This window comes from Shewanella sp. 10N.286.51.B2, assembly GCF_041469265.1.
Lineage (GTDB): Bacteria > Pseudomonadota > Gammaproteobacteria > Enterobacterales > Shewanellaceae > Shewanella.
In genome coordinates this window covers 1-57,671 of the sequence record NZ_JBFRKH010000005.1, presented here as the reverse complement: position 1 = coordinate 57,671, position 57,671 = coordinate 1, and the positions used below count along the sequence as shown (strand labels likewise).

44 protein-coding genes and 1 pseudogene are annotated in these 57,671 nt (G+C 42.3%); 18 read left to right on the top strand and 27 right to left on the bottom strand.

Annotation, left to right across the window (positions count from 1 at the left end):
- Window positions 1-235: 235 nt before the first annotated feature.
- From AB4140_RS01150 to AB4140_RS01135, 4 genes are all read right to left on the bottom strand, one after another.
- Window positions 236-442 carry a hypothetical protein gene (locus tag AB4140_RS01150; RefSeq protein WP_102530834.1) on the bottom strand — a complete coding sequence of 69 codons (207 nt, stop codon included), beginning with the start codon at window positions 440-442 and terminating at the stop codon, window positions 236-238.
- A 393-nt stretch (window positions 443-835) separates the two neighbouring features.
- Window positions 836-1,390: a hypothetical protein gene (locus tag AB4140_RS01145; RefSeq protein WP_241901006.1), complete on the bottom strand. Its 555-nt coding sequence runs from the start codon at window positions 1,388-1,390 to the stop codon at window positions 836-838.
- A gap of 228 nt (window positions 1,391-1,618) precedes the next feature.
- Window positions 1,619-3,967, bottom strand: a complete 2,349-nt coding sequence (locus AB4140_RS01140; RefSeq protein WP_102440299.1) for a YgiQ family radical SAM protein — start codon at window positions 3,965-3,967, stop codon at window positions 1,619-1,621.
- Window positions 3,968-4,144: 177 nt separating this feature from the next.
- Entirely contained in the window at window positions 4,145-4,540 is a 396-nt protein-coding gene (locus AB4140_RS01135) for an MAPEG family protein (RefSeq protein WP_371999446.1), read from the bottom strand.
- A gap of 219 nt (window positions 4,541-4,759) precedes the next feature.
- Between AB4140_RS01135 and AB4140_RS01130 the strand changes: the two genes are divergently transcribed.
- Both AB4140_RS01130 and AB4140_RS01125 read left to right on the top strand, forming a co-directional pair.
- A complete protein-coding gene (locus AB4140_RS01130) occupies window positions 4,760-8,248 on the top strand; it encodes an indolepyruvate ferredoxin oxidoreductase family protein (RefSeq protein WP_371999444.1) in 3,489 nt (1,162 codons plus the stop codon).
- Between the two features lie 22 nt (window positions 8,249-8,270).
- Window positions 8,271-9,650, top strand: a complete 1,380-nt coding sequence (locus AB4140_RS01125; protein WP_102519712.1) for an FAD-binding oxidoreductase — start codon at window positions 8,271-8,273, stop codon at window positions 9,648-9,650.
- An 83-nt stretch (window positions 9,651-9,733) separates the two neighbouring features.
- Here AB4140_RS01125 and AB4140_RS01120 read toward each other — a convergent pair whose 3' ends face one another.
- Window positions 9,734-10,990, bottom strand: coding sequence for a D-amino acid dehydrogenase (locus tag AB4140_RS01120; protein WP_371999442.1), 1,257 nt, complete (start codon window positions 10,988-10,990; stop codon window positions 9,734-9,736).
- 35 nt (window positions 10,991-11,025) lie between these two features.
- On the bottom strand, window positions 11,026-11,397 hold the full coding sequence (locus AB4140_RS01115) for a RidA family protein (RefSeq protein ID WP_102475793.1): 372 nt from the start codon (window positions 11,395-11,397) through the stop codon (window positions 11,026-11,028).
- Window positions 11,398-11,706: 309 nt separating this feature from the next.
- On the opposite strand from AB4140_RS01115, the gene AB4140_RS01110 reads away from it, so the two are divergent.
- A complete protein-coding gene (locus AB4140_RS01110) occupies window positions 11,707-12,426 on the top strand; it encodes a Crp/Fnr family transcriptional regulator (protein ID WP_102440306.1) in 720 nt (239 codons plus the stop codon).
- Between the two features lie 194 nt (window positions 12,427-12,620).
- Here the strand turns inward: AB4140_RS01110 and AB4140_RS01105 are convergent, their stop codons facing one another.
- Entirely contained in the window at window positions 12,621-14,801 is a 2,181-nt protein-coding gene (locus tag AB4140_RS01105; RefSeq protein WP_371999440.1) for a TonB-dependent receptor, read from the bottom strand.
- A gap of 330 nt (window positions 14,802-15,131) precedes the next feature.
- Between AB4140_RS01105 and AB4140_RS01100 the strand changes: the two genes are divergently transcribed.
- From AB4140_RS01100 to AB4140_RS01085, 4 genes are all read left to right on the top strand, one after another.
- Window positions 15,132-16,679: a M81 family metallopeptidase gene (locus tag AB4140_RS01100; RefSeq protein ID WP_371999438.1), complete on the top strand. Its 1,548-nt coding sequence runs from the start codon at window positions 15,132-15,134 to the stop codon at window positions 16,677-16,679.
- A 36-nt stretch (window positions 16,680-16,715) separates the two neighbouring features.
- A complete protein-coding gene (locus AB4140_RS01095; RefSeq protein ID WP_102440309.1) occupies window positions 16,716-18,050 on the top strand; it encodes an MFS transporter in 1,335 nt (444 codons plus the stop codon).
- A gap of 336 nt (window positions 18,051-18,386) precedes the next feature.
- Window positions 18,387-19,607: a threonine/serine exporter ThrE family protein gene (locus tag AB4140_RS01090; protein ID WP_102440310.1), complete on the top strand. Its 1,221-nt coding sequence runs from the start codon at window positions 18,387-18,389 to the stop codon at window positions 19,605-19,607.
- Window positions 19,608-19,989: 382 nt separating this feature from the next.
- Window positions 19,990-21,540: a ShlB/FhaC/HecB family hemolysin secretion/activation protein gene (locus tag AB4140_RS01085; RefSeq protein ID WP_371999453.1), complete on the top strand. Its 1,551-nt coding sequence runs from the start codon at window positions 19,990-19,992 to the stop codon at window positions 21,538-21,540.
- A 48-nt stretch (window positions 21,541-21,588) separates the two neighbouring features.
- Here the strand turns inward: AB4140_RS01085 and AB4140_RS01080 are convergent.
- Window positions 21,589-21,966 (bottom strand): annotated as a pseudogene (locus AB4140_RS01080) (DUF6491 family protein); the annotation flags it as partial.
- Window positions 21,967-22,130: 164 nt separating this feature from the next.
- Window positions 22,131-23,081, bottom strand: coding sequence for a LysR family transcriptional regulator (locus tag AB4140_RS01075; protein ID WP_371999436.1), 951 nt, complete (start codon window positions 23,079-23,081; stop codon window positions 22,131-22,133).
- 458 nt (window positions 23,082-23,539) lie between these two features.
- Here AB4140_RS01075 and AB4140_RS01070 point away from each other — a divergent pair, with 458 nt between their 5' ends.
- Window positions 23,540-24,088: a carboxymuconolactone decarboxylase family protein gene (locus tag AB4140_RS01070; RefSeq protein ID WP_371999434.1), complete on the top strand. Its 549-nt coding sequence runs from the start codon at window positions 23,540-23,542 to the stop codon at window positions 24,086-24,088.
- A 208-nt stretch (window positions 24,089-24,296) separates the two neighbouring features.
- The gene (locus tag AB4140_RS01065) at window positions 24,297-24,953 is read left to right on the top strand and encodes a DsbA family oxidoreductase (RefSeq protein WP_102440314.1); all 657 of its coding nucleotides are present in this window, start codon (window positions 24,297-24,299) and stop codon (window positions 24,951-24,953) included.
- 173 nt (window positions 24,954-25,126) lie between these two features.
- Here AB4140_RS01065 and AB4140_RS01060 read toward each other — a convergent pair whose 3' ends face one another.
- On the bottom strand, window positions 25,127-25,816 hold the full coding sequence (locus AB4140_RS01060) for a haloacid dehalogenase type II (RefSeq protein WP_371999432.1): 690 nt from the start codon (window positions 25,814-25,816) through the stop codon (window positions 25,127-25,129).
- Between the two features lie 97 nt (window positions 25,817-25,913).
- Window positions 25,914-26,510 (bottom strand): TetR/AcrR family transcriptional regulator, encoded by a 597-nt coding sequence (locus AB4140_RS01055; protein WP_102440316.1) that lies wholly within the window; start codon window positions 26,508-26,510, stop codon window positions 25,914-25,916.
- Between the two features lie 229 nt (window positions 26,511-26,739).
- Between AB4140_RS01055 and AB4140_RS01050 the strand changes: the two genes are divergently transcribed.
- The 5 genes from AB4140_RS01050 to AB4140_RS01030 all read left to right on the top strand — a co-directional run bounded on the left by AB4140_RS01050 (window position 26,740) and on the right by AB4140_RS01030 (window position 32,606).
- Window positions 26,740-27,138, top strand: a complete 399-nt coding sequence (locus AB4140_RS01050; RefSeq protein ID WP_371999430.1) for a hypothetical protein — start codon at window positions 26,740-26,742, stop codon at window positions 27,136-27,138.
- 161 nt (window positions 27,139-27,299) lie between these two features.
- On the top strand, window positions 27,300-27,995 hold the full coding sequence (locus AB4140_RS01045) for a HupE/UreJ family protein (protein ID WP_371999428.1): 696 nt from the start codon (window positions 27,300-27,302) through the stop codon (window positions 27,993-27,995).
- 48 nt (window positions 27,996-28,043) lie between these two features.
- The gene (locus AB4140_RS01040; RefSeq protein ID WP_198589289.1) at window positions 28,044-28,700 is read left to right on the top strand and encodes a hypothetical protein; all 657 of its coding nucleotides are present in this window, start codon (window positions 28,044-28,046) and stop codon (window positions 28,698-28,700) included.
- 315 nt (window positions 28,701-29,015) lie between these two features.
- Entirely contained in the window at window positions 29,016-31,286 is a 2,271-nt protein-coding gene (locus AB4140_RS01035) for a multiheme c-type cytochrome (RefSeq protein WP_371999426.1), read from the top strand.
- A gap of 141 nt (window positions 31,287-31,427) precedes the next feature.
- The gene (locus AB4140_RS01030; protein WP_102440318.1) at window positions 31,428-32,606 is read left to right on the top strand and encodes a winged helix-turn-helix domain-containing protein; all 1,179 of its coding nucleotides are present in this window, start codon (window positions 31,428-31,430) and stop codon (window positions 32,604-32,606) included.
- Window positions 32,607-32,915: 309 nt separating this feature from the next.
- Here AB4140_RS01030 and AB4140_RS01025 read toward each other — a convergent pair whose 3' ends face one another.
- From AB4140_RS01025 to AB4140_RS00980, 10 genes are all read right to left on the bottom strand, one after another.
- Complete coding sequence (locus AB4140_RS01025) at window positions 32,916-33,215, bottom strand: DUF3144 domain-containing protein (RefSeq protein ID WP_102530823.1); 300 nt, start codon at window positions 33,213-33,215, stop codon at window positions 32,916-32,918.
- A 273-nt stretch (window positions 33,216-33,488) separates the two neighbouring features.
- Window positions 33,489-35,534 (bottom strand): bifunctional 2',3'-cyclic-nucleotide 2'-phosphodiesterase/3'-nucleotidase, encoded by a 2,046-nt coding sequence (locus AB4140_RS01020; RefSeq protein WP_371999423.1) that lies wholly within the window; start codon window positions 35,532-35,534, stop codon window positions 33,489-33,491.
- Window positions 35,535-35,567: 33 nt separating this feature from the next.
- Window positions 35,568-35,639, bottom strand: a complete 72-nt coding sequence (locus AB4140_RS01015; protein WP_371999451.1) for a lipoprotein — start codon at window positions 35,637-35,639, stop codon at window positions 35,568-35,570.
- Between the two features lie 1,199 nt (window positions 35,640-36,838).
- Window positions 36,839-38,014, bottom strand: coding sequence for a BamA/TamA family outer membrane protein (locus tag AB4140_RS01010; RefSeq protein ID WP_303502916.1), 1,176 nt, complete (start codon window positions 38,012-38,014; stop codon window positions 36,839-36,841).
- 281 nt (window positions 38,015-38,295) lie between these two features.
- Window positions 38,296-39,042, bottom strand: coding sequence for an SDR family oxidoreductase (locus AB4140_RS01005; RefSeq protein WP_303502915.1), 747 nt, complete (start codon window positions 39,040-39,042; stop codon window positions 38,296-38,298).
- Window positions 39,043-39,131: 89 nt separating this feature from the next.
- Window positions 39,132-39,863 carry a histidine phosphatase family protein gene (locus AB4140_RS01000; RefSeq protein WP_102440323.1) on the bottom strand — a complete coding sequence of 244 codons (732 nt, stop codon included), beginning with the start codon at window positions 39,861-39,863 and terminating at the stop codon, window positions 39,132-39,134.
- A gap of 279 nt (window positions 39,864-40,142) precedes the next feature.
- Window positions 40,143-42,398 carry an EAL domain-containing protein gene (locus AB4140_RS00995; RefSeq protein WP_371999421.1) on the bottom strand — a complete coding sequence of 752 codons (2,256 nt, stop codon included), beginning with the start codon at window positions 42,396-42,398 and terminating at the stop codon, window positions 40,143-40,145.
- A gap of 50 nt (window positions 42,399-42,448) precedes the next feature.
- Window positions 42,449-45,529 carry a chemotaxis protein CheB gene (locus AB4140_RS00990; protein WP_303461833.1) on the bottom strand — a complete coding sequence of 1,027 codons (3,081 nt, stop codon included), beginning with the start codon at window positions 45,527-45,529 and terminating at the stop codon, window positions 42,449-42,451.
- 287 nt (window positions 45,530-45,816) lie between these two features.
- Window positions 45,817-46,707, bottom strand: a complete 891-nt coding sequence (locus AB4140_RS00985) for a bile acid:sodium symporter family protein (protein WP_102440326.1) — start codon at window positions 46,705-46,707, stop codon at window positions 45,817-45,819.
- Window positions 46,708-46,813: 106 nt separating this feature from the next.
- Window positions 46,814-47,620, bottom strand: a complete 807-nt coding sequence (locus AB4140_RS00980; RefSeq protein WP_102440327.1) for a class II aldolase/adducin family protein — start codon at window positions 47,618-47,620, stop codon at window positions 46,814-46,816.
- A gap of 88 nt (window positions 47,621-47,708) precedes the next feature.
- Here AB4140_RS00980 and AB4140_RS00975 point away from each other — a divergent pair, with 88 nt between their 5' ends.
- Window positions 47,709-48,629 carry a LysR family transcriptional regulator gene (locus tag AB4140_RS00975; protein ID WP_371999419.1) on the top strand — a complete coding sequence of 307 codons (921 nt, stop codon included), beginning with the start codon at window positions 47,709-47,711 and terminating at the stop codon, window positions 48,627-48,629.
- 328 nt (window positions 48,630-48,957) lie between these two features.
- Here the strand turns inward: AB4140_RS00975 and AB4140_RS00970 are convergent, their stop codons facing one another.
- The gene (locus AB4140_RS00970; protein WP_371999417.1) at window positions 48,958-51,465 is read right to left on the bottom strand and encodes an Ig-like domain-containing protein; all 2,508 of its coding nucleotides are present in this window, start codon (window positions 51,463-51,465) and stop codon (window positions 48,958-48,960) included.
- A gap of 526 nt (window positions 51,466-51,991) precedes the next feature.
- Between AB4140_RS00970 and AB4140_RS00965 the strand changes: the two genes are divergently transcribed.
- Complete coding sequence (locus AB4140_RS00965) at window positions 51,992-53,263, top strand: YeeE/YedE family protein (protein ID WP_371999415.1); 1,272 nt, start codon at window positions 51,992-51,994, stop codon at window positions 53,261-53,263.
- A 512-nt stretch (window positions 53,264-53,775) separates the two neighbouring features.
- Complete coding sequence (locus tag AB4140_RS00960; RefSeq protein ID WP_371999413.1) at window positions 53,776-54,075, top strand: hypothetical protein; 300 nt, start codon at window positions 53,776-53,778, stop codon at window positions 54,073-54,075.
- Window positions 54,076-54,193: 118 nt separating this feature from the next.
- On the opposite strand, the gene AB4140_RS00955 is transcribed toward AB4140_RS00960, so the two are convergent.
- The 5 genes from AB4140_RS00955 to AB4140_RS00935 are packed head-to-tail and all read right to left on the bottom strand — an operon-like array spanning window position 54,194 to window position 56,532.
- A complete protein-coding gene (locus AB4140_RS00955) occupies window positions 54,194-55,186 on the bottom strand; it encodes a hypothetical protein (RefSeq protein ID WP_371999411.1) in 993 nt (330 codons plus the stop codon).
- 40 nt (window positions 55,187-55,226) lie between these two features.
- Window positions 55,227-55,742, bottom strand: coding sequence for a helix-turn-helix domain-containing protein (locus AB4140_RS00950; protein ID WP_371999409.1), 516 nt, complete (start codon window positions 55,740-55,742; stop codon window positions 55,227-55,229).
- Window positions 55,735-55,905, bottom strand: coding sequence for a hypothetical protein (locus AB4140_RS00945; RefSeq protein ID WP_371999407.1), 171 nt, complete (start codon window positions 55,903-55,905; stop codon window positions 55,735-55,737). Before AB4140_RS00945 ends, AB4140_RS00950 begins: the two co-directional genes overlap by 8 nt.
- Before the next feature lies 1 nt (window position 55,906).
- Complete coding sequence (locus AB4140_RS00940) at window positions 55,907-56,242, bottom strand: hypothetical protein (protein ID WP_371999405.1); 336 nt, start codon at window positions 56,240-56,242, stop codon at window positions 55,907-55,909.
- Complete coding sequence (locus tag AB4140_RS00935) at window positions 56,236-56,532, bottom strand: hypothetical protein (RefSeq protein WP_371999403.1); 297 nt, start codon at window positions 56,530-56,532, stop codon at window positions 56,236-56,238. The genes AB4140_RS00940 and AB4140_RS00935 overlap by 7 nt, the downstream gene beginning before the upstream one ends.
- Window positions 56,533-56,905: 373 nt before the next feature.
- On the opposite strand from AB4140_RS00935, the gene AB4140_RS00930 reads away from it, so the two are divergent.
- A complete protein-coding gene (locus AB4140_RS00930) occupies window positions 56,906-57,457 on the top strand; it encodes a recombinase family protein (protein ID WP_371999401.1) in 552 nt (183 codons plus the stop codon).
- The last annotated feature ends 214 nt before the right edge of the window (window positions 57,458-57,671 follow it).

The window sequence follows — 57,671 nt, the reverse complement described above, 5'->3', positions numbered from 1 at the left end:
GCGTTCCACACAGTGAAACTTCGCCATGTTTTCGAAGGTCTTGAATGCATCTACACTGGGATTATTTTCTCTTCGATTTAGCTTTATCAGTAACGAGGTTTAAAGGCTGACATGTTCAATTTGAATTGAGGACGTTGAAGAAAATAGCGTGAGCCTGACAGGACGTCAGGCTAGCTTTCGCGGTGCAGGGATGCACCATCGGAAGCGTTAGCATTTTCGAATAAGACCGAAGTTATCAACAAACGAAGTTAAAAGCTGGATCAATCCCCGTTGAAAACATGCGCTTTTCAGCATTTTTCGTTGGGGCAGCGGGGTGTTCCAAGAGGGTATTGCTGTTGATACCCTTTTGGTCTGGTGTGGGCGAAGCGCCACGACGTTGTTTTTTAAAATAGCAAACAAGCTTTGGGTCATAAACGAAGTTGAAAGCTGGATCAATCCCCATCGAAAATCATGCGCTTTTCAGCATTTTTCGTCGGGGCGCTGGGGGATATCCAAAAGGGGAACAAGCGCTTTTCCCCTTTTGGTCGGGTGTGGGTAGAAAACCCACGATGTTAATCCAAACGGAGTTTGGAAATACAGAAAGGTAACTTACGGTCTAAATCTGGTGTGAACTCAGTACCACGACGTTGATTTTTCAAAAGAGTAAAACAAGTTTTGCGGCTTTTTGTTAGCAAATGCGAGTTAGTATTAAATAAAAAACCTCTTCCTACACAAAGTAAGAAGAGGTTTTACTGCCTATTCGGCAGGTATCTCAAAATAGGCTATTAAGTCACGATTTTCGCGGGTTTTAGCTGCCTATGATGTCATTTATGCAGGCTTATACTTAAAACAACAATTACTCATGACCCCAAGGCGTTGGCGGCAGCGCCACTGGCTTGGTTAAATCAAAATCCACTCTAAAATCACGATTTTCGCGGGTTAAACGATAAGTGAAGACTGTTGGCTCAATGTACATATGCCACACGTTAGTCACTGACGCTGTTAAGCCATTTTCATTAAAGTTAGCAATTGATTCAGCATCGACAGGAAATGATTGCTCAGTTGCAGTGCCCATGTCAGCAGTGTCGCCACCGTACATGGTGACTTTGTCTTCAGTGCCATCTTCATGACGGTGATCATGCTTTAAGCGCAAGCCTGAAGTGGTTTTGGTGATAACCCAAGTACGAGAGTGATCGTCACCCACATGAAAAGGAATTTTAAGCTCAGTATCGCTGCATTCACGTACGTGCATGATTAATGCTTTATTGCTAAAAGCTGAATCAGCTTCGTTGCCCGCAGTCACCTCACCCGCATACGCTTTACCACAATGCACAGCAAGCGCATCAAAGTAACTGTCTTGTACACTAGCGTAAGTGGTAGATTCATCATGATCATGACTGCCATGTGCCATAGCAGTAGCGGGGATCAGACAACTCAATACAGCAGTGGCCAATATTTTTTTCATTATTATTCCTTGGGGTATTTATTTTAGTTTTTAATCATTCATTTAAACCATGGGCGATACCCTAAAGCAAATGAACTAGGCTTGCAGACTAACAGTGATTGTTTAATTTAACCTGAAATAAAAAACCGCCTATTGGCGGTTTTCTAGTTAACAATTTCAAATTAGCTCAGCGGCTTATCTAGCGCCCTTACTATTTGAAGATTTATTTTTTGCATTCGCCTTATTGCTAAATGGCTGCTTCTTCTGTGACCAGCCTGTTTTAGCTTTGCCTTTGTTAGCGCTATTGGCATTAGCTGGTTTTTTAGCTGAAGATGACTTGCCGCCTTCTTGCTTTTCGCCAGCCGCTTTGGCTTTGTTGGCTTTGGTCGGTTTTTTACCGCTGTCTCTATCCGCAAACTGATTACCAGAAAAACGGGTGAAAGCCGTCTTACTACCATCATTTTTGCCACCACGGTTTTTAGCCCCAAAACCTTGGCGCTCATTACGTGATTCTGGTGGCACAATATGTTGCACCCCATTACCAATTAAATGCTCTTTACCCATGGCAGCTAAGGCTTCACGAATAAGTGGCCAGCCTGCAGGATCATGATAGCGCAGCAGCGCTTTGTGTAAGCGGCGCTGACGGCCTTTCTTAGGCACGGTCACTTGTTCACTGGTGTGCTTCACATTCTTCAATGAGTTAAGCTCAGTGTGGTAAATGGTGGTGGCATTGGCCATTGGCGATGGATAAAAATTTTGCACTTGATCAAGCTTAAACTTCTCTGATTTAAGCCACAGGGCTAGATTCAGCATATCTTCATCGGTGGTCCCCGGATGTGCTGAGATGAAGTAAGGAATAAGATACTGCTTCTTACCCGCTTCTTTAGAGTAATGATCAAATAGCTCTTTAAACTTATGATAACTGCCCATTCCCGGCTTCATCATTTTGCTTAGTGGACCATCTTCAGTGTGCTCTGGGGCGATTTTTAAATAGCCGCCCACATGATGCTTAGCCAGCTCTTTAATGTAGCGAGGATCTTCTGTGGCTAAGTCATAACGCACACCTGATGCAATCAGAACCTTTTTAATCCCCGGCACGTCACGGGCGGCGCGATATAAATCAATGGTGTGTTTATGATCGGTACCTAAATGGCCACAAATTGAGGGATATACGCAGGATAAACGTCGACAAGTGGTTTCTGCTTTGACGCTAGTACAGCCGAGGCGATACATGTTAGCGGTTGGGCCACCTAAATCTGAAATAACCCCAGTAAAGCCCGGCACTTTGTCTTGAATATCTTTAATTTCTTTGATGATAGATTCTTGCGAGCGACTTTGAATAATGCGCCCTTCATGCTCGGTAATCGAGCAGAACGAACAGCCACCAAAACAACCTCGCATGATATTAATCGAGGTTTTAATCATGTCGTAAGCAGGGATCACCGCTTTACCATAACTTGGGTGCGGTACGCGCTGATACGGCAAATCAAACACCGCATCCATTTCATCAGTATTTAATGGCCACGCTGGCGGGTTAACCCACACAGAGCGATTTCCTTGAGCTTGAAATAACGCGCGGGCACAACCCGGGTTTTGCTCTTGATGCAAAATACGTGAAGCATGGGCATACAAGAATTTATCGTCAGCCACTTTTTCATAAGCTGGCAGTAGCACATAGGTTTTTTCCCACGGCTTAGGTCTTGGCGGCTGCACGCTGATGGCTTTAGGGGCATCATTATCAAAAATCTTTTTATCGGTTGGGCCGGATAATTTTTCACAGCCGACATCATCAGCACCATAAGGATTGGGGATAGGATCAATCTTGTGTAGTTGATCTAATTTGCGCGAATCCATGCCTTTCCAGCCGGGCAAAGGTTCATGACGAATAACTGCGGTGCCACGAATATCGTGCAAATCAGCCATTTTTTCGCCATTAGCGATGCGATGTGCCACTTCCACCAGCGGGCGCTCGGCATTACCGTAAATTAAGATATCGGCTTTAGCATCAAATATCACACTGCGGCGCACTTTATCAGACCAGTAATCATAATGAGCGATACGGCGTAAACTGGCCTCGATACCACCGATCACCACGGGCACTTCTTTGAAGGCTTCTTTACAACGCTGGGTATAAACGGTTACCGCGCGATCTGGGCGTTTACCGCCTTCATCGTTTGGGGTGTAGGCATCATCACTGCGAATGCGACGATCTGCGGTATAGCGGTTGATCATCGAGTCCATGTTGCCGGCGGTTACACCGAAAAACAGGTTCGGACGACCTAGCTTCATAAAGTCATTTTTATTTGACCAGTCTGGCTGACAAATAATACCGACTCGAAACCCTTGTGCTTCAAGCATACGGCCAATAACCGCCATGCCGAAACTTGGGTGGTCCACATAAGCATCGCCACTGACGATAATAATATCGCAGCTATCCCATCCAAGTTGATCCATCTCTTTGCGAGACATAGGAAGAAAGGGAGCTGTGCCGTAACACTCTGCCCAGAACTTTGGATAATTAAATAACGTGGATTCAACTTGCATGTGTGTAACCTAAAATTGATGGATACGTCGATAAACGGTCGCGGAGTATACCAGTTGGCGATGAGTAAGTGTGACTAAAAAAGCAGCAGATGTGAAATTTTTTTATTGATGACTAAAAATAAAAAACCTTATAAATACAGTGGGAATAGTAAAACTCCCACCTTATCAAGTACTCAGTCATAAGCCTAAAAATAAACCGATATTAACCACGGCTAAGCTGACAATAATTATCCAGGTGATTAATACTCCCCAAAAGCGGCCAAAATGATAACCGCCTTTGCCCTGCGTTAAGCCAATGGCATGTAACAAGCGCGCGAATAACCACAAACTGCCAAACAAATGTAAAAACGGTGCTGAAAGCCCATTCACTTCAACCACCAAGATTAATAGCAGCGCAAATGGCGCGTTCTCCACAAGGTTAGCGTGCACGCGATCTGCAATAATTAACTCTTGATTACCCTCATTGCCAATACCAATCTTCAGCCCTTTTCTAAGCTTTACCACTCGTAAACTAAAATAAATGGCCATTATGGCCGTTAAAGCGATATATAACCCCGATACACTGGCGATCATTTGAACTCCTTTTAAATGCTGTTAAGGCTTCACTATATGCTAAATATCGGCTTTGTTTAATGAAAAAAGCGATTTTTATCATCACAGCGGCAAGGCTTACAAAAGCCTAATTTTGAATTTATTTAACAAATGTCACCTATATTGCAGTCATCATAATTCACATGTTCTAACCTAAAAATCGATTGATAACACCAAATATGACTCGAAGGAACAGAGCAGATGAAACATAGAGACATCACTTTAGAAGATAAATATAACAATACATCTGGTCGTATCTTTATAAACGGCAACCAAGCTTTAGTTCGATTACCGCTAATTCAAGCGCAATTAGACAAAAACCAAGGCTTGAATACCGCGGGTTATATTTCAGGTTATCGAGGCTCGCCACTAGGGGCATTAGATAGTTATATCTGGAAAGCCAAAAAGCGTTTAGATCAACATGACATCACCTTCCAACCTGGGGTCAATGAAGACCTAGCTGCAACGGCGATTTGGGGCACCCAATTACTCGACACCATACCCGAGCCTAATGTCGATGGCGTATTTGCCATGTGGTATGGCAAGGGCCCCGGTGTTGATAGAAGTGGCGATCCATTTAAACATGCAAACTATGCTGGCACCCATGAACATGGCGGCGTGTTGGTGGTTTACGGTGATGACCATCCTGGTAAATCATCGACTATTTCACATCAAAGTGAACAAGCGTTAGCGGCAAATCTTATTCCCTCACTTTACCCTGCCGATGTCAGCGAATTTATCGATTATGGTATTTTAGGTTGGGCGCTGTCTCGTTATAGCGGCTTATGGGTAGGCTTTAAATGTGTGAATGAATCAGTGGAACAAACCGCTACCATTGATATTAATCTCGACAATATAGATATCAAACGTCCTAGTCGAGATGACACCCCCACAGACAGCATCAATCTCAAAACCAGTGGCTTTATCCCGCCGCAAACCAATGAAACCAATGTCATTACTCACCGCTTGCCCTTGGTGCATCGCTTTATTAAAGCCAATAATCTTGATCAGGTTCGCGTAGCCAAAAATGACAACGCCTCACAAAGAAGTCTGGGTATTGTCACTGCCGGTAAAGCCTATAACGATGTAATGTCGGCCCTGGCATTATTAGAGATCGACAATGATCTTGCGCAAACACTGGGGTTATCGGTATTCAAATTAGGTTGTATCTGGCCCATCGAGCCCAGCAAATTAACCGACTTTGCCCAGCAGCAACCTGAATTACTGGTTATTGAAGAAAAGCGCGCCTTTATTGAAGAGCAAATAAAATCAATCCTGTTTGGCAAACAAGGTGCCACACGGGTTATTGGTAAACAGGATGAAAATGGCCTCGCGCTCGTCAGTGCCGATGTGCAGTTAGAGCCACTCACACTGGCCTTTATCATCGCTGAGCGCCTGCGCATTAATGGTCAAACTCACCCCAAGGTTGACGCCGCAATTGTGCGTTTACGCTCAAAGCTTGACCCTAAAAGTTGCGCCACCAGCTTACCTAGAACCCCTTACTTTTGCTCTGGTTGCCCCCATAACACCTCCACAAAAGTACCTGAAAACAGTATCGCTATGGCTGGTATTGGCTGTCACGCCATGGCAGCATTTTATCGCAAAGACACCATGATCCCTTGCCATATGGGCGGTGAAGGCATGCAGTGGGTGGGCTTAGCCAAATACACTAACACCAACCACGTGTTTCAAAACCTAGGCGATGGCACCTATTATCACTCTGGCTTAATGGCAATCCGCGGAGCCATCGCGGCCAAGGTCAATATCACCTATAAAATTTTATATAACGATGCGGTTGCCATGACTGGCGGCCAGCCAGTGGATGGGCCAATCTCCGTCGCTGAAATTAGCCAACAAGTGACCTATGAAGGCATTAGTAAATGCGTGATTGTCACTGACTCGCCACAGGCATACGCCAATAACCCAGACATCGCCAAAAACGTTGAGATTTATCATCGTGACCGCTTAGACATGGTGCAAACCATGCTCAGCAAAATAGCAGGTTGCACCGTATTAATTTACGAGCAAACTTGTGCAGCAGAAAAGCGTCGCCGCCGTAAACGTGGCTTAATTGCTGATCCAACTAAACGCTTATACATTAATGCTGACGTGTGTGAAGGCTGCGGCGATTGCTCAGTTCAGTCAACCTGCGTGAGCTTGCAACCTAAAGTGACCTCGAAAGGCATCAAGCGTCAAATAGATCAATCCAGTTGTAATAAAGATTACAGCTGTAATAAAGGCTTTTGTCCTTCGTTTGTTACCGTCATTGGTGGCACCCCGAAAAAGGCCGCTGCCACCGCGATTTCAGCAGATGTGTTTGCCACGATTCCCGCGCCTACCGCATGTAACATTGATGATAACTACAATGTCATGATTGCAGGGATTGGCGGTTCAGGGGTGATCACTGTCGGGGCGATATTAGGCATGGCAGCTCATATTGATAATAAAGCCTGCTCAATTTACGATATGACCGGCTTGTCGCAAAAAAATGGCGCGGTTTACAGCCATCTTAAATTTGCCAACTCACCTGAGCGATTATTTAGCCCTAAAATTGATACTGGCAGCGCCGATTTAATTTTAGCCTTTGATTTACTGGCCACATTAGATCAGCACATTATTAAAATCATTACTTACCAACAAACTCGCCTGATTGGTAATGCTGCCATTGCGCCACCAGCAATATTTCAATTAAACCCACAAGCGATCCCCACTGAGTTTAAAGAGCAGCAATCGTTAGCCCAATTATTAGGCAGCGATAATGTCGATTTTATCGATGCTTCTAACATCGCCAAAAAACTCATGGGAGATACCATAGGCGCTAATTTATTTGTGGTGGGCTTTGCCCTGCAAAAAGGGGCGTTACCGCTTTCAGTTGCCTCAGTTGAACACGCTTTACGCCTTAATGGTGTGAGTGTTGACTTTAATCTCAACGCGTTAAATTTAGGCCGATTATTGTGTTTTAATCCTGAATTTTTCTCGCAATTACTGACCACTGACAGCCAGCAAAATATTGCGACCACCGCCTTTAGCGCCATTGAAGATGGGGCTGAGCATCTCAGTCATTATCAAAGTAATGCCTATGCCGAACAATACCGTGAGTTTATTGAACAAGTCAGCCAAGCAGAAAAAGCTGTGGCTGAAAATTCTGACCGCTTAACCTTAGCGGTAGCCACTAATCTGAGTAAATTAATGAGCTACAAAGACGAATATGAAGTGGCGCGTCTGCACAGCTCAGCGACGCTAATGCAAAATTTACATAACGATTTTGACGGCGACTTTAAGGTTAAATTCTCTCTCGCACCGCCTTTGTTTAGCAAAAAACACCCAGATACTGGTTTACCGATTAAGCGTGAATTTGGCCCATGGGTCTTAACGGCGTTTAAAGTGTTGGCTAAATTTAAGTTTTTGCGCGGCTCTAAACTAGATATGTTTAGCTATACCAATGAAAGAAAGATGGAAAGGCAGTTAATTAAAGATTATCAAGCAGATATAAAGCATATCATCGAAAACCTGAATCATGATAATTTACCACTCGCCATTGAAATCGCTCAGCTACCGCAAATGATTAAAGGCTTTGGCCATATTAAAGAAAACAATATTAGCGCCACACTCATGGCCAAAGGAAAGCTATTACATCAATTTACCCATGGCCCAGATAAATCAGCCATTCAATTTAAAGAAGTTAGCTAATACATAGCTACAGAGAGTGAATATGATAGATATTATAAAAAAGATAACCGCTATCGTAGGTGATAAAGGCATTATCCTTGGGGATGACGTTGCCAACAGGCCTGCTTACTCTTATGGCAAAGGACAATGCCAAGCACTGGCCATAGTGCGCCCTGCTTCAACCGAAGAGCTATCTAAGGTGATGAGCCTTTGCCACCAGCAGGATCAAACCACCATCCCTTGGGGCGGGTTAACCGGATTGGTCAATGGTACCTATGCAACAGCTGACGATATTGCGATTTCGTTAGAGCGCATGACTCAGATTGAGTCCATCGATAATCAAGCGGGCACTATGACAGTGCAAGCGGGCGTGCCGCTACAAGTAGTGCAAGAAAAAGCCGCCGCACAAGATTGGTTATTTGCTCTGGATTTAGGCGCCAGAGGCAGCGCCACTATTGGCGGTAATATAGCCACCAATGCTGGCGGTAATAGCGTGCTTAAATATGGCATGATGCGTGAACAAGTCTTGGGCTTAGAAGCGGTTTTAGTGGATGGTACGGTTATTTCGTCATTAAACAGTATGCTAAAAAATAACGCCGGTTATGATCTTAAACAGCTATTTATCGGCACCGAAGGCACCTTAGGTATCGTCACTAAAGCCGTGTTACGCCTGCACCCTTTGCCCAGCAGTCGCAATACTGCCATTGTCGCCGCAACCCAGTTTGATGCTGTTGCCAAGCTACTGAAATTACTCAACAGTCACTTAAATGGTCAGCTATCGGCATTTGAAGTGATGTGGGGCAATTTTTATCAATTAATGACCGACTCAGACAAGCACAATACGGTTATCGACAGTGGCTATCCATATTACGTGTTAATTGAAGCCACAGGCCATAACGCCGAGCGCGACGCCGTGCAATTTGAAGAAGCGCTAATGGCTGCGTTAGAGCAAGATATTTTAGTGGACGCCGCAATCGCGAAGTCAGAAAGTCAGCGTGAACAGTTATGGGCGATGAGGGATGATATTGACACTGTCATCAGCGAGTTAAACCCACTGTTTGCCTTTGATATTAGCCTGCCTATTGCCAACATGGAGCAATATATTCAGCAAGTTGAAAGCCAAATTATGACGCAGTGGCCCCATGCAAAATTCATTGTATTTGGTCACTTAGGTGATGGTAATTTACATTTAGGCATTTGTGTTGGTAGCTATGATGAGCAGACTAAGCATCAAGTGCAAAGCATTGTTTATCAGCAACTAAAACCTTACGCTGGCTCGATTTCTGCTGAGCATGGCATTGGTTTAGATAAGCTTAAATACTTACATTGCTCCCGCACTGACAACGAAATAGCCTTAATGAAACGCTTGAAGCTCGCTTTTGACCCTAAAAATCTTCTCAACCGCGGCAAGGTTTTCCCTTAGAGGTGGTAATAAATGTCAGCGTAGCAAGCCATTCAGGTTTGCTACCCTGTCCAATTAACTCAGCAATTAACTCAGCAATTAACTCAGCAATTAACTGCGTAATCAGCGAGAGATATTTCAGGGCGCTCGCCACTAATAAGGTCTGCAAGCGCCTTGCCAGAGCCTGCCGCCATCGTCCAGCCTAAATGCCCATGGCCAGTATTAATATATAAATTATCAATTTTTGAGCGGCCAATTAACGGTACACCCGATGCTGACACCGGTCGTAAACCCGTCCAACTTTGGGTGGTTTCTGGGTTCACAAAAGCGCTAGACTCAGGGTAAATCGCCTGCAATAAATCATAAAGATTCTGCAACCGCCCAGGATTTAACTGGGTATCATAACCGTTAAACTCTGCCGTACCCGCCACCCGAATTCGATTCCCTAGCGGCACCACCCCAGCGTGCAGCGAATGGTCTATCACAGGCATGCTAGGCCCGCCCTGCCAGCCATCAAGCGCTAGGGTTAATGAATAACCTTTACAGGGGCGAACCGGAATATTAACGCCCACTTTATTCGCTAATAACGGCGTGTAACTGCCTGCTGCCAATACAAATGCATCGGCATCTAACTGGCCTTGGCTAGTGTTAATGTGGGTGATTTTGCCCTGGTGCTTAATAATATCGCTTACTGTGGTGTTATATAAAAACTGCACCCCTGCTTTTTCAAGGTAAGTTGTTAGCTCAACACAATATTGATGGGCATCGCCAAAGCGATCTTCAGGAAAATAAATACTCCCCGCAACCTTATCGTTTAGCGGGGCCAATGCGGGCTCAAGTTTAAAGGTGTCATCACGGCTGAGCATAGTAAACTTAACCGCTTCAGGCTGAAGAAACTCGGCCATGGCCAGCACTTCATCCAGCTCCTGTTGCTGACGACAGACCTTAATGGTGCCACTGCCACCACCCAGATCAGTCAAACCGATTGCTTGGGTCATATCATCAAGCACATCTAGGGTGTATTTCGCCATGCGGGTGTTACGAAAAATACTTTGCTCGTAGGTTTTACGGCGAGAGTTTTTTAGAAAGGAGAGCCCCCACAATGCCAGCGAGGGTAATGCTTTAGGTCTGAGTAGTAATGGCGAGTCTTCTTTGCCAATCATTTTTAGCATATTAAAGAACACACCTGGTGCATTCCAAGGATCTGACAAACTGGGGGTCAGTAAGCCGCCGTTGGCAAAACTGGTTTCAAGGCCTGCTGATTCACGTCGTTCAATGACTGTGACTTGATGCCCTTGAGCATGTAGCTGATAAGCGGTGCTCAAGCCCAACAGTCCACTACCAATAATAATGATATTCATGTTTTCCCCTCAAGCATTACAGCGCTAATTGGTGGCTAATCTTTTATCGCTAACGCTTCAATTTCAATGCGCGCACCCGGGATCAATAAATCAGATCTCACAGTCGCTCTAGCAGGAGGATTATTAGGGAAAAATTCAGCATAGGCCTGATTAAAGGCGGCAAAATCTTCAACGTGGGTTAACCAAATGGTATTTTTTACAATGGCGTCCAGCGTTAAATCTTGCTCTGCCAATAAGTTTTTGATGTTGGTTAGCACTTGCTTGGTCTGCACGGTGATATCACCATCCACTAATTGATTGTTCTGATCAAACGCCATCTGCCCAGATAAAAAAATAAACCCACCAGCAGCAACTGCTGGAGAGAAAGGTAAGCCTAAGGCATTGTTACCTAATACTTGTTTAGCCATTTAAATTCAACCTTATATCAATGATGTCATGATGATTAAAAATCATTATAGGAGTAATTATTTGGCCAACACTGCAATCAAGATGACACTTGGGTAACTCTTGTTAATAAAAAAACACTAACTGCACCCGCATGTAACAAATTAGCACCATTTATTACTATGCTGTCGACCTCAGTCATGGTAGATATAATTAGCAGCCTTTTAGGGTGATGGCTAAATTTTTTACAAGAAAAAAGCCAATATAACAATAAAATATGGCCGTCAATTTCAGCATAAATACTAAAAATAATAACCAAAGTGAGCTCTAGTATGTCGAATACAGCTAATTGGATTGCGTTATTGCCGCAACACATTCAAGACGAAGTAACCGCTACATTTAAAATAAAACACTTTAGTGATGGAGAGCACATTTACAGAAAAGGTGAATCAGGTGCTGGCGCGGGTCAATATCAAATACTCAGTGGTACGGTCCGTCTAAGAGTTATTGCAGACAATGGTAAAGAAGCCACTTATGTGATTTATGGTGAGGGTGACTGCATCGGTTTTTTATCCGCTATTGATAATGATGTACGTCCGCAAGATGTTATCGCCATTGGTGAGGTCAAAGTCGGTAAAATTTTATCGAAGGACTTCGAGCAATTAACTGAAAAATATCCCATTATTTATAAAACACTGTGTGAGCATGTGGCCTATCGTATTCGAGAGGTGTTTAACATGTATGAGTATGGGTTATTTTTTAATTTAGAGCGCCGCTTAGCCAATCAAATATTATTTTTACTGGCCTTTTCAGCCACTAATGTTCCTAACTCTGCTTGCCAAGAGCTTGAATTTACCCAAGAGATGTTAGCCTCTTCAGTAGGTGCGACCCGTCAGGCCATTAACAAGTTACTGAAAGATTGGTCAGATGCCGGATTTATTGAATATCACTATGGAAAAATCCGTATTTTAGATTCTAAGCCGTTAGTCAAAATATCTGGGGTGGATAAAATGATCACCTCTCAAGTGGCTGTTAAAGCCATCGCGTCATAGGCGTAAATAGGCTTAATTGCCCGCAAGTTACGGGATGAGTTAATGACTGCAGTGACGAGTTGAAGTTAATGGCTCACTTTAAACATTAAGTTAAATAGCATCAAAAAAGCGCAGATTATAAAATAATCTGCGCTTTTTATTTATCGTCAAAACCAAGGTTAAGCGTTAGCTAGACCAAGGTTACACCTGCAAGGCTAAAACTTATATTGTCCTTTAACGCCATAGGTTCTTGGCTGGCTGTACTGAGCACGTCCTATGCCCAAAAATGAGGTCGAGTTATGAATTTGCGACACATCATCTGCCAGATTTTTACCCCATAAGAACACATTCCATGCGCCTGACTCAGCTTCAAAGCCAATTCTTGCAGCGCTTTCACCGCGCTCTTGGTTTAAGTTACTGACGGCATTATCTGGGTTTGAGTAAAACTTATCCCGTTTGAAGTAATCAGCCTGAACCACAAAATCGCCATAGTTCAGTGAATAACGATACTCAGCGCCAATGCCATAGGTATATTTAGGCGCTTCAGCTAATTGATTACCCGAGAAGTCAGTACCAGGGCCTGCTGGCTCTGGAAAAGCTTTAAATTCAGCATCAGTGTAACCATAGTTTGCCCACAACTGTAGACTGTCGATAGGTTGCCATTGCAGCTCAAGCTCAAAGCCTTTACTTTCAACTTCTGCGGCGTTGGTTATGGTGATAGCCGTGCCACCTGATGGCAGTTGGGTAAAGCTTTGCACCTGATAATCATCATGTTGTGAGATAAACACATTGGCATTTAGATTTAAGGTGTTATCTAAAAATGGCGACTTAAAGCCAATTTCATAAGAATCAACTGACTCATCTTCGAAGGGTAAAGCTTCGGCATCATTGATTAAGTCGGCATTATAACCACCGCTTTTAAAGCCGCGAGAATAGCGGGCAAATAGCAGTAAATCTTCAACAGGGATCCAATTTAAGCTCACCGTAGGTGATACATCTGATGCGTCACGTGACTCTTTGGCTGATAAATTAGTAAACAAGCCTGAAGTATCAACAATGGTGTAATCAATAGCTTTCTCTTCATAGGTGTAACGAAGACCTGCGGTGATACTCCACTGATCAGTAAATCGATAATTACCGTGGGCAAATAGCGCATATGAATCGGCATCAACATCAGCTACACGGCTAGCACCAACATACACTGGTGGCGCAGCTGGGTTAAGTGCAGGTGCAAAGGCTTGGACATCTGAGTCACCCTCAATACTTTGGGTTAGGTAGTAAGCGCCAACAATGTAATCAAAGCTTTCATAGGCAGGAGAAGCGAGTCTTAACTCTTGAGAGAAGTGAGTTGAGTCTTCTGTTTGAAATTCAGTAAAGGCATAGGGCAGTGGCGAATAGTCTTCATCCACATCACTTAAGTTCCATTCTGAGCTACGTAGGCCTGTAACCGATGTTAATTGGAATTCATTGGCAAAGGTATGATCAATGGTCAGCCCGCTGCCTTTAATGGTGCTATCTAACCTTTGGGTTGAATCTAATGACACCACATTGACATCCGGTGCGAGTGGATCATCGACTTTTTCACCCAGTAATACGTTGGCTTTATTTTCAACATAATCAAAGCTTAACGACACGTTGGTATTCTCACCCGCATGCCAATAAAATTGCACTCGGGTTGCCAGCTCATCTTTATTATTGAATTCATCAACAAATTTATCTGCTGGGAGGATCACCCCCAGCGGATCGCTGTTTTCAACAAAACCATCACGATCGGTTTTCGTCACTGACAAGCGCCCTGAAAAATCTTCAGAAAATGGAACATTAATACTGCCGTTATAGCTTTGCAGGCCAAAATTGCCAATATCCACACCTAAACGCCCGCTCAGCTCATCTGAATGTGGTCGCTTAGTAATAATATTAATCGCACCAGCAACGGTATTTTTACCAAATAGGGTTCCCTGAGGGCCGCGCAATACTTCAACACGTTCAACATCTAACGCGGATTGGTTAGCAGCTGATGAGCGCCCAACCCAAACGCCATCAATATATACCCCAACGCGGTTATCGTAACCTGGGTTACGTGAGCGATCACTAATACCGCGAATACCAAAAGATGGTGACGACTCTATGTACCCAGTGACAATCATGTTCGGCACACTAAATTGCATGTCTCGCACATCTTGCGCGCCTAGCCTTTCAATATCGGTCTCGTTCATGGCACTGATGGCAATAGGGACTTCATTAATTGATTGGGCACGTTTTTGTGATGTCACCTGAATGACTTCAATACCTGTGGCGTTGTCTTGTTGCGTAGGGTCATTTTCTTGTGCATAGCTTGGAGCACTAAGCCCCAGCAAAACCACACTAATTGCGATACCTAATTGTGTTCTCTTCATCGTCGCACCTGTTTATTTATTTTTGTTTATTGGATTATTTTTATAAGCAAAAAACAGCACGCTCCCAAACTGCGCAACTCAACAACTTTGCCTTTATCTAGGGGTAACAAACTGATTAGAGGCAATCTGTCACCTAGATTACAAAGTGGTAACTTTCACGCAACAAACAAAAAGATTTCATCTTAACATTTGCCAGCAGCGTCTTTGTCACTGGACTGACAACTGCTGTTTCGGCGCATAATGTTCAGCAAATGTAATCAATGTGACAGTGTGGTGATTGCTTAAGCCCCTATCTTAACGTTAACGTTTTGATTACAAGTTGGTGGTGGCATGAAAGATTCAAATAAAATTCGCGTGGGGATCGGTGGGCTATTTCATGAAACAAACACCTATGCCACAGAGTTAACTGGGCCGACAACCCTTAAAGATTTAGTGGTGTATGAAGGTGAAGCGCTATTAAAGCTTGCGGGTACTGCCATGGGCGGCGCTATTGATGCCTGTCTCGAAAATGACTGGGAAATCGTCCCAACAGTATTCATGCACGTTAACACCACATTCGGCACAGTTACCGACGATGCTTATGCCGCCGTCAAGCAGCAGCTGTTATCAACATTAGCCAATGAGCCAGTCGATGTATTTTATTTGATGGTTCATGGCGCAGGTATCGTCCAAAGCACCTCAGATTTAGAAGGCGATCTGGCTAAGTCCATCCGCGAGGTCGTTGGGGTTGACACCAAAATCGTTGCCTCAACTGATTTACATGGCAAAGTGACAGATCTTATTGCTCGTGAATATGACTATTACACCACCTGTAAAGAATATGCCCACGTAGATTTTAATCCTTGCGCCAAAGAAGCACTACTCACTGGGGTTAGCGCCTTTTTAAATCAACTGACGCCCACCATGAATTACCAGAAAATTCCGATTTTATTGCCGCCTTCAACCACCATGGAGGCAGGTACCTTTGGCACCTTAATCCGCGATAAGTGCCTTGCCTATGAAGAAAATCCTCAAATACTCAATTGCTCGGTAATGCACGGTTTTCCCTATCAAGACACTGAATATTGCGGCATGTATGTATTAGTGACCACTGACAACGATATTGTGTTAGCTGAGCAAATTGCCACTGAATTTGCCCAATGGATTTGGGACAACAGACAACTCAGCCTTAATCTGCCACCTAATGTCGATCAAACCATTGCCATCACAACCGATATTCTTGCCACTAAAGGCCGCTATCAAGCCCCTGCCGCTTTTTGGGAAAATGATAATAAACCGATTGTGATTGCAGATATCGGTGACAATCCCGGTGGCGGCTGTACCGGTGACACAACCCATTTGCTGAGTAAAATCCTCACCACCGACTTGGGTAAAGTGGCCTTTTTTAATATTCGCGATCCCCAAGTGGTAAAGCAAGCGATTGAGGCGGGTGTTGGCGCAACGATTAGTGTCAATTTAGGTGGCAAGTTAGATCCACTTCGCAGTGGCAATCCTATTGCGTGCACAGCTTATGTAAAGTCGATTTCTGATGGCATAGAAACCATTCGTGGCCCTATGTTAAATGGTGTGAGCTTCGATTTAGGCCCTTCAGTGAGACTCACCGTTGGCCAAGTGGATGTGATTGTGCAAACCGGTTTAGGCCAAGCTTTTGACGATGTATCGGGGCGTGCCCACGGAATTGATATTTATGAATACGATGTGGTTTGCGTTAAATCATCAGCACATTGGCGCGCCTTCTACCAAAAAGTCAGTGATCACTTACTGATGGCTGACTCACCCGGGCTTACCACCGCCAGAGTGGGCGAATTTGCGCATACCAAGCTCACGCACCCTATATATCCCATTGATAATGATGCCAGCTTTCCCATTAGCGCGTAAACGCTTCGCCGATAACAATAATAACAAGGATCATTTATGAAAAGTTCCAGCAATGTCATCAGCGACGATGGCGCATTAAACGCCGAAAACCGGCCCACAACTGCCGAAGATAGCAAGGCGACCAATCGCTATTATGTGCTGTTTATGCTGGCGCTAGTGTGCGCCTTGGCTTATATGGACCGCTTCGTATTGTCGGTGTTAATCGAACCAATAAAGCACGACTTAAGCCTTTCTGATACGCAACTAGGTTTGTTAACCGGCTTTGCGTTCGCCTTTTTCTATGCTGTGTTTGGTATTCCCATTGCCAGACTGGCAGATAAATATAATCGTCCATTGATCATCTCTGTTAGTGTGGCGCTGTGGAGTGCCATGACTGCAGCTTGCGGTATGTCAGTTAACTTCATTCAACTACTATTAGCCAGAATTGGCGTCGGAGTGGGTGAGGCAGGCTGTATTCCTGCCAGTCACGCCATGCTGGGGGACTTATTTCCCGGTAAACAAAAAGCCTTTGCGATTGGTATTTTCCAAGCTGGCGGCACCGTTGGTATTTTAGCGGGATTAATTTTAGGCGGCTTACTGGCCAACAGTGTGGGTTGGCAAATGACCTTTATTTTTATGGGCCTGCCCGGTTTAATCGTGGGCTTGGTGGTTTGGCTGACAGTAAAAGATAACAGAGGCCTAGATAGTGTCAGCAATCCGCTCATCAATGCTGATAATGATAAGCTCAACCTTATTGCGACCATCAAACATCTGCTAACACAAAGAACCTATCGAAACCTGATGTTAGGGCTATCTATGGGCGCGTTTGGTAATTATGGCATTGTGCAGTGGCTACCGTCATTTTTAATCCGAACCCATCACATGAGCCTTGAAGAAGTCGGTGTTCTTTATGGTTCGGTAATGGGCTTTGGTACCTTGTTTGGTACCTTGGCAGGGGCGTTTTTAGCCCCTAAGATTATTGCTAAAGATCAGCGCTGGGAAGTCAAATGGGCCGCATGTTGCTTTGTGATTGTCATTCCAATCTTTATCGGCAGCTTTTTAGTTGCTAACTCAACGCTGGCACTGGGGCTATTATTTTTAGGGGTATTTACCTTATCAACTGGGACTGGGCCATCATTTGCCGCAGTGCAAACCGTTGCAGGGCCTAAAATGAAAGCCATGGCCGTGGCACTAACCATGCTGTGTATGGCAATTTTAGGTCAAGGCTTTGGACCATTAGTTGTTGGCATGGTCAGTGACGCTTTAGTACCACAGTTTGGCGAGCAATCACTGCGCTATTCCCTCAGTATCTCAATGATTATTTTGGCATGGGGTGCGATTCATTTATTTAAAGCATCTAGCACTATCGTTAAAGACAGTCAGTCGCTTTAATTAACCTGTCATCAACGGCTTAGGTAATACCTAGGCCGTTAGCTATAACATTGCCATCATAGATACCTGTCTGCTTGCTGGTTTTACAGCCAAAAAATCAACATGGCTCGTCGCTAACCTCTGCCTTTAATCCCCCCTTTGACCTGCGCTTTGAGCGTTAATACCTCAGCTTAAACATTTCTGGTCTACAGTATGTATAAACTAAATTATGCCAATGCTTTTTAACCGACTGATAAAATCGTAAAAATAGCCAAATGTAGGTATTCAGTAAAGCACATTTCGGTTACTATGCGCGCCAAATAACGACTCCCTTTTACCCTAGAGTGACCATGCAAAATGAACGATGACAACTTCATTGAAAAACGCCGATTTATCATAAGATTAGGTAAGGCGTTGCACAAATTTGGCACCCCGGCATATCGCCTTGAGTCCCATTTACAAACGGTCTCTACTACCTTGGGGATTGAAGGCTATTTTTTGATCTCGCCCACTTCAATGACCTTCGTGTTACAGCATGATACTGAGCAAGAATATAATCATGTGGCGCGGGTCAAACCAGGGGAGTTAGATTTAGGCTCCCTTGCCCGCACGTTTGATTTAGTTGAAGAGCTAACCACAGGTCAGCGCACCTTAACCGAAGCCCTTAATCGCCTAGAAGAAATTGCCAACAAGCCTAACCCTTACGGCCATAAATTAACCTTGCTGTCTTTTGGCGTCAGCGCCGGCGCTTTTGCGATGCTGATGGACACCAGTTGGAATGATGTGTTCTGGTCAGCCATGCTAGGGCTACTGGTTTATGGCATGGTTTTTTGGGCTGAGCGCTCGTCACGAATGGCAGAAATGCTTGAGCCCCTTGCGGCGGTGATATGTGCGATTCTTGCCTGCGGTATTGCCATATTAGACCCTAGTATTAATATTCCTGTGGTGATCCTCTCTGGGATTATTATTTTTATTCCCGGTTTAGCATTAACACTGGGGCTTGCGGAGTTAGCCGCGCGGGATCTCATCTCAGGCACAGCCAGAATTATGGATGCGATGATGCTGCTGTTTAAGCTGTATTTTGGCGCCGTATTAGGCATGACACTGGGTAAAGTCATGTTTGGCGAATCAGTGCATATTGAGCCTTACGCGCTACCAATTTATGCCTCGTGGGCGGCGGTGCCATTACTCTCAATGGCGTTAGTGATTATCTTTAAAGCCCGCCTTAAGGATTCACCTTGGGGCATTTTTGCCGGTATCGTGGCGTATTTTTCAGCCATGATTGGCGGCTTATATTTAGGCGAGTCTATTGGTATTTTTGTCGGCGCACTGGCGGTGGGCATTTACTCCAACTTATTTGCCCGTTGGATGAAAGCACCGGTATCCATTGCCCTACTTCAAGGCATTGTTATTTTGGTGCCTGGCAGTAAAACCTATATCGGCTTAAACGCAATGATTTCAGGTGAAACCATGCTCAATCAGGCCCATATTGGCTCACAAGTGTTCTTGATTTTTATGTCACTGATTGCTGGGCTTATATTCGCTAACGTCATCGTACCGCCAAAGCGAAGTTTATAGCTTCTTAAATAATAGCCTCTTATATAACCGCCCTTTTAAAATGGCCCTCTAAAAAAGGCCCTCGGCAACACCAACAAGGGAGCACATCGCTCCCTTGTTGATTTTTACGCAAAAAAGCAGCGAAATTCAAAATACCCGCCATACTAAGATAAGGCATTTAATTTCAGCTGTTGAAATTTTAAATGCTATTTACTCAATAGCTTAATTAGCTATCCCTTCTATAAATAATTGAGTAGGTACCATAATAAAAACTAATAATATTGTGATAATTCGCGCTAATTGCGCTTTAGCCATTATCCTTGTTATTACCTTGATTATCTCTATCGCCGCGGCACATGCTGAGCAAATTAACAACCTGCAGCATTCAGCCTCGGCATTGGTAATGACAAACAGCAAAAACCAGTCAACCCCCTTTACTGTCGATAACATTATCGTGCAGAGCAATGCTATTTTTGATGAATCAGACCCTGATGCCTTCTTTATTCACCACTGGGCCAACTGGCTACATATCAACACCACTGAAGCAACGATCCTCGATAAGCTTACGTTCACTGAAGGCGATGAGGTAAATCAAAAAACCTTTGCAGAATCCCAGCGCTTACTGCGAGCCGAGCCTTACCTGCGAGAAGCCAAAATTTATCTCGCAGAAAAAGATCCTAGCGCAGAGAATGAGCAAGATACTGTGGTGGTGGAAACCTGGGATAATTGGTCACTCTTGCCCACCTTCAGCTTAAGCTCTAGCGGTGGTGAAACTAAGTTTTCTGTCGGGATAAAAGAAGATAACTTGATGGGACGCGGCATTAAAACCCGCTTTAAATATCAATCAAATGCTGATCGAACCGGTTATAAGTTTGGCATTTCAGCACCACTAAAATTCATCAAACACGCCACAATTGCTGCCAATTGGTATGATAATAGTGACGGTCAAGCAACCCAGCTGTATTTTAATAAGCCGTTTTACTCACTAGACACCCCGGATAGATATTTTGCAGAATACTTAACCGATCAACGTATTGATACCCTAAGACAAAATGGCCAAGACGTTAACGAGTTTGAGCATAATGTCGATTATGCCGCTATTGGCTACGGCTGGCTTATTGATAAAACAGAGGCGGATTTATCGCGGATAAGCTTAGGTTTTACCCAAGATAAACACCAATTTGAGCCCAGTGAGACCTTCCCAAATCAAGCCTTGCCTGAAGACAGAGACTTTTTATACCCTTGGGCAAGTTATGAATACTTACAAGATGATTATAAGGTGTTTACTAATATCCATCTGATTAATAATCATGAGGACTTTAACTTAGGCTGGCGTCACTTTGTGCAATTAGGCATTGAGACTCGCGATGTCGCCGAAGAGTCTTCTGTAGGCTATCACCTAACGGTCAGTAGCAGTCGAGGCTATCAACAACAAGATAATTTATTCTTATTTAATCTTACTGGTGAAGCCAGCTTTAACACCAGCCAAGCCGATTACTATAATATCAGCATCCAAGGTGAATACTTCCACCACATTAACCCTAAATGGACCGCCTACGCTAAAACCCGCTTAGCCAGCTCGCAAAATAGTTATCTCGATGACCCCTTTGCCCTAGGTGATGATACAGGGGTAAGAGGTTATCCTAACGACTATCAATATGGTGATAATCAATGGTTGCTCACGGGAGAAGTCCGCTATTATCCCAACATCAATTTATATCAACTTGCTGAACTGGGCTGGGCCACCTTTGTGGATATTGGACAGGCGTTTGGCGGGCCTGATGACAATAATGAAGTCAACGCCCCCATTGGCAGCATTGGCATTGGCGCCAGAGTGTATTCATCAAAATCCAGCTACGGCAGTGTCGGCCATATTGATTTCGCGGTGCCTTTCACCAGCGGCGAAAATGTCGATGATTGGGAGTGGCGCTTTCAAGTGAAAAATCGTTTTTAAACTGACACTTGTCGTTACTGCTGCAAGCTTAATTTTACTCTCTAACCACTAAGGCTTTTTAACCGCTGAAAAGCCTGCTATTTTTTGTTTCACTTGCTGTTCTTGCTGTTTATCATCAATGCGATAGATGCTTTTTATTCGGGTGGTGAATTGCGGCTCTGCCGCGGTCGATACCGTATCAAAACCCGCTTCAACTGTCCCCAGTTTCGATGAGACCAATAAGGCTTGTGCAAACTGCAAATTATTATCAATGCCATCAAGCACTAACAAATAGCTTTGTCTTGGGCGCACATCGATAAATAAGCTACGATTATCAATACTGCGCCAACTATCAAGTCGAAAATGACTAATCGAGTTAACCTGCTGTAACTCATCAAACTGATACATGGCCGCTTTTTGCTTACTGGCTTGCGTTGCGGCGCAGCCAGTAAGTAAGTAATAGCATGAATCCTAAGCTCATCAACTTGTTTACAGACATGGTATACCCTCCTTTTAATTCATTGCGGCTGAAAATAAACACTTTCAGCAACAACTATTTACGCCACATTTTTCACTTACAATGAATAACCATCACTAAAATTAGTTTCAGTTTATTTATACAAGTTTTTATAATTCGGTACGTGTTCAACCCACCTCGGTGGCGTGCCAATATATTGCTGCACCGCTTTAATAAATTCACTCACTAGCAGTGTTTGCTTACGGTGCGGATACACTGCATATATGCCGGTATCCATGGTCGATAACCCATAATCCGTTAATAAAGGCACTAGCTTCAGTTCAGTAATCGACTTATTCAGATTAAATAAATCAATCTTGGTATAACCTAAACCATCTTTTACCGCTTCAATGATCACTCTCATATCACTGACTTTATAATTACCCTGCATTTTATAGTTTTTAAACTGTTCACCATGGGGCTGCTGGGATAAACGCATCTGATCTAAGATGACATTGCCATTGCTATAAATAACCGCAGGCAATTGAATTAACTCTTCTGGGGTTTTCGGGTGACCATGCTCCGCCAAAAATGCCTCTGAAGCCAAGATGGCAAAGTGAGTATTAGCAATTTTTTTAGCAATCAAATTCGACTCTGTGAGCTTGCCAATCCTAAAAGCCACATCAAAATGATCAGAAATGATATCGGCGCGTTTATCATCCAATGACAGGGTAACTTTAACATTGGGGTATTGCTTCATAAATTGGGTGATGACAGGTTGCAGATACTCCTGACCAAAGAAGATAGACGAGGTAATTCTAATAATCCCTTTCGGCTCAGACTGATATGAATCTGCAATATTTTGGATTTGATTTAGGGTATCTAATAACGTCTGGGTTTGTTCGAGGATCTCTTCCCCTGCTGAGGTTAATGAAAACGAGCGCGTTGAGCGATTAAGTAATTGCACCCCTAATTCGGCTTCCAACTTTTTGATTTGCTTTGACAGTAACGAGTTATCCATATCGTGCAATGCCGCCGCTTTAGTAAACGAACCCTGCTGCACGACATCAAGAAAAAGACTCAGCTGTTTAGTAATCGATTGCATTTATCATGTCCTTGGAAGCTTCAAGCAACTTCAAATAAGCTTGAATAAGCTTGAATAAGCTCGAATAAGCGTACTCAGCTAACGTTGATTAAACTAATCATAGCTTGCTGCCAAACTGAATCCAAACAAAGTCGCCGCCTAATAGTTGATATAAGCTTCAAGTTTACGATTGCTCAGTATCAATAACTTCCCTCAAGCCCTTATGCTTATCTTTGCCCTGAGAAAAAATGGCTATCACTCAACAATTACGTCGAGAAATTAAACTTAAACCTACGCTTTTTCAATGCATTAATCGCAAAACACTTTTTATTTTGAACAATCGTTCAAAATAAAGCTTGAACGATCGTTCAATTAAGTCTATATTTATTTCACACAATGAAGTTACCCCCTATTTTTTACTAGAGCTAACTGACTTGAACTAAATTATTTATAAGAAGATTCAAATTCGGAGCATCATCATGAGCAAATTTACTATTCACACTATCGAGTCTGCACCACAAGCAAGTAAAACGATGTTAGAACAGTCTTTAAAAAGCTTTGGCATGGTGCCCAATCTTCATGGAGTGCTTGCTGAATCGCCGAATACCTTTGAGGCCTATCAAACACTGCATAACCTATTTGAAAGCTCATCTTTCAATGCCGAAGAATTAACGGTAGTGTGGCAAACCATTAATGTTGAACATGGTTGTACATACTGTGTACCAGCCCATACTGGCATCGCCCATATGATGAAAGTGGATGGCGCATTAACTGAAGCACTGAGAAATCGCACCGCAATGCCAACCGCTAAATTACAAGCACTACATGACACCACATTGTTGATGGTGCGTAACCGTGGCTTGTTATCTGATGCTGAAATGGAAGCCTTCTTTACAGCAGGTTATGGTCAGCAACAGTTACTGGAAATCGTTTTAGGTCTGTCACAAAAAGTCATTAGCAACTACGTAAACCATGTTGCTCATACTCTGGTGGATAAGCCTTTTCAACAATTTGCTTGGGAAAAGTAGCCGCTAATTCAGCGCTCACCAATAAGTAAGACGTTTACGGTTAACATTAAAGCTGATAATTATCAGCTTTAATCATTTTCAAAGCTAAATCCAAGTACAATTCTAAATTCGAACCTAAGTTCAAACCTAAGTACAAACCTAAGTACAAACCTAAGTACAAGCCCAAGAAAAGCATAAGTCCAAAATCACATAGCAAGGCAGGTGTAATATGTCAGATAAAATTAAACTCGATATCGTTTCAGATGTAGTTTGTCCATGGTGTGTGGTCGGTTACAAGAGTTTGCAGCAAGCCATTAAAGAGCTGGGGATAGAAGACAAAGTTGAACTTGAGTGGCAACCTTTTGAACTCAATCCTGATATGCCTACAGAAGGTGAAGAATTACGTGCACATGTGGCGCGTAAATATGGTTCAAGTGCTGAAGATAGCGCCAAAGCCAGAGAAAATATTGCCCAGCGCGGCGCCGAATTCGATTTTGAGTTTAACTTTGGCGACGACATGCATATCGTTAATACCTTTGATGCTCATATATTGCTGGATTACGCCAAAGGTTTTGATAAACAAACTGAATTGAAATTACGTTTGTTTAGCGCTTACTTTACTGAGCATAAAGATGTCTCAGATAGAGCAGTATTGGCCAATGAACTAGCTGCTATTGGGCTTAACGTCGATGAGGCTATGGCATTATTAGACAACCCCGACATCAGAGAGCATATCAGCGCTGAGAAAAACCAATGGACCGCTGCAGGAATATCTTCGGTACCGACGGTTATATTTAACCGCACTAGTGCCTTAAACGGCGCTCATCCGGTTGAGTCATATAAACAGGTACTGACGCAACTATTGGCAGAGTTAGAAAGTAACTAATGGTGAGACTTTTTTAAAGCCGATGACATAATAAACGGATGATAAATATCATCCGTTTTTTAGTTTATGAACCCGCTGTTGATGGGATTTATCCCGTTCTGCTTTAAGCTTTTAGAGCACGGCTCATTAACTTCACTGCTAAATAAGCTTTGGTAAATGTTATCACTGCGGCGTTAAGTCTCTTTAATCGCAAATTGGCTCATCATATTATCTAATGCTAGTAAATCAGTCGCGATCACATTGGGCTGAATCTCCCAAGGGTCAAATATCGCCGTTGGTGATCGCTTAACCCAAGCTGCTTTAAGCCCTGCCGATATAGCCCCCGTCACATCAAAAGAATTACTGGAGATTAACCAAGTTTGACTGGCGACTGAGCCTGACACTTGCAAAAAATGCTGATAAATAGCCGGATTAGGCTTAAAGGTATTGATCTCATCGGCGCTCACTATCGCTTCAAATAACTCAATAAGGCCTGCTGTTTGCAATAATTGCTCAACCGCTTTGGCAGTACCATTTGAAAAGGCAAATAACCGATAACCTTGGGCTTTAAATGCCAGCAAGCCTTGCTTTACTTCTGCAAATGCTGGCAAGGTTTTATAGCATTCTAGTAAGGCTTGTTTTTGGCTTGAAGATAAAGATATTTGATAATACAGGCAGGTATAATCTAGCGCTTGGCGGGTACACTCACTAAAAGGAACATAATTGTTCATCAAGCCTCTGCGAAACGAATACTCTAATTGTTTCTCGCGCCAAGTAGTTGAGAACCCAAAGGCTTTATCACCCACCAGCGTTTGCAATTGTGCCAACAGCCCATGGGTGTTAATTAGCGTGCCATAAACATCAAAAGCCAGTGTAATAGCCATATTCATCCCTTAAAAATAAAATCATTTATTTAGAGGTTTTACTTTAGTGCTCTTTGTCCCTAGCCGCTGCATTGCCATTGCAACAATCAAACGCTTTTTAATGGCCAGGCATTAATTGCGAACTTTCAAATACACCATCAATGAGAGTTTGAATGGTATCGTCATCTTGATTGGCATGGGCATAAGTACGAATACCAATTATCTGCACTTGAATAAAACGTGCTAACGCCTGTGGGTCTTGAGTCGTATCTAACTCACCTAACTGCTGCGCTTCAGTGAGTAGTGCGGCAAATTCAGCCTCAACCATCCCTAAGGCACTTTTAGCTTCAGCTAATAAATCGGCATTGTCTGTGGTTAATTCTGCCACAGTTTTAACCAGCATACACATACCACTTGGCACGGTTGATTTGTTGGCTAACACTGAGCGCTCAATAAACAGTTTTAACGCCCTAAGGGGCGAGCCAGCATCAATACGGCACTGGGCTAACATCTCAACACCCGTTTGCGCATAGTATTGTAAGGCCTCTTTAAACAAGCCTTCTTTGCTGCCAAAGCTGGCATAAATACTACCAGGACGTAAATCGATTACTTCTTGCAGGTTACGCATTGAAGTCGCGTGAAAACCTTTTTGCCAATATAGGTTGGCCGCTTTTTGAATCGTTTCCTCACGATTAAATTTGGCTGCTTTAGTCATAATCTTAGTCTCAGATCTATATTGAACGATTGCTCAATTTTACAATGAACGATTGTTCAAGTCTAGTTTGCCTTACTGGCGATGACCAATAATTGCAGCTCTAGTAGTTTTAAGGTTTATCTGATTTAATCAGCTGAATAAATGACGCAACTTGGTGCCAAGGCTTAAACAACTGAACTTCAATAACGATCAGGCCAAACTGCAATCTTCATCTAGGCCATTATCCCCTATGACACTATCAATAGTGTTAGTGGTATTGCTGTGTCAGTTATTTACTATTAGTACGGCATTCTCAGTGCAATACCCTCACGGAGAACATCCATCAGGTATCGTGCTTGCCCATCACCATGCAGATTTATCACAGCACACTCATCCTTACCAAGAAGCTGAAAATACACTTAAAACACCCTTTAATGCCACTGAATCACAGGCAGAAATATTGGCAGCGAATAACCCTGATAAGTCCGCTGCTGATCATGAACATTCTAATCAGTCACTCTCTGCGGCTCATCCACCATTCGAATCCATATTTGTCGCTGAATTTGCCCATACCAATACCCTTTCAGATAATCCAATAGATTATCAAAGTTACCAATTTGCTCCCCCTATACCTCCACCACATCAATAAGTCAGCGACTTTATAATCATATTCATAATAAGAGTGATTTAACTGACTGCGCATTCATCAAGGCCAAACTGAGTTATTTCAGCAGAGCTTCAATGATTGAGCTCAGTCGTAAAGCGATATTTATAACGCGCATTTGTGCGTGACTTATTGGAGTTACAACAATGAGCCAACCACTGGCCACTGCCATAAAAATGGTGGTGATATTCATGGGGCTTTTCGCTTCATTTTCTTTATTTGCCCATGGTGTTGATGAAGACACTCGGCAATTTCTTACCTTAAATCAGGGCGTTTCCATCTTCCCTTTCATTTACATTGGCGCTAAACACATGGTCACTGGATACGACCATTTACTGTTTCTCGTCGGGGTAATTTTCTTTCTGTTTCGCACTAAAGATGTGCTGATTTACGTCAGTTTATTCACCATCGGCCACAGTGTAACCCTGCTATTTGGGGTGCTAAATAATGTGCAGATTAATGCTTATCTTATCGATGCCATTATTGGATTTTCAATTGTGTACAAAGGCTTTGATAATCTCGGCGGCTTTAAACGCCTATTCGGTTTTCAACCTAATACCAAGGTTGCAGTGATGATCTTTGGACTGTTTCACGGCTTTGGTTTAACCACCAAGATTCAAGAGTTTCAGCTGCCCAGCGATGGACTTGTTGCCAACATCATCGCCTTTAATGTCGGTGTTGAAATCGGCCAATTTTTAGCATTGGGATTGATACTGATCGTGATGAGCTTATGGCGACGTCATAAAAGCTACCTGCAGTTTTCTACCGCCGCCAATACCTTGCTAATGAGCAGCGGCTTAATGTTAGTGGGCTTTCAATTAACTGGCTATTTTATCAATTAATCAGCCGGAATATGCATCATCATTTACCGCATTTTTTAAGGAACAAACATGAACAAGAATGAACAACAGTTGCAGCCAATAGTTATTCCGGTGCACTCCATAACTATTCCTGTACACTCCACAGCAACGCTTATTAAAGCCAGTATCGCCGCAGGTGTTATTGCCGCGATTGTACTGGTCACAGCCATATTACCTGCTGAATACAATATCGACCCGACGGGTATTGGCAAAGCCTTAGGGTTAACCAAAATAGCTCAAGCAGCTGAAATAGGGACTGTTGAAAATACAGAAAGTGTAGAGGGTATAGATGATATAGAGAGTGCAGCGTTAGTCATTGTCACCGCGCCCTTAGTTGCAGACATTAAACAAGCCCGAAAAACGGCAGCGGTAAGATCGGATAGCGTCAATGTGGTTATTCCTGCAGGCAAAGGGTTGGAATATAAATTACTGCTCAATCAATTTACTCATTTAACCTATCAATGGCACACCCTTGATGAAGCGCCGTTGTTTTTTGACTTTCACGGTGAGCCCCAAGGCGATACCACTGGCTACTATGAAAGCTACAACATCAGTACTGCAAATAAAGTGACAGGCTCATTAACCACCCCTTTTGCAGGTGCCCATGGTTGGTATTGGAAAAACACCAGCGATGCTGCCATTACCGTGGTACTCAACACGACTGGGGCCTATAACATTAAAGGCTGATTGGCTTAATGGTTAGTGGTTAGTGGTTAATGGTTAGTGGTGATGAGTCATCAAACTAAATCAAAAAACTAAATCAGAAAAAATCCACTGTCGATTATCTTAACGATACTCTGATAGTGGATTTTATTTATTAGAATGCCCCACTTTCAAAGCCAAACTACCAGCAGCTTCAGTTAAAAAAGCTAAAAATATCTAAAATCAGGCCAAACCCTCTAAAAAACTCTATTTTTAAAACAGTTCACTCATCAAATCTGCGCATCTTTAGCTAATGTCCTCGGCGGAAGCAATACTAATAATCCTAAAATTAAGATGATCATGATGAACAATAAAAAGCACATATGGGCATATAGCATGTCACTAGCCGCTCTTGTTATGGCAGGGTGTGGTAACGATGGCCGTGATGGTGAAGACGGTATTTCACCACCACCTAGCAGCCCTTCAGCGAAGGTTTTATCCCTCGATATTGAAGATATTTCTGTCTCTGAAGGTAATATTACCCTTAAATTCTCTGCTGAAAATGAACAAGGGACGCCTGTCACAAAAATTAACAGCATTAGAGTTGAAGCCGCTCAGTTACTCGCACCAATTAATGGTGATAGCTCTGCTTGGCAATACCTGCTCAACGAAACCTGCAATGAAGAGTGCCCAGGAGAGCTAACCGACTTTGCTAACGGCCAATACCAATACACAATGGGTACCAACCTAGCCGATAGCAGTTACTTTCCAAATGGCTATGATGCAAGTTTACCCCAACGCGTTATCCTCCGCGTAAATGGCACTGAGTTAGTGCCGACCACATATCAAAACACTGATTACATGGTCGGTGGTTCTGAGCTATCGTTCACCCGTAATATTGTCGATAGTCAAACATGTTTAAGCTGTCATGAAGACATTGCCAGCATTAAACATGGCGGTGATAGCCTAGAAAACTGTGCCACTTGCCACTCAGCAGGCAGAGTCGATGATGATAAAACATGGCCTATCATTGCTCATCAATCTCATATTGGTGTTAGCTCTGAGACCGTTGGTAACTGTTTAGCTTGTCACAACGATGAAGAAACAACCGAACACACTGAAGCGTTAAACTGGCAAACAATGCCAACTCGTGAAAATTGCTCTAGTTGTCATAACTTAGAAGAAGCCAACATCGATCATAGCGGTATGAGTGATAACAGCCAATGCTCAAGCTGCCATAGTGCCGAGCATGTCTATGATAAACACCGAGGCAAAGCCGATGCCGGTATCGCTGGCCGCAGCCTAATGAATGTCAACATTAGCGATGCGAAGATTGTTGATGTTGAAGGTGAATCATTTGCAGAAATCGTGGTTGGACTTGAAGATCAACAAGGCCAAGCGCTGCCTTTTACTAGCACAGAAGCAAAAGATTGGGATTATTTAACCGGGCTTGAGTTGTACGTAAACTGGGGCATTGATGTTAATTTCACCCAAGGGCAACAAGACGGTATAGGGCTTGCTGGTCACATGGGACAAGGCCGCGGCTATACCGTTTACGGTAAAACCACCAAGCGAATGACGTCAGAGCAAAGCGGATTACGCCCCTTAACGCCTGTGCATGCATTAGTTGATGGCAACCTTGTTTACCGGGTCGGGCCTATTGAGATGAATGATACCTTTGCAGGTGATACCTCAGACAATTATGGCTTTATCTCGAATCGAGTCTTTTTCTGTACGGATGATTTAGGTCAAGCAGCGACCTGTGGTGCCGAAGGCGTTAAGAGCAATGCTACCTATAACAAACGTTGGTTCTTTGATGCCAATGGCCTGCGTGATGAAATTAAACGTCGCCCAATTGTGTCAAACAAAAATTGCGGTTCTTGTCATGGTTACAATGAAGAAACGGATACTACCGAGCTAAATTGCCGCAGTTGTCACTCTCGCAATACTGAGTCAAACCTCGAGCTGGCGAATACGACCTGTTTCTCCGGTAATGACGGTGAAGAAGCTATTGCATTTAAGCCTATGATGCCTCGCGGTAAAGGCTACGGCACCTCAACTGCTGATATCGTTGATGCATGTGTCGCATGTCATAATCCCAATACTCCGCCGACCCAAGCCATTCGCGAACGTCATACTGTGCAAGGTGACAAAGACTTTGTTGAGCAACTCGTTGTGAGTCACCCAGATCATAAAATCTGGATGCATTCATTACATAACAACCAGCGGGCAACTCAGAAACAACCGGATTGGATCCGCTCAGTAAATTACCCCGCTAACCAAGCCAACTGTTACCGTTGTCATGAAGGTGACACTTTTGGTGCAGAGCGTTTAACTGAAGAAGGCAAACCCTTAGCATTGGATCTGACTTATGACCCTGATAGTAGAGCATATCCGGCCACTGATGTTAACGTCGATGCTTATGTGAGCCCAGTGTCGGCAACTTGTTATTCATGCCATGCCAAGCGGTATGACGAAGACAGCAATACCATGGTAATTAAGCCCCATGTGCGTGCTCATATGGAGCAAAATGGCGGTCGTTTTGGTGTGCCTAAGGATGAGTTGGAAACAGAATCCTGTGTGACTTGCCATAAATTAGACAAACTCAAACAACAGCATAAATTGAATTAATCCCCAGATTCATCATCACTCCACCAAAGGGGCATTTATGCCCCTTTTATTTGAGGAAGGTCAAATTCTTTGACCACTTTCACATCAATATCAACCACATTTCGCTATATTATATCTCTTCTAACGCACTCAGGAATTTTCATGTTGTTGCTGGCCAACTTGCTATTCGATTCTGACAAACAAACCCTGACGGATGCTAGAACAGGTGAGCAGCACTCATTATCGTTTTCAGAAAATGCAGTATTAAAACATCTAATACTGGCTGAAGGTGTTGCCACTAAAACCGATTTACAATCAGCTGGTTGGCCTAACCGCAATGCGACTGATGCATCTCTCAATCAATGCATCAGTACCTTAAGACGAAAGCTTGCCAGCGATGAGTCAATAGAGCTTAAAACCATTCCGCGTCATGGTTACGCATTAAACGCGCCACAGGCCACAAAGCAAAACAAAAATCCCCGTACAACCCTAACCATCAAAGCTATGGTTATATTGATATTTTTGAGTATCATTATCGCCGTTATAGGGTATAGACAATGGCAACCGTCTTCAGTAAACCTGCCTTTTACGTTATGCCAACAACATCCATTAACAGCAGTAATTGAGGCGACCTCAGAAGATCACTGTGATTCATTGCCGCTGCCCATAATTAATCCATCCCAGCCCCAATGGCTAGGACAACACAATCATTACTACAGTTTAGCAATGTGCCCAGAAGGTGATTGCGCTCAAACGGGCTTGCTCAATACCGTTAGCCATAACGCCTTAATATCTGCAGTACAACTACAGCAGCTGACGCAAAAGATACAGCTCACCACCACGCCGTCCAGAAATCAATTAACCTTACCCAAAGCGGCTGTACAAACAACTGAATTAACCGAGCAACATTATAATAATTATATTTATTATCCGACTGAATCTGGTGACATCGTAAGAGTCGATTTTAGGATGGCCTTGCTCTACAACGAAGACAAAGCAGGTATTATGACGGTTGATGCCTGTATTAGCCTGTTAAATTGCGATGGGGCATCGATACAGTTTCAAGCTCGTTATCAATTTAATGAGCAACAAATAGAGCAAGAAGGTCACAACATAAGTGTATTTTTCATGACCGTTGATCATCAACACCTCACTCCAGATCAACATTTAGGAAAACAAGGCGAACTGTTCACTTTCTACAGCTCGTTGCGCCGCAGCCTATTGTTCGATAATGATATTCGCTACTACCGCCTACAAGATGATGAGCATTATGGTGTATGGCAGTTACCACTGTTAGGCAATCCGGTAGCATGGCTGCATCGGCAACAATTAGCGCTATAGCACCTATTGATGAGCCCATTTCACATTGTTGATTGCAGATTGCAGATTGCAGAGTACTCAGTACTGCTAAGCACAACGCGACATAGGAACTTGGTCATCTTGTCTTGCCCGTTTCTATTGGAAACAAAACTGCGATGCCGTTGTTGCCGGGGTAATTAACATTACTCGGAGTATAAAATGAGACACTTGATAGGGCTTAATCGTCAACACCAAGATAATTAACGATAAAAAAATCCACTGTCGATTATCTTAACGATACTCTAATAGTGGATTTTTTAAATCATAATCTTGCGCTGTGCAGCAACAGGTTTACTTTTGTGTTTTACGGTAATGGTCAAAGTTTTGGATGTAATCTTCCATGTTGCCTTCAAGCAGCTTGCGGTACTCTTCAGTGTAATAGGCCACCATGTCAGCTTTTTTCTGCTGCATCTCTTCGGCATTATCAAAACCAGTAGAAGTAAACCAAGCATTGTAGCGGGTTAAGGAATACATGAATGAAGCGCTTACCTCACCCGTTTTTACCTTGGGATTTTGATTAAACTCATTAGCAACATTAATAAACTGACTAGCGCGATCGAAAAAAGCTTTATCTGGTTTTGAATCAAACATGATAGATCCTTGTACTGAAAGTTGCCTGTAGCGGCAAAGTAAAATAGCAATGGTAATAACCTACGTGCTTTTACGCTGGTAAACCTTAAGGTGGTTCACACTCTGCAATAATGATGCTCCGTAACTGTGAGCAGCATCAATATGTCGAGAAATCACTGAATTTAACACATAAAAAAACCCTACTGATCATTAAGTAGGGTTTTATACTTTCTAAACTTTAACGCTAAACTTTAATGCTAAACTTTAATGCTAAACTTTAATGCTAAATCAGCATTACTGACCTTTAGCTTTACAGTTAAATTCACCGCTGTAATCAAAGTTAAAGTTGTAAATAGTGAAACCTTCAGTACCTTCTTTAGTACCGTCTTCACCGTCTGTAGACAAACCAGTGATTTCATTAGTTGCACAGCGAATACCTTCTTCAAGTTTAGCTGAGCTAAATGAAACACTTTCTGTCGTTGGCGCGATAAGCTCAAACACTTTAGCGTTCGGGAAGGCTAAGGTGTTATCACCTTCTTGCTCAGCTAAACGATCAGCTAAGTAGAACTGCACCAATTCACGGTTATTAAATGCCGCTTCTTCTTTAACTAGCTCAGCATTATCAACACCTGGCATACGCGAGTTAGATGCACGGTAGTTGTTAGTGATCACATAGATTTCTGCGTCATCAGCAATTTCAACACCGTTATAGGTAAGCTCAACTAACTGCTTGCTGTCTGTTGTATCAAATTCCCAACCATTAATGTTGGTGTACTTTGATTGGTTTTCAACGTTGATTGTGTACTTAAGTAGCCCTTCACCTGACTGGTTAAAACCAGCGTAGAAGGCATCAAAGTTATAACCAGGGAAGCCTTCAACAAGGAAAGTCTCACCTTCAGCTAATGGTAAGCTGTTATAAGCATTTGAGTTAACCCACTCAATCCAGTTTTTCATATCCGCACCGGTCATTTTTAAAACGGCAGGGGTATTGTTATCAAATACATAGATATCAGCAACTGAAGCGTTAGTTAGCTCACCAGTTTGAATGTTGGTGTAATCGGCGCCGCCATTACGACCAGATTTAAATGGCGCAGATACAGACATGAAGATAGCGTCTGCAGATGCATCAGCAAACTCGCCTTCTGCTTTCCACTTATTTAACTGGTGAAGTTGCGCTTGGTTAACCACTTGCATGGATAAATCTGGTACCACTTGTGGGAAGAAGCTGTTCATGTTGACATCGATTTCAGCAATCATTGCTGACATGTAATCAACGGTACCTTCATGCTCTGTAGCCACTAAGTCTTCGATGATGACATCAGACTCATTTGGAATTAGTGAGCACAGCTCGGTTGTAGAGTGAGAATGGTCAACAGTCCATGTCTCGCCGTCATCGCTAGATTTAAGTTTAAGATCAATCACCCCTAACTTAGCACCCCAGAAACCTGGCATGATGGCTGGAATACCATTAATTAAACCAAGCTCAGGATCAACCCCTGGAATTTCACCGTATTCATTATTTGCATTCGGGAATTCACGGTGGTCGTGACCAAACATAATGGCATCAACACCGTCTACATAAGCAAGGTGTAAGGTTGCGTTTTCAGCAAACTCATCATTATTGTCATTGAGGCCTGAATGCGGGATAGCAACAATAACGTCTGCGCCTTCAGCCTTCATCATAGGCACAAAATGTTCAGCGGTTTTCTTGATATCTGAAACCATCACATTACACACTAGATGCGAAGCATCCCAGCCCATAATATCTGGTGGTGTAAAGCCAATGACACCGACTTTAACATTGTATGATTCACCATTTTCGGCAATAAACTCACGGTCTAAAATGACATATGGGTTATAGATATTTTCTGCGGTGTCATAAAAATCTTCAGTAATGCGGACTTCACACTCTTCAGCTGCGTTGCTGACTTTTTCAAGCGAGCTATCAGCTTTCCATACGTTTGAGCTAACATAAGGGAAATCTGAACCTTTAAGTGCTTCATCTAGGTATTCAAGGCCATAGTTGAATTCGTGGTTACCTAAGTTAGCCGCATCATATTTTAAATGGTTCATCGCTTTGTAAACCGGATGCTTGTCATCTTTAAGATGCTCAGCACCTAGCGCTGCCATGTAGTCACCCATTGGGCTACCTTGGATTAAATCGCCATTATCAAATAACATGCTATTGGCGACTTCTTCACGCGTTTCAGCAATCACTAAAGAAGTACGCGCTAAGCCCCATTCAGGCAGATTGTTTTCGTTGTGATCTGCGCTCTCGAAGTAATTGTATGGCATTACATTGGTATGAATATCTGTGGTTTCCATCAAACGAACTTCCATGCTAATGGTATCGTCTTTTGGTTTATCGTCTGATTAGCTATTACAACCTGTAAGTACTGCTGCAACACTGGTAGCAAGCAGAAGTTTCTTAGCATTCAATTTCATATTTATTCCAGATAATTATTTTATTTATGTCTGTATGCCGAATTATTGCCACAGATTAAGATTGGTCAATTAATCTCAAGCAATATTTCAGCATCAGTAAAGGCGGGAGTAAATTAAATAAAACATGCAAATAAGTAAAGTGAACATTTTATTTCAAAAAGAGTTAAACCAAAAAAACAAAGAATTAAACGACTTGATTTACCCGTATTTAAATAAGAGACAGAAAACTAGTAACAAACGTAAAAATAAAAATTACAGATATAGTTTGAAAAACAAGCTTAAGACTCACGGCTAAAAACCTTAAGTCTTAACTTACCCCCTCGTAAATATTTCAGTTAATATAAAAACAGCATATATATTCAACAAGTATCTCTTAGGATAAAAATAACCCTCAAGATATGAATAAAAAACAACACTCTGAATTGTTTCGACAGCAAGACACTGCCACAATCAAAAACATAAAATAATTAAAGTACAGACAGATAAGATAAAACCAAAATTTCAGACCTCTATTTTACTCTAGCCTTTGGCACCATGTTTAATTACAAAACCTTAGCTTTTATGATTGTGATGATTGGTAGAGCTTATGTCCCAGTCAATTGAAATGACACTTGTTCTTGAAATGATCAATAAATTTCAAATCTGACCAAAATAGAAAACAATTCAGTACTACTCGCCTACTGCTACTGATAACATTATAAATATAAAATTAGTTTTGAAAATTTAAATTAAAACCTGGCTGCAACAAGTGTTTCTCATAAAATAAACACCAATCAAGCCGCAAACAAACACCTGAGCAACAACAAATAAACATCTTAAGCCTCGCCGCGACACTTTAAATTACCAACAAATTAAATGGCAATTAATAAAAATAGTTTCTTAAATTATTCAAACCCTAATTATTAATAACCTACAGCAGTTACAAAATGATTAGATTGTTAATAAAGACATAAGCAAAGATAAAATAGCAACACTATTTGTAAAATACAGGCATAGAGACAACCCAATATAAACAGTGTAATCAATTATCAGTTAAATATAATTTTATTATCGAAAAGTGCTTAATTAAAAGTGTAAGAATTATAACTAAGTCCCTGGTAGATGATATTGACTACTACTGAATTCAATAGTACTTATAAAGGTAAGAGCACATATAAACTGATTGCCAATTAATATGTGCTTAAGTGTCTGATTGACGATTAAAAGCCCGAGCCTAGGTTAAAATACAATGCCCGCTCCTCTTCACTGGCGGCGACATCCACCCCCATATGAATGCCGTAACGTCTGGCAATTTGATAGCGAAAGCCAACACCATAAGCATTAACGGAGTCGCTGCTGTCTTGTATTGATTCCGTCTCTGTCTCTGTTTGGCCGTAACCGTAAAAGGTCGATACCGTCCAGCGGTGATCTATGTGATACATCAACTGCGCTTGTAAGGTGCCGACTTGATCACCTTGATAGCGAAATGCTGATACACCACGAAGATCAACATAAGGCTTAGTGGTAGGTGAAAGGCTGGTGTCTTTCTCATACAATTCCTGATAACTAGCAGCGACCGCAAAGGTCCACTTTTTAGCAATAGGGAAATAAAACTCGCCACTGGTATCTAAGGTACCGTAATGACTGTCAGAACCTAACGCCTCATCATATAACATGTATTCAGCCGATAAAATGTAACCCTTTTTCGGGAAAAACATATTATCTCGAGTGTCATACTCGGCCACCAAACCAAGACCTGAGGTGGTATGTTTATCACCCAGTGCGGTTTGCAAAAACCAATCAACTACAGCGTTTGATGATGAGACACTGGACACTGACCATAGCTGTTTTAAGCCCAACAATAATGGCGTATCAGCCACTCTAAACTGCAGTTTTTGCATCGCAAAGTAAGCTTCGGTAGTGGTATCAAATTTGAGGTTTTGCCCTTCAGGTAGTAAGCCACCTAAATTAGTATAAATATCTAAATTCGCCTTAGCAGCACCTGCGCCGCCGGTATAACGAATACTATCGTTTAACCAAGAATGACGGTGCCCCGCAAAAGCAAACCAAGTACCATTGGCTGTCGCGCCGCCGCCCACCAAGGTCATTGCTGCAGGAATTAACTGGGCGCCGCCATCAATAGACTCAAGGGCTTTTTGTTTACGTAGTTCTTTTTCTTCATCGGTTTCGTGCAAAAACAAGCCCATCAAACCACCACCAGCACCAACTGCAGGCTCAGTAATTAAAATAGGAACCGGTAAAAAACCATAGGCATTTTCAGCGAGGTGATAGCCAAGATCAAATTGGCCATCTTGCTGATCAAAAAAATAAGACTGCTCAGCAGATGCTTGCCAAGAAGCCATCGCTAAAATGCATAATGAGATTTTTTTAAACATGAAATACCTAACCAAGTAAAAAGAGTACCAGTACTGAATCGGCCGTCCCCAAAAATACCAATATGGGTTAGCACAATAAAACTCAGCAGCATTAACGATAAAAATTATGACTTAATTAAAGCAGTTTTTCGACTCACTGTTGAAGGATCTAACCATTCAATACAATTACGGTAAGATATCTCTGGCCTATGCATATAAAAATGCCTGCTTATTCAAAGAATAAACAGGCTAGATACGTGTCAGTTTTCAACCATTGTTATGGCGCTTGATTTAAGAAAATGTTAGCTAAATTTACGGATAACGCTAACAGGTGCGACTCGCAATACCCAATGCAAAATAGCCCATGGCCAGCTTGGCACAAAAGCGTTGGGCTTTTCTTTATTGATGGCCTTTACTAGCGCCTTACAACCGGTTTCGGTATCGACAATAAAGGGGATTTTTTCAACCCCTTCATTGATCTCACTTTGAATAAAACCAGGGTGAATACAGCTTACTTTTATCGGGGTATTCATTACATCAATACGTATGCCTTCACTAAGAGATGTTAGCGCTGCTTTAGTGGCTGCGTAAACTGTCATCGCCCGTCTAAAACCACGTACTGCACTGACAGATGATATGGTGACTAAATGCCCTGAATTTTGAGCCCTAAAGATAGCCATTGCCGCCTCAGCCTGTGCAAGCGCGGCAATAAAATTGGTTTCTGCTGTTTGTTTATTGGCATTAAAATACCCAGTACCAATGGAAGCACCTTTGCCCATGCCCGCATTAATAATAATGCGGTCTAACGGCCCCATTTCAGCGTTAAATTGATCAAAAACGCTAAAAACAGCCTCATGATCATTCACGTCTAAGGCTTTTATCAGCACGTTAATTTGCGGGTTAATTTGTTCTAGCTCAGCCTTGAGCTCAACTAACCTATCCATTCGGCGCGCACACAGTGCTAAGTTAGATCCCTGTTTTGCAAATTCAATGGCCATTCCTCGACCTAAACCCGAACTTGCCCCGGTGATCAAAATATTTTTTCGCATCTTATTATCCATTTTATGATGAGTTATTTTTATTATTTACATGGGCTATTTAAGCCCATTTTAGGCGCTGTTACAGCAAAAATAAGCACTTAGGTGTAAGTAATTATCCTTTTATCCCCTTGTTGCTCGAATATATCGTGCTCATTTAATGACGACAATGACCACTGCTTGTCCTGACCTCTGGCCACCACTTTGGTCACGCCGCCATTGACTAATGACCAATTAATATCGACAAACTGTGTTAGCGGCAATCCCAATAATAAACTGGCAATCACGCTAATTGGTCCGCCCGATGAATAGACCAAAATGGTTTTACCGTGATGCTCGCTGGTTAAGCGCTCAAAAACACCTATGACCCGTTGCTGAAAATCACTCCAAGATTCTGTATATAGGTTGTTTTCATTTAACTTAGCCGTTGCAGATGCCTGTGTCCACTGCTCCATAGCGCCGAAAAAGTGCTGCTGAAAAGCCGCGAGAGGATCGGGCTCTTGAGCTAAAAATGCGCGCATTTTACTGGGGCTGGTAAACTCAGGATGATACGCACCGAGAATATTTTGATGGTCATATTCATTCCAGCCAGCATCTTGCTCACTTAAACTTATCAGTGCATCATCGGCCAAACCAAAGGTATCTAGGCTATGCTGCGCGGTTTGCTGATGGCGTAACATTGAGCCTGTTATCACGAGATCTGGCGTAATGGTTTTATTGGCTAAATATCGCCCCACCAGCTTAGCCTGCTCAATGCCTAAATCAGATAACTGATCATAATCATCGGCATGAAAACTGGCTTGGCCGTGACGAATTAGAAAAATTTTACTCATGGTAAGTCCCATCACTAAATGCTGAATTTGCTGCGTTAAGCGCCTTATATAATGCCCATAAACCGTTTTTACATCCAAATGCTAAATCATGCTCAACAGCATTTAAAGCCCGTAAGAGCGACCTGTTTATTTCATTAACATAGCCTATTTTTAAAGGGGATTCGACAGTCTTTAATCATGATACAAAAGAAGCCTTTTTAGTTACTTGATTAGGAAGCAAAGAATTGAGTTATGAGGGTAAGTGATAGTGAATTAGAGCGCTTTTATTCGCATTAAGAATTACGCAGTCCAAGTTGGATTGCAGTGCCAAGCTTGCACCCACTTAGGCACCTGTGCTGCTGGCATAGGTCTAGAAATACCATACCCTTGAGCTACAGTGCAGTGAAGCGATAATAACTTATCAGCTTGCGCCTTAGTCTCTACCCCTTCGGCAACGACCCCAAGATCAAAGATATCTGCTAGGCCTATGATAGCCTTCACAATAGCAAGATCAGACGTATCGATTAACATATCCCGAATAAAGCTCTGATCTATTTTTAATTTCGTAGCAGGCAAGCTTTTAAGGTAGGTAAGTGATGAGTAACCGGTACCAAAATCATCTAAGGCAAACTTAACGCCCATTTGTAAACAGGCGTTCATTCGCTGACTAATTTTAACCATATCTTCTAAGGCACTGGTTTCTAATATCTCCATTTCCAATAGCTCGGGAGAAATATTAGGGTAAGCGGTTAAAGCTGCAGCTAAGTTGGCGACAAAGTCACTACTTTGCAATTGGCTGGCGCCAATGTTGACACTAACGGGAATCGTTAAGCCTTTTTCTTGCCACTCATCTAGTTGTTTAAGTACAGTATCAATTACCCACTCGCCTATTTTAATGCTAATTAAGTGGTCTTCAATCATGGGTAAAAAGACTTCTGGCAGCAATAATCCTTGTTGCGGATGCTGCCAGCGCAGCAATGCTTCAACCCCCACTACTTTCCCTGTGTTCATATTTACTTTAGGCTGAAAATAAAGAACAAACTCTTGGTTTTCGTAAGCCTGAATAATACACTCAAGGCTCTTTCGTTTCGTTTTTGAGGCTTCAGCAGAGTCCTTATCAAAAAATAAATAACAGCTTTTGCCTGCGTCTTTCGCTTGATACATCGCATGATCAGCTTGTCTTAGCAATAAGTCTGGATCGGTGCCATTTTGCGGGTACAGTGTTACCCCAATACTGGTTGAAGCTTGCAGTATTTCTTCATTGCAAATAATACTTTGCGATGCAGCCACCAGCATCCGCTGTAATACTGGTTCACAATCACTGGCCTGTTCAAGGTCGCTCAGCACTGCAACAAACTCATCACCGCCAATACGCGCTAAAAAGTCTCCTGCACGCAGCGCACTTTTCAACGCCAGTGAAATTAAAACTAAGAATTGATCGCCAGTGCTATGGCCGTGGGTATCGTTAATGGCTTTAAAGCCGTCTAAATCAAGATAAGCCAGTGCCAGCTTTTTACCGCGTCGCTGGCTCTGTTTTAGTGCCTGCGCTAACTTATTGGCCAGTAATGCTCTATTGGGTAAACCAGTTAACATATCGTGATGGGCGGTATGCTCTAGTTGCTGCTGGTGCGCTTTTTTATCGGTTATGTCAGTAAACATTGAGACATAGTGCATGACCTTACCATACACATCACGCACCGCACTGATTGATTGCATTTGCGGATAAATTTCGCCGTTTTTGCGTTTATTCCATATTTCATCACACCAATAGTTATGCTGTTTCAGCGTGCTCCACATACCGTCGTAAAAGTCTGCAGACTGTCGACCCGATCTGAAAATTCGTGGGTTTTTACCAATGGCCTCTTGACGGCTAAAGCCCGTTATCTGAGTGAAAGTGTCATTAACTTCAAGGATATTGCCCTTTAAATCGGTGATCATGATGCCTTCATGAGCATGACTAAAAACACTGGCGGCAAGTTTTAATTTTATTTCAGATTTTTTAGTGGCGGTAATATCTGTCAGTGCGCTAAGGCATTCAAGGCCATCTTCGTTAATAGTAAGCTTTAACTGTACCGTGCTTAGCTTATTATCGATGTTAAGTTTTATCTCACTGTCTGGAGAGTCAACGCCTTGAAAAGTATTGCCAAGGTGAGCGTTATATTGCAGTAGGGAGTCTTCAGTTAAGTATGCTCCAAGGCGTTTACCCAGTATATTTTTACGGGGCATACCTAACATACTTGCAGCGGTAAAATTAGCCTGAGTGATATGCCCAGTGCGATTAAGCGAAACATAACCTACTGGGGCTAAATCATATAATGCTTGATAGTTTGCAGCGGCTGATTCGGCGATATCCCTTGCCACTATTAGCTCTTTTTGCTGCATCTCTAATTCGATTTGATGCACCTGTAACTCATGTAGTAATCGATCAGCTGCAACCTCATCCGCTAGTGAGCAGCGCTCATTGCACTCATTGCAATCATGTTTATGCTGACACTGCATAGAATCCTTACGCAATGAATTCAGGCTTTGAATAGTTGGCTTTATACCCTTGTTCATTGCGTGCACTTGGTCATGGCTATCTTCCTTTGCCTTTGGATATCACTTTGCTATTCCATCTTGCAAAGTTTCTCCAGATTATTTTGTACATCCACCAATAAATTCCTAAGCTCTGCTTCAGAGGAGTTATTCCCCCGCTTAAGTATTTCCCTTACATTATTTAAGGTTTTTAAGTTGTGCTTTTTATCGGTAATGTTTTCAGTCACACAAACAAACAGACCTTGTTGTTGTGAGTACATTGAACATTCAAACCATTGCTTAGTTTCTTTTACGTAATACTCAATTTTTTCTGGCTTGCCAGACATAGCGACGCGACCACAAGCAGACATAAAGTCACTATTCGATTGGAGGATATTTGGAATGACTTCACTGCCATTTTTTCCAATTACGTCATGTAGTTCGGTTATGCCAACATAAGCGTTGTTTACTTCAAGATAGTTGAAGTCTACTGCTTTGTCATTGTTCAAAATGATTCTTTTATAGGCAACTGCATGGGAGGAATTTTCAAATAATAATCGGAATCGCGATTCCGATTGCGTCATGGCAATACTCGCCATTCTGTTTTCAGTATTGTCACTAAAGGTGATCACTACGCCATCGATGAGGTTTTCTTGGGTGCGATAAGGCATGATGCGCACGATATACCAGCGACCATCATGGGTTTGCACCTCTGTTTGCTGAAATATCAGGCTCCGCAGCACTTCGCAGGCATCATCAGCCAAGGCGGGATAAATTAACGAGCTAACTAAATCAGTGATCGGACGACCAACATCACTGGCAATGAGTTTGAAAATACTGCGTGTTTCAGTGGTATAACGGCGCACCTTAAGATCGCTATCTAAAAACAAGGTGGCAATATTGGTGCTATTAAGCAGGTTTTTCATGTCATCACTGGCTTCTGACAACTCATTAACTTTAGTGTTTAGCTCATGATTGACGGTTTGTAATTCCTCATTCATCGACTGCATTTCTTCTTTAGAGGTGGTCAGCTCCTCGTTAGTACTTTGCAGCTCTTCATTGGTGCTTTGTAATTCTTCATTAGTCGACTTGAGGTTTTCTTGTGCAAACTGCATCTCATTGGTGGTGATCCTTAAATCATCCCGAGCCTGTTGCAGGACTTGGTTTAAGGCAACTATTTCATCAGTATCAGTAGCGCTATCAACGCCATCAGCGCTACTGTGCGTGCTTAAAGCCGAAGTCTGCATTGATGATTCACTAAACAGCACCAATACCATGCCACACAGACTTGCAGGTTGCAGCAATGGTTGCACACTCACATCCACTTGCACTGTATTGCCATTAGTCCCCACACTAATATTTCTTAGTTCAGCCTTCTTCTTTTGGCGCACAGCCCGATTAAACACTTCACTTATGGGCGCAGTTAAACCTTCACGAGCCATTGCAAATAGATTGTGATTCACTTTACCGGCTGCGGGCTCTAAATAATTGCCAGTTTTACCATTGATATAGACGATATCCGCTTGCTCTGTGGTCAGCAACGCCGCTGGCACAAAGTGCTCTTGCAACAGCGATTGGGTCAAGTCTTCTAAGTTCAAATCATCAACTCCTTGGGTTTTAGCGGGCACCAGTTTTTCAAACATTTGCTCAGGTGAATAGCCACCTGAGGTTCTGCTTGGAAAGCTCATTAAATTAATCGGTTCAATTGTCTCGCATCGCTGATAAATACGCAGTTTTTCATGCACAGCACTAAACAGGACGTCGTCTTTACCTATGGTTTCAGAGGTGCCTAACACCAGCACCCCACCAGGATTTAAGCTGTAATGAAATAAGGGGATCAGCTTTTGCTGTAAATCCGCTTCTAAATAGATAAACAAGTTTCGACAACTGATTAAATCAAGCTTAGTAAATGGTGGATCGGTGACCAGATTTTGCTGGGCAAAAATAACCATTTCCCGTATTTCTTTACCGATGCGGTAACCTGCCTTATTGGCCACAAAATAATGATCTAATCGCGTTTGAGCAATATCATCTGCAATACTCGCCGGGTAGATCCCAGCTCGGGCTTTTTTAACCGCGTCATTATCAAGATCGGTGGCAAATATCTGCAACTCAAAATGCTGGGGATAACTCCCTTGCTTTAAGGCTTCTTGAAACACGATTGCCAATGTATAAGCCTCTTCACCGCTAGAGCAAGCAGGTACCCAAGCTCGCAAGGTGCCGCCTTCTGGGTGTTTAGCCAGCAATGCTGGAATAACCTCATCCTGAAGCTGCAGCCAAACCTGACTGTCACGGAAAAAGTGTGTCACACCAATGAGTAACTCGTTAAACAGCAGTTCATTTTCTTGGGCATTACTGCGTAAATACTGAGCATAGTCAGCAATACAGGTGAGCTTATGCAAAGCCATGCGCCGCTCAATACGTCTATAAATGGTGCTTTTTTTGTAACGGGAAAAATCATGCCCTGTATGGGATCGCAGCAAGGCGATGACTTTTTTAATGTCGTGGTGATCTTGTTCAGTATTTTCAACCTGAATAGGCATGTGGTTGAGGTAATTAACCACATTATCCATTAACACATCTGCGGGTGCTACAGCATCAACTAGTCCGGTATCAATGGCACTTTTAGGCATACTGGCAAATTTGGCCGTATCAGGGCGCTGTACAAACACTGCACCAAATTTTTCTTTGATAGCCCGTAACCCAAGCGTGCCGTCTGAGCCCATTCCCGACAGAATCACCGCAATGCTTTGAGCCTGTTTATCAGCCGCTAAAGACTTAAGAAAATAATCTATCGGTAAATGTAACCCATGGGGCTCAACACGAGGAAATAGCAGTAATGTCCCATTTAAAAGAGTTAGGTCATAAGCGGGCGGGATAACATATACATGATTGGGCTTAACCATCATGCGATCGCTAATTTGTAGCACCTTAAGCGGGGTTACACGCTGCAACAGCTCACACATAATGCCTTTATGGTGAGGGTCTAGATGCTGCACCACCACAAAAGCCATACCGCAATCAGCTTTAGCCTGGCTTAAAAACTGCTCAATGGCCTCAAGGCCGCCAGCAGAAGCACCAATACCAATAATAGGAAAGTCAGCCTTTGTCGCCGACGTTTTTACATCAGTTGTCAGCGGAGTCGGCGCGGTAGCAGCATTGGGCTTTTTCATTATTTGAAGTGATTTTATGTTAAAGAAGTCGAGTTTAGATAATGCGCCCCATGAGCAAGAAACTCAATAAACTTAGCCTCATTACTGATTAATAAGGACTTTAATACATATATTGGTCGTAATTACAGACGATTCAATCATAGAGGTTAGCACTAAGCACCTCTATAACGGATGATTTAGCTATTGTATAGTGGCCATTAATATTCACCTTATCGCATTAGTTATTATTAAATAAAGTGCCACCCATTGTTAATGTTTGAAAGTCATGATAACAATAGCCTTCATCATTAACGATTAGCAGGTTGCTGCACCTGTGTTTTTCGGCCGCGAAAGTGCTTAACCCAATACACTAATAAACTAGGGCCAATGTACATAGTTAAACCATATACCCCTGCGGCAATAGCATACTCAGGTTCATGCAAAAAACTGATCGCAATTAATATTGCCAAAGCCGCATTTTGCATACCAACTTCAATGCCTAACGTTAGTCCATCAATAATGGATAATGAGCACAACCTAGCCAGTAATAGCCCCATCATTACCGATAATATATTCAGTGAAATACTCGCCAGAAAGACTTGTTCAAATGATTCGAGTAACAACTCACGCTCTTTGATTATCAGGGCAATAATCATAGTGAGCATAAAAAACAGTGAAAACCGCCTAAAATACACTGCCACTTTTTGTGCCCAAGATGCGTAATGGTGCCGAATCACTATGCCTATCAATACAGGCAGTAAAGTAATCAGCACCAGCCCTAAGGCCGCTGCCAAAATTGAAAACTCTGTCGCTTGATCACCTACAAATAACAGCACCGAGTAACCAATAATAAACGGCGTGGTAAACACACAAATTAATGTGGATAACGCCGTTAAACTGACTGATAGTGCTAGATTTGCTTTAGCTAAATGACTAAAGACATTAGACATAGTGCCGCCGGGACAAGCTGCAAGGATCATCAAACCTACCGCCAATGCAGCATTAAGGTCTAACGCGATACAAATACCTAGCGCCAACAAAGGCAGCAGAATCACTTGCCCAAGCAAACCCACTATAATGGGTTTAGGTGTGCGCCATAAGCGCGTAAAATCTTGCTGAGTTAAACTCAACCCCATACCAAGCATAATAAAGGCCAATGCCAGCGGTAATAACACCTCAGTAAAAATTGACGCTTCCATACATCCCCCCCTGATGTCCATTGATGTCCATTGATGTTATTTATCCCTGCAGGTACTTTCTACTGGCACTTTTTGCTGACGCCTATAATCACTGTTTGCTCTCGCTTTAATCAAGAAAACGACTATCTTGAGCAAGCACTTGTTGGAACAAGGGCTGAAAGTTACCCCATGTCACCAAGTCAGAACCATTAAACTGACGGGTTTTAGTGGCAATTTCATCGCTAATAAGCTGCATATTGCCCGCTGCTTGTGCCAATAATTGACTATGGCAACAACTGTCCATCATCACAAAGTTAGCCACCGCAGCATCTACTGATTTAGCCACGGTTAACAGCCCATGGTTTTGTAAAATAACTGCGGTATTATCAGCTAATGATTCAGCAATCATATCGCCTTCACTTAATTCAGCGACAACTCCTGTGAACGCATTAAACACACTGTGATTTTGATAAAACATACAAGCATCTTGGGAAATTGGCGCTAATAACTCACCCGAGGCAGAAAAAGCGCGACCATAAGTGGTATGCGCATGAGCAATGGCATTCACATCCGGTCTGGCATGATGGATCCTAGAATGAATGGCAAAAGCGGCATTATTAATGGCAGAGTTCCCCTCAATAATATTACCCTGGTGATCAACCCTAACTAAGTCAGAGACTGTAATGTGGCCGAAGTACATCCCAACAGGATTGACCCAAAAAGTCTCTGGTTCAATGCAGTCACGCAAGGTAATATGCCCTGCTAATCCTTCATCAAATCCTTTAAGGGCAAACGCCCTAAAACCTGCCGCTAAGCGCTGCTTTTCATATTCACGTTGCTCTAGCGGATCGCTAAATGTCGCTGGCATTGGTAGCTTATATTTCTCACTACCTATGGTCATGCGCTTCGCTTGTTCCATCATATGACTATTCATTAACTGTTCCTTTTTAAACTCATGTTAATCTAATGTAAATAGTCGTAAGATAAATAAAAGTGATATAAATTTATGGCGAAACATTAATATGATGCATAGTAAGATTGATTTAAATTTGTTCTTAGTGCTCAAAGCTGTCTATCAAGAAGGCAGTATTACCGCCGCTGCGACTAAACTGCATCTTACCCAGCCAGCTGTTAGCCACGCATTAGCACGATTACGAGACAAATTTAACGACCCATTGTTTATCCGCCACGGCAGAAAAATGGTGCCTTCATCCGTTTGCCAGAACATTATTCCCCAAGTGATTGACGGATTAGCAGTGTTAGAGCAAACACTGTCAGACAATACTGCCTTTGATGTCAGTCAACATCAGCGGGAGATTAAGTTTGGTTTTCGCGATATTTTAGAATCGATATTTTTCCCAGTATTGGTCACTGACTTACTGACAAATACCCCTAATATCACAGTAAATAGCCGTCAAGTTACACAGGTTGAAATGGAGCCCGCGTTAATGCATCAAGACTTAGATATTGTCATTGATGTATTAATGCCAACCCATGACGATATTCGCCACACACTAGTGTGTAATGAGCGGTTTTCGTTAATATGCCGCCAAGGTCATCCGATATTGCAAGACTTAACCTTAGCCAACTATATTAATTTTCCCCACGCCTTGGTCACCTTAAAAGATTCCAAAGTTGACCTCGTGGATATGGCGTTAGCTAAGCACGGGCTTACTAGAAAAATAGCCTTGCGATGTGAGCATTACTTTGCCGCCACCAGCGTGATCAGTCGCAGCGATATGTTACTGACTATGCCAAATGCTTACGCCAATCTACTCAAAGATAAAATGCCCGTGAGTGTGGTAGAGCTGCCCTTTGAAGTCCCCGATTTACCTGTCTATATGTATTGGCATAAACAAGCGGAGCAAGACCCATTAAATGGTTGGATGCGGGATAAATTGTTGAACATAGCGAGAACTGAATTAGAGGGACGTACTGGGTAGTGAGTTGATATGTATGCTGTTGGAATTATTTTTATATTTAACGAGGAACATTGCCGCCTACAATATTAGGCTTGGCTTCCGGAAAGGCTCTAAAGTCATACGTGCAAACCTTTTATCAGCATCCTGAAGCTTAGACTCTAGCTAACTAGCATAAAAGTAAAAGTATCCGTTTCAATTTGTGCTGACTGACACAATAATTACACTCGTCAGCTAGAGTCACTTTTAATAATGATAAAAAATCGATGAGCGAGGTGCATAAGCCCCAATGTCTCATCGATTTGTTGTTAAGTTAGCCGCTTAATCATTAAAAACTAAGCGGCATCATTACCTATTTATGGGTTTGGATTGCTCTATGACTATCCTTAGGAGCTAACAATACTGTTGATACACTTTTCTTCTCAGTAGTCGCAGAAGCTTGATCTAACAAACCAATATTAAGCGTATTTTGCCATTCAGCTTCCCAATGGCTTAAATCAGCCAATTTAAAGGTGTTTATGCGGGGACGGATAAATTGACCTATTTCGCTATCTTCTATTTCACCATTATTATCATAGTCCCAACCATAAACAGAGTGCTCTAACACTAAAGCACGACCATCATCATCAACTGAAATCACTTCCCAGGTACGGTGTCTTTCCTGCCAATCAGATGAAAAATACATATTGACCTGACGCCCTGATTTATCCCAAGTCCAACGATCATCCCCTAAACTGAAATAACCAATCCCATTGCCTACTTCATCCCAGTCATCCTCAGCAGTGACACCACCAAGTCCTCTATTAAAAGTACCATCGGCATTAAATAAATACCCCCACACTTCTTCTAATTTGAGTTTATCACCATCCCATGCACTTTCCCGGCTGCCATTAATATAAGCCAACTGAACCTTGGGTAACTGGGTGACCAAATTATTGGTATATAACTCATAGCTAGTATCAAACTGAGCAATTTGGCGTGCCACCACAAACTCCAACTCACTACCCACCCATTTTTGAACTTGAGCTAAATGACCTTTCCCAGCTGATGTAAACGGAATAAATTTATAACTCACATCACCTTGAGTTAACGCAAGTACGCCATCGGTTAATGATGCGGTAAATTGTTGATTAGTATCCCTAGTAGTCGCTGTTGCGCCTGATATCGAGACATAATCACTGACGATTTCGGTCACCTCTTCTAAGGTACTATGAGTAATAAAAGTATCGTCAAAGTTGAGCGCCCAATTACCCTCTAAATCTGCTAATGTTTTATCCATAAAGGCACTTTCAGGGGTGTGAACTAAAATCTGATTTCTGGAAAACGCTTCAGTTACCCGTGGAGTTGGGTCTGTCCAAGTACTTACAGATTCAGGAAGCGTAATTTGGGTAAAAGATTCTCCGGTTACGTTAACCTGGTAACGTGATGGCGTGCTTGACAACAGAACATAACTTTCTTGCGTTGTGCCATACTCAATCTTTATTTGAAACTCATAATCAATTAAACCTGCATGAGCAGCTAGCACTAATTCATCTGCAATGGCTTGCGGAAAACCATATTGATGAACTAACTCATCAAAAGGATAACCAATGTAAGGGACAGACGTATAAAAGCCGTCTTGGTAAGCAATATCTAGGCTGCCTTCTGCAACACTCCAAGTAAAATTAGCTTCACTGATACTGCCAAAATGATTTTGTCCGTTATAGGTTATTCCAGTACCATCAGCAGCAAAATGCCTTCCTGTACCACTGTATTCATTCCAGCCTTGCTTAGCGCCAAATGAATCTATTATTATTTTATTACTGAAGTTATCAGCGCTAAATTGCTCAACAACATTGGGGTCTGAAACGGTTTGCGCAATAGCTTCACTTAACGCCTCTTCAAACGCATCTGTTGGCTGACCATTTTCATCAACTAGTCCATTTTCAACTAAATATTGTTCAATTGCTGCAGATATTGTTAAGGCTTCATTTTCAGCTGATTCTAGATCTAACACCGATAAAACCGTTTCACCTTCAGGAATATCGAAATCAGCGTTATCCACCAGTAACTTTATAAAACCTGCGGTCTCCATAAGCTTCTCAGGCGTAATCAGGCCAACTAATTCATTAAACTCTTCTTCACTGCTGATACTGCCATTTTCTGTGCGCTCTTTTACGAGTAAATACGTAGCAGTAGAAACGTGAGTCACATTGGTTAAGTTATTGTGCTCATTGGTTAACTTACGCTCTTCATCTAGCGCAGCGAGTAGCGTACTAGCTTGTCCGGCAACAGCAATAAGCTCAACATTTTCTTGACCTGCTGCTGAACTGCCTGTGGCATTAATAAAAATCAGTGCTGACATATCATTGATCGTTACTGGCAAGGTGTAATTACCGCCAGCATCAGCTTCAACCTCAAACACTTCTTCACCAATAGTGATAGACACTTTTGCATTTGCAATCGGAGAGTCAGTCACTAAGCCCGACAAGGCCATAGTGTGATTAACGGTTACAGCAACTTCGGCTTGAGCGGTTAACTCGCCATCTGAGACTTCATAGATGATGGTATCAATCGTCGCAACATTATCTTTTGGTGTATAAACTAATTGATTATCTACAATCTCTACGGTTCCGCTAGAGGGTTGAGTAGTGATAGCTGTGATGGTTAATGGATCACCATTGGTATCAGTATCGTTGGCTAATACATCGATTTTCGCCGATAGATTATTTTGAACGAGTGCAGTATCAGCAACAGCTTGGGGGGCTGTATTTACCACAGGCTCGACGACGGGTTCAATTATCTTTTCAGGATTTGAATCGCTACCACATCCAGATAAAATTGCAGCCGTAAGTAGTGTTAATGAAAAATGTTTTTTCACTTGAATTCCTTTTCTTGCAGGTCCATGGGGTTCCAATGTTGTTAAATACAACTTTGGTCTTACTCTTCAGTATATTAACACTGACATTAACATTGCCGCAACAGGCAGTACCCTCCCCATAGCCCAGAGACGCACTAGGTAAAATAGGTTTAATTTCAATGCCTTCCCCTAAATCATAAAGTCTTCACTTTCGCTTGGTTTATAAAAAAATCTGTCGACTACCCTCTTAAATCGTCGAATATTGACAAAATCTAAATTTAATGACTTTAAGTCGCACAAGATGATATCCCCATGACTTTAAACTCACCCCCATCAATCATTGACTGAATAAGTACCATCATAATTCACTTTATTGCATGAGTTATTACAAAGCGGTCTATTTAAAACAGCGGTTGACGATAGACAGCAACAAGCGGGTTCACCATAATCTCCTTTCAAAATAGCAGGTACACATAAACATATGAAAAATATATCATTTGTTTAGTTTCTGTTTAAAGTTTGTTATCAAATATAATTAGTTGGTCTTGTGGAAATAAATAAAAATCAAGCAGTGATGGCCGTTGCCATTTTGCTATTAACCTTAGTGGTTGGTGCGACTCAATTAGCCAATGACGGGCTGTTTTTACGCTTGTTATTAGGCCTTAGTTTAGGCTTTGCGTTAGCCAAAGGCGCCATCGGTTTTGCTGGCAGTATTAACCGCGCTTACCGTCGCGGCTCGACCCAATTACTGCAAACCCTGATGTTTATGTTTGTGATCACTGCCATCATCAACGCCGGTTTGCTACTTAACTCTGACAGCCAACACTATGATTTATGGATTAACCCCATTAATGCTGGGCTATTGATCGGCGGCATCATGTTTGGCGCAGGGATGAGCTTATCCAGCTGCTGCGCAACCGGGATGATGGTGGAGTTTGTCAGTGATGTGCCAAGAGCGGCAATTACTTTAGTATTTTTTGGTGCCGGGGTCTTTTTTGGCTTTCCACTACAAAGCAGCCAAAGCTGGATAACTGATAGCTGGTTTTCATCAGCGAGCTATCAAGGTAAAGGCGTCTTTTTACCCGACCTGTTTGCTAACACACCGCTAAATGGTTACTTCATGTCCATTTTAGTGACCATTGTTTTAGCGTTAACCGTGGTGATTATTGCCAAGAAATATGAAAACTATCGCCGCCGTAAAGGCTCATACTTAGGTGTCGCAGGTGAAATAGAGCGTCAACAGCTTCAATCCCAAAGCGTTAACCGTGATGAAGATACATCGTTCTCATTATTTAGCCGCAAAACATACCAAAACTGGTTCGCCAGCCTGTGGAAAATGCGCACCACGGCATTAGTCATCGCAGTTATTTTTGGCATCATGATGGCAAGTACCGGCTCAGGCTGGGGCGCATCGACTCCCTTTGGTATTTGGTTTGCTAAAGGTTTGATGTTGTTTGGGGTTGAAATGAACACCATAACTGAAATAAGCCAACGACCAGAAGCCATGTTCAGTACGCCTTTTTTTGAACACGGGGTATCAGTACAAAACTTGGCGATTTTCTTAGGTACACTCATCGCGGTGTTATTTATGGGTAAATTTAAATTCTCATTTGCCATAAAACACTCAACAAAACAGCTGGCATTGTTTGCTTTAGGTGGACTGTTAATGGGCTTTGGTACACGCTTTGCTAACGGCTGTAATGTCGGCGCCTTGTTCACCCCAATTGCTAATTTCTCATTATCTGGTTGGGTATATTTACTGGTACTTGTCATCGGCGCCATTGCAGGTAACCGTTTCCAACAAGCGGTAATGAAATAATTTACTGATAGACTAGACAGCAAAAAGCCCGCTTATCTTTCGATAAGCGGGCTTCGTACTATTAGGTGAGCTGGCCGATAAGCCAACTCCTCACAGCGAAATCAATCAGTAGTAACAGAGATACAGAGCATTTAAAGCCACATTGTATCCCGCTTTGTAGCACACATTGGTGCACACTTTCTTATAGAATATTTCAAATACCCCAAAACTAAAAGTCTTATAGTTACTTAATTAATATTTATGAGTTAAGTGATCTACTCCTACTTTTTGATAGTTTCCAATCTTCATTTCTTTAGCCATTAAAGCCAAATGTTAACAAGCGTTCTTCCCTCTACTAGTCCCCAATCTCATATAACTTATTGATTCGGAAAAACAGTGATGTAAAAACATACCAAAAAAGTAAGTAAAAGCTTACTTTTCAACAAGATAAGATCAATAAATCCGGAAGTCGTTTACAGTTGACGCCCCCATTTTAGATGATAGGTTGTCGCCGAAATACTTAGGAGGCAACAATGTACATAGCTATCAAGTTGAACGAAAACCTCACTGTAATCTCAGTGTATTGCATGGAAAAAAAGTGCATCCCTAGTTGGGTTCTTAAAGGGACAATTAAAGGTGAGTATTTAAGCCGACGCCATAAGCCGCATAAAGATGAGTCTATACGGCTGTATGCAGCGATGTTAGCGCTTAGAGCTTACTCTGACACAAACCAAATAGAGAAGCGTTTAAAGCTATCCTACCCGCGATGGGCTGAGTTTGTTGTTCTTGCTGAGCAGCACTTGATTGATGAGGCAATATTTAACAATACTTAAAAGGGTAACAAAAGGCATTCGCTTCTGACCGCATGTAAACATGGTGGTTATTTGGGGTGATTTTCAAAAAAAACCTAAAAAACTATATCACGCTCGGATTAAGGCTGAGCGTTTTTTTCTAGGACTTTGAGTTTTTGCCACACTTCTTGCTAGTGGACAAATATTTTTTCTGGTAAGCCTTAGATTTAGCCGCTGATTCAGCTTTGATAAAACCTTGAGCGTCCCCAAGGTTAGTTACAGCAACACGTTTAGCGTACCTCTTTTCATCATTAATCTCTTTTGAAAGATAATGAGCTGCCCCACCATTTACCGAAATTTCTGTGTTGTAGAATTCAGCGTTTAGCTCTCGCCAAGTATTTAACCAGTAAGGATGCTCATGGTTCTTTTCGAAAGGTATTTCCCCAAACTGATCTTCCTCTGCTTGTGTTAGTTCCGTATACGGGTACTTAACAACATAAGCACCTTTTGATTGGATACCTGTTGAAGACTTTTTATATGGTGCGAGAAGCTCTTTAAAGCGACCAATTGTGGCATCACTGCTTTGAGTTGTGATTGTAATGATATGAGCGTGTGTAGCTTGCTCCTGCCTCACAGACCCTGATTCTAGAACCACCATTGTTGGCATTAACCACCGATTATTTTTTCTTAAGTATTTGGTGATGTCTTTTGCTATTAAAGATTTCTCTCGGACTGCTCTGGAAAAATAAACCGTGACGAATTGAAGCTCCCCTTTGATTGTTGTATTTAACTTCTGAATCGCTAGAAATGCTGCATCTAAATCCCTTGAGTAATATCTTGTCTCAGTTCCGCTTTGAGGTGAAGCTAATAATTTTTCCCTGCGCTTTCTTCTCCCTTTCTTTATATCTTCATAAAGAGGCTTCTGCACCTCTAGTCTATGATCTAATAGGTAAGAGCTAGTTCCCGTTGCCTCCCTATACTCTAAAGCTCTTAACAGTACTGAGTTTGGGGCTTGTAAGGCATCATTATTTTCATTAGTAGCTGGGGTTTTTTCTGCGCTTTTATCAATACCCTTAACTTGTTTATTTATCGAGCTACTTTCAAAGTATATTTCAGTCGCCAATTCAGGCTGCTTTTTGTCTTTATCATTCATCTAATAAACGCTCAAAGCACCTTTACTAAAAGTGTTTTAATTACGATTCAAGTTTGGCAGCTCTTACCTCAATAACCTCTGCCTCAAACATTTCCCTTACAACCAACTCTGGTAACTCATTAGATTCTGCTGGTGGCTCTCCAAGCTTAAAACTAGCCCTTAAGGTGTCATTTGATAGTTTAAGGCTCGATGCAATTGCAGATAATGCTCTAGCTACCTGTACGGCCTCTTTAGTGTCTAATGGCTTATCTGGTAACTCATCCATTAAGGCGTGTAGTTTCTCCCTAAGCTTTGTTGCTAACGCAAGATCATCAACAAGAAGCGAAGAGGCTTGAGCTTTGATTGCTTCGCTTGTTAGTGACTGTTTAAGCGCTTCTTGGTATTGCGCAACAAGCTCAGTTTTCATCGAACCTGATTTAATACCGTTTCGTTTCTGAATATCCCTAACGGTGTGGTACTTCAATCCGAACAGCTTAGAGATAGCAGCAAGCGTATAGCCTGCCGCTATCATGGCTAAAATCTCAGACTGAGTACTAGGATCTATGCGTTTACCCAATGCTCTTCCCACTTGAGTTAATGGCGTTTGCTCTAACCTTCAAGGTTTCTAGGCCTTCTACAATCAGATATTGAACAAAGTGGCGATACTCCATACCCGCTTCTCTTGCTATGCCTTCTATTGTTGGCTCTAGGCACTTTGGTACTCTAATTTGCTTTGACATATTATTTGACCCCCAGCATTGGTAATGTCACTTTTTTTGCTAAATCAGCCTCCCGCTCAATCAGTGCTGCAAATGTCTGTTTACTCGTACCGTGACCCCTAGCGGCAATATTACATCCGGCAAGAATTAAGCGCTCCAATGTTTGAAAGTCATCAACCCCAGTTGCACTTGCAAGCCTTTGGATGACCTTACCTGTTGCAGCATCTCCAAACTTAAGCCCGTTAATTACATTACGTAAAGCTTGCAAATTGGCACTCACGACTGCTTTATCCCCGTTCTCCATTGCTTGCTCTGCGCTATCAACTAAAGTTGAGCAAAATTGCATACGCTCTAACATTGGCTTTCCTCTGATTGTGTTTTTGTTAAACATGCAGCGATTCGATGCATACCGCCCAAATGACCATTCTTAATCGTTTGCTGTCTTCTTGATTCGATATGCTCGCGCTTCTTCTCTTCATCAATTGAATATAGTGAAGGTGAACTGCTGACTTTTACTTGTGAAAAACCTTCGCCATTGAGTATCTGCATTAGCGTTGTATCGCAGTAGCTTTCGGCTATGTGCCTTGGCAATCCTTCATTATCAAGCTTATTTATCATCTCGGTTCTAGTTAATGTGCTGATTGTCAAAGAAATACCCCTATGTATAAGATTACTTTTTATACTATTTTAATCAATGTATTCAATAGCTTATATCACTACTGTATCAGAGAATTTGTACTATGTGACAAGAAAAGTAACGTAGATTTAGTGAGGAAGACGTAAACCCCCCATTTGACAGAGAAAATTGCTGAAAATAATTTAATAGAATTTTTTTAATTCGCTGAACTATAGACATAGAGCAACCTAAAGCCTCTGCTGTTTTAAGATGCTCATAGCTAGTCTATAACTAATTCTCTAAAGCATACCTTTGTAGATACACACAAAATAACTCTATAAAGGTTGAATTATTAGTTTATAGACGATATTATCAAATCCTCTTAGACCTTTATGGATAATCACAATGTCAAACATCGCCTATATTCGAGTCTCAACCATTGAGCAAAACACAGACCGTCAAACATTCCCAAATGTTGAAATTGACAAGGTCTTTGAAGAAAAGGCATCAGCAAGTAATATCAAACGTCCAGTTTTAGATGAATGCATTAACTATCTGCGAGAGGGTGATACTTTACACATTCATTCTTTAGATCGTGTATGTCGCTCTGGTGCTGGTGACGCTGTGAAGCTTGTAGAGCATCTAAGCGCTAAAGGTGTAGGCATACAATTTCATAAAGAAGGAATGAGTTTCTACGGTTCAATGACAGCCGCTCAGAAAGGCGTATTGTCTATTCTGGCAAGCGTGGCTGAAATGGAACGAGGTTTAATCAGAGAGCGACAAGCAGAAGGTATCGCTGCGGCTAAAGCTAAAGGTAAGCACATGGGCAGACCGAGCATAAAGGTCAGCAAAGAACAGATAGAAGAATTACTCACCCAAGGTCTGACTGTAAAAGCTGTGGCCGAACAGTTAAAGATCGGGACTTCTACCGTTTACAAGATCAAAGCAAATACCTGAATATCTGCGCTTTACGTAACAGAGGTTCTCCTCCGCCATAACAACAATGGGCGCATCTAGCTGTATTCTGCATCTTATAAGCAAATACATGTCATTTCGATGTGTTCAGTTAACCTTCAAAACTACATGGCTCAACACGAAAGGCTCTATGCTGCCGCAGAGCGACTTCGTTCAACAAACTTCTGCCCCGAAATGTGTTTGAAATGGATATCTC

Excerpts from the sequence above, each read along its gene's own strand:
- AB4140_RS01150 (WP_102530834.1), bottom strand. The coding sequence starts at position 442 with ATGGGGATTGATCCAGCTTTCAACTTCGTTTATGACCCAAAGCTTGTT.
- AB4140_RS01145 (WP_241901006.1), bottom strand. The coding sequence starts at position 1,390 with ATGGCACATGGCAGTCATGATCATGATGAATCTACCACTTACGCTAGT.
- AB4140_RS01140 (WP_102440299.1), bottom strand. The coding sequence starts at position 3,967 with ATGCAAGTTGAATCCACGTTATTTAATTATCCAAAGTTCTGGGCAGAG.
- AB4140_RS01135 (WP_371999446.1), bottom strand. The coding sequence starts at position 4,540 with ATGATCGCCAGTGTATCGGGGTTATATATCGCTTTAACGGCCATAATG.
- AB4140_RS01130 (WP_371999444.1), top strand. The coding sequence starts at position 4,760 with ATGAAACATAGAGACATCACTTTAGAAGATAAATATAACAATACATCT.
- AB4140_RS01125 (WP_102519712.1), top strand. The coding sequence starts at position 8,271 with ATGATAGATATTATAAAAAAGATAACCGCTATCGTAGGTGATAAAGGC.
- AB4140_RS01120 (WP_371999442.1), bottom strand. The coding sequence starts at position 10,990 with ATGAATATCATTATTATTGGTAGTGGACTGTTGGGCTTGAGCACCGCT.
- AB4140_RS01115 (WP_102475793.1), bottom strand. The coding sequence starts at position 11,397 with ATGGCTAAACAAGTATTAGGTAACAATGCCTTAGGCTTACCTTTCTCT.
- AB4140_RS01110 (WP_102440306.1), top strand. The coding sequence starts at position 11,707 with ATGTCGAATACAGCTAATTGGATTGCGTTATTGCCGCAACACATTCAA.
- AB4140_RS01105 (WP_371999440.1), bottom strand. The coding sequence starts at position 14,801 with ATGAAGAGAACACAATTAGGTATCGCAATTAGTGTGGTTTTGCTGGGG.
- AB4140_RS01100 (WP_371999438.1), top strand. The coding sequence starts at position 15,132 with ATGAAAGATTCAAATAAAATTCGCGTGGGGATCGGTGGGCTATTTCAT.
- AB4140_RS01095 (WP_102440309.1), top strand. The coding sequence starts at position 16,716 with ATGAAAAGTTCCAGCAATGTCATCAGCGACGATGGCGCATTAAACGCC.
- AB4140_RS01090 (WP_102440310.1), top strand. The coding sequence starts at position 18,387 with ATGAACGATGACAACTTCATTGAAAAACGCCGATTTATCATAAGATTA.
- AB4140_RS01085 (WP_371999453.1), top strand. The coding sequence starts at position 19,990 with ATGACAAACAGCAAAAACCAGTCAACCCCCTTTACTGTCGATAACATT.
- AB4140_RS01075 (WP_371999436.1), bottom strand. The coding sequence starts at position 23,081 with ATGCAATCGATTACTAAACAGCTGAGTCTTTTTCTTGATGTCGTGCAG.
- AB4140_RS01070 (WP_371999434.1), top strand. The coding sequence starts at position 23,540 with ATGAGCAAATTTACTATTCACACTATCGAGTCTGCACCACAAGCAAGT.
- AB4140_RS01065 (WP_102440314.1), top strand. The coding sequence starts at position 24,297 with ATGTCAGATAAAATTAAACTCGATATCGTTTCAGATGTAGTTTGTCCA.
- AB4140_RS01060 (WP_371999432.1), bottom strand. The coding sequence starts at position 25,816 with ATGGCTATTACACTGGCTTTTGATGTTTATGGCACGCTAATTAACACC.
- AB4140_RS01055 (WP_102440316.1), bottom strand. The coding sequence starts at position 26,510 with ATGACTAAAGCAGCCAAATTTAATCGTGAGGAAACGATTCAAAAAGCG.
- AB4140_RS01050 (WP_371999430.1), top strand. The coding sequence starts at position 26,740 with ATGACACTATCAATAGTGTTAGTGGTATTGCTGTGTCAGTTATTTACT.
- AB4140_RS01045 (WP_371999428.1), top strand. The coding sequence starts at position 27,300 with ATGAGCCAACCACTGGCCACTGCCATAAAAATGGTGGTGATATTCATG.
- AB4140_RS01040 (WP_198589289.1), top strand. The coding sequence starts at position 28,044 with ATGAACAAGAATGAACAACAGTTGCAGCCAATAGTTATTCCGGTGCAC.
- AB4140_RS01035 (WP_371999426.1), top strand. The coding sequence starts at position 29,016 with ATGATGAACAATAAAAAGCACATATGGGCATATAGCATGTCACTAGCC.
- AB4140_RS01030 (WP_102440318.1), top strand. The coding sequence starts at position 31,428 with ATGTTGTTGCTGGCCAACTTGCTATTCGATTCTGACAAACAAACCCTG.
- AB4140_RS01025 (WP_102530823.1), bottom strand. The coding sequence starts at position 33,215 with ATGTTTGATTCAAAACCAGATAAAGCTTTTTTCGATCGCGCTAGTCAG.
- AB4140_RS01020 (WP_371999423.1), bottom strand. The coding sequence starts at position 35,534 with ATGGAAGTTCGTTTGATGGAAACCACAGATATTCATACCAATGTAATG.
- AB4140_RS01010 (WP_303502916.1), bottom strand. The coding sequence starts at position 38,014 with ATGTTTAAAAAAATCTCATTATGCATTTTAGCGATGGCTTCTTGGCAA.
- AB4140_RS01005 (WP_303502915.1), bottom strand. The coding sequence starts at position 39,042 with ATGCGAAAAAATATTTTGATCACCGGGGCAAGTTCGGGTTTAGGTCGA.
- AB4140_RS01000 (WP_102440323.1), bottom strand. The coding sequence starts at position 39,863 with ATGAGTAAAATTTTTCTAATTCGTCACGGCCAAGCCAGTTTTCATGCC.
- AB4140_RS00995 (WP_371999421.1), bottom strand. The coding sequence starts at position 42,398 with ATGAACAAGGGTATAAAGCCAACTATTCAAAGCCTGAATTCATTGCGT.
- AB4140_RS00990 (WP_303461833.1), bottom strand. The coding sequence starts at position 45,529 with ATGAAAAAGCCCAATGCTGCTACCGCGCCGACTCCGCTGACAACTGAT.
- AB4140_RS00985 (WP_102440326.1), bottom strand. The coding sequence starts at position 46,707 with ATGGAAGCGTCAATTTTTACTGAGGTGTTATTACCGCTGGCATTGGCC.
- AB4140_RS00980 (WP_102440327.1), bottom strand. The coding sequence starts at position 47,620 with ATGAATAGTCATATGATGGAACAAGCGAAGCGCATGACCATAGGTAGT.
- AB4140_RS00975 (WP_371999419.1), top strand. The coding sequence starts at position 47,709 with ATGATGCATAGTAAGATTGATTTAAATTTGTTCTTAGTGCTCAAAGCT.
- AB4140_RS00960 (WP_371999413.1), top strand. The coding sequence starts at position 53,776 with ATGTACATAGCTATCAAGTTGAACGAAAACCTCACTGTAATCTCAGTG.
- AB4140_RS00955 (WP_371999411.1), bottom strand. The coding sequence starts at position 55,186 with ATGAATGATAAAGACAAAAAGCAGCCTGAATTGGCGACTGAAATATAC.
- AB4140_RS00945 (WP_371999407.1), bottom strand. The coding sequence starts at position 55,905 with ATGTCAAAGCAAATTAGAGTACCAAAGTGCCTAGAGCCAACAATAGAA.
- AB4140_RS00940 (WP_371999405.1), bottom strand. The coding sequence starts at position 56,242 with ATGTTAGAGCGTATGCAATTTTGCTCAACTTTAGTTGATAGCGCAGAG.
- AB4140_RS00930 (WP_371999401.1), top strand. The coding sequence starts at position 56,906 with ATGTCAAACATCGCCTATATTCGAGTCTCAACCATTGAGCAAAACACA.